The 57,487-nt window shown below is 61.3% G+C and carries 51 protein-coding genes (1 of these 51 cut by a window edge); 26 read left to right on the top strand and 25 right to left on the bottom strand.

Annotation, left to right across the window (positions count from 1 at the left end; genetic code table 11):
• The first annotated feature begins 98 nt into the window (after positions 1-98).
• Together AB4O36_RS14610 and AB4O36_RS14605 are read left to right on the top strand one after the other, a co-directional pair.
• Positions 99-608 (top strand): winged helix-turn-helix transcriptional regulator, encoded by a 510-nt coding sequence (locus AB4O36_RS14610; protein ID WP_460139544.1) that lies wholly within the window; start codon positions 99-101, stop codon positions 606-608.
• A gap of 34 nt (positions 609-642) precedes the next feature.
• On the top strand, positions 643-1,200 hold the full coding sequence (locus AB4O36_RS14605; RefSeq protein ID WP_460139543.1) for a nucleotidyltransferase family protein: 558 nt from the start codon (positions 643-645) through the stop codon (positions 1,198-1,200).
• A 49-nt stretch (positions 1,201-1,249) separates the two neighbouring features.
• Here AB4O36_RS14605 and AB4O36_RS14600 read toward each other — a convergent pair whose 3' ends face one another.
• Entirely contained in the window at positions 1,250-1,681 is a 432-nt protein-coding gene (locus AB4O36_RS14600; RefSeq protein WP_460139542.1) for a nuclear transport factor 2 family protein, read from the bottom strand.
• A gap of 932 nt (positions 1,682-2,613) precedes the next feature.
• Positions 2,614-4,296: a dihydroxy-acid dehydratase gene (gene ilvD / locus AB4O36_RS14595; RefSeq protein WP_460139541.1), complete on the bottom strand. Its 1,683-nt coding sequence runs from the start codon at positions 4,294-4,296 to the stop codon at positions 2,614-2,616.
• Between the two features lie 380 nt (positions 4,297-4,676).
• Here ilvD and mqo point away from each other — a divergent pair, with 380 nt between their 5' ends.
• The 3 genes from mqo (at position 4,677) to AB4O36_RS14580 (ending at position 9,190) form a co-directional block, all read left to right on the top strand.
• Positions 4,677-6,320, top strand: coding sequence for a malate dehydrogenase (quinone) (gene mqo, locus AB4O36_RS14590; protein ID WP_460139540.1), 1,644 nt, complete (start codon positions 4,677-4,679; stop codon positions 6,318-6,320).
• A gap of 541 nt (positions 6,321-6,861) precedes the next feature.
• Positions 6,862-8,016, top strand: a complete 1,155-nt coding sequence (locus AB4O36_RS14585; protein ID WP_460139539.1) for a hypothetical protein — start codon at positions 6,862-6,864, stop codon at positions 8,014-8,016.
• A gap of 55 nt (positions 8,017-8,071) precedes the next feature.
• Complete coding sequence (locus AB4O36_RS14580; protein ID WP_460139538.1) at positions 8,072-9,190, top strand: glycosyltransferase 61 family protein; 1,119 nt, start codon at positions 8,072-8,074, stop codon at positions 9,188-9,190.
• A gap of 246 nt (positions 9,191-9,436) precedes the next feature.
• Here the strand turns inward: AB4O36_RS14580 and AB4O36_RS14575 are convergent, their stop codons facing one another.
• From AB4O36_RS14575 to AB4O36_RS14555, 5 genes are all read right to left on the bottom strand, one after another.
• A complete protein-coding gene (locus AB4O36_RS14575; RefSeq protein WP_460139537.1) occupies positions 9,437-10,801 on the bottom strand; it encodes a purine-cytosine permease family protein in 1,365 nt (454 codons plus the stop codon).
• Between the two features lie 5 nt (positions 10,802-10,806).
• A complete protein-coding gene (locus tag AB4O36_RS14570; RefSeq protein WP_460139536.1) occupies positions 10,807-11,484 on the bottom strand; it encodes a cysteine hydrolase family protein in 678 nt (225 codons plus the stop codon).
• An 88-nt stretch (positions 11,485-11,572) separates the two neighbouring features.
• Complete coding sequence (locus AB4O36_RS14565) at positions 11,573-11,725, bottom strand: hypothetical protein (RefSeq protein ID WP_460126330.1); 153 nt, start codon at positions 11,723-11,725, stop codon at positions 11,573-11,575.
• Positions 11,726-11,785: 60 nt separating this feature from the next.
• Entirely contained in the window at positions 11,786-12,829 is a 1,044-nt protein-coding gene (locus AB4O36_RS14560; protein ID WP_460139535.1) for an LLM class flavin-dependent oxidoreductase, read from the bottom strand.
• A gap of 225 nt (positions 12,830-13,054) precedes the next feature.
• Positions 13,055-13,540, bottom strand: coding sequence for a flavin reductase family protein (locus AB4O36_RS14555; RefSeq protein WP_460139534.1), 486 nt, complete (start codon positions 13,538-13,540; stop codon positions 13,055-13,057).
• A 322-nt stretch (positions 13,541-13,862) separates the two neighbouring features.
• Here AB4O36_RS14555 and AB4O36_RS14550 point away from each other — a divergent pair, with 322 nt between their 5' ends.
• Positions 13,863-15,272 carry a purine-cytosine permease family protein gene (locus tag AB4O36_RS14550; protein ID WP_460139533.1) on the top strand — a complete coding sequence of 470 codons (1,410 nt, stop codon included), beginning with the start codon at positions 13,863-13,865 and terminating at the stop codon, positions 15,270-15,272.
• A gap of 39 nt (positions 15,273-15,311) precedes the next feature.
• Here the strand turns inward: AB4O36_RS14550 and AB4O36_RS14545 are convergent, their stop codons facing one another.
• From AB4O36_RS14545 to ribBA, 6 genes are all read right to left on the bottom strand, one after another.
• On the bottom strand, positions 15,312-16,289 hold the full coding sequence (locus AB4O36_RS14545) for a TerC family protein (protein ID WP_460139532.1): 978 nt from the start codon (positions 16,287-16,289) through the stop codon (positions 15,312-15,314).
• 333 nt (positions 16,290-16,622) lie between these two features.
• Positions 16,623-17,777: an ABC transporter ATP-binding protein gene (locus AB4O36_RS14540; RefSeq protein WP_460139531.1), complete on the bottom strand. Its 1,155-nt coding sequence runs from the start codon at positions 17,775-17,777 to the stop codon at positions 16,623-16,625.
• A 15-nt stretch (positions 17,778-17,792) separates the two neighbouring features.
• Positions 17,793-18,602 carry an ABC transporter permease gene (locus AB4O36_RS14535; protein ID WP_460126324.1) on the bottom strand — a complete coding sequence of 270 codons (810 nt, stop codon included), beginning with the start codon at positions 18,600-18,602 and terminating at the stop codon, positions 17,793-17,795.
• Between the two features lie 6 nt (positions 18,603-18,608).
• A complete protein-coding gene (locus tag AB4O36_RS14530) occupies positions 18,609-19,538 on the bottom strand; it encodes an ABC transporter permease (RefSeq protein WP_460139530.1) in 930 nt (309 codons plus the stop codon).
• Positions 19,535-20,560: an ABC transporter substrate-binding protein gene (locus tag AB4O36_RS14525; protein ID WP_460142097.1), complete on the bottom strand. Its 1,026-nt coding sequence runs from the start codon at positions 20,558-20,560 to the stop codon at positions 19,535-19,537. The genes AB4O36_RS14530 and AB4O36_RS14525 overlap by 4 nt, the downstream gene beginning before the upstream one ends.
• A 251-nt stretch (positions 20,561-20,811) precedes the next feature.
• Complete coding sequence (ribBA, locus tag AB4O36_RS14520) at positions 20,812-21,921, bottom strand: bifunctional 3,4-dihydroxy-2-butanone-4-phosphate synthase/GTP cyclohydrolase II (RefSeq protein WP_460142096.1); 1,110 nt, start codon at positions 21,919-21,921, stop codon at positions 20,812-20,814.
• A 70-nt stretch (positions 21,922-21,991) separates the two neighbouring features.
• Here ribBA and AB4O36_RS14515 point away from each other — a divergent pair, with 70 nt between their 5' ends.
• Positions 21,992-22,288, top strand: coding sequence for a DUF1330 domain-containing protein (locus tag AB4O36_RS14515; protein WP_460126320.1), 297 nt, complete (start codon positions 21,992-21,994; stop codon positions 22,286-22,288).
• Between the two features lie 126 nt (positions 22,289-22,414).
• Here AB4O36_RS14515 and AB4O36_RS14510 read toward each other — a convergent pair whose 3' ends face one another.
• The 8 genes from AB4O36_RS14510 to AB4O36_RS14475 all read right to left on the bottom strand — a co-directional run bounded on the left by AB4O36_RS14510 (position 22,415) and on the right by AB4O36_RS14475 (position 29,282).
• Positions 22,415-22,978: an NUDIX hydrolase gene (locus AB4O36_RS14510; protein WP_460126319.1), complete on the bottom strand. Its 564-nt coding sequence runs from the start codon at positions 22,976-22,978 to the stop codon at positions 22,415-22,417.
• Positions 22,979-22,980: 2 nt separating this feature from the next.
• On the bottom strand, positions 22,981-23,733 hold the full coding sequence (locus tag AB4O36_RS14505) for a GntR family transcriptional regulator (protein ID WP_460126318.1): 753 nt from the start codon (positions 23,731-23,733) through the stop codon (positions 22,981-22,983).
• An 87-nt stretch (positions 23,734-23,820) separates the two neighbouring features.
• Positions 23,821-24,210 (bottom strand): carboxymuconolactone decarboxylase family protein, encoded by a 390-nt coding sequence (locus AB4O36_RS14500; RefSeq protein ID WP_427527800.1) that lies wholly within the window; start codon positions 24,208-24,210, stop codon positions 23,821-23,823.
• On the bottom strand, positions 24,210-25,682 hold the full coding sequence (locus tag AB4O36_RS14495) for an NAD-dependent succinate-semialdehyde dehydrogenase (RefSeq protein WP_460142095.1): 1,473 nt from the start codon (positions 25,680-25,682) through the stop codon (positions 24,210-24,212). The genes AB4O36_RS14500 and AB4O36_RS14495 overlap by 1 nt, the downstream gene beginning before the upstream one ends.
• 157 nt (positions 25,683-25,839) lie before the next feature.
• The gene (locus AB4O36_RS14490; protein ID WP_460142094.1) at positions 25,840-26,325 is read right to left on the bottom strand and encodes a flavin reductase family protein; all 486 of its coding nucleotides are present in this window, start codon (positions 26,323-26,325) and stop codon (positions 25,840-25,842) included.
• Positions 26,326-26,337: 12 nt separating this feature from the next.
• Positions 26,338-27,819, bottom strand: coding sequence for an aldehyde dehydrogenase (locus AB4O36_RS14485; protein ID WP_460126314.1), 1,482 nt, complete (start codon positions 27,817-27,819; stop codon positions 26,338-26,340).
• On the bottom strand, positions 27,816-28,649 hold the full coding sequence (locus AB4O36_RS14480) for an alpha/beta fold hydrolase (RefSeq protein ID WP_460126313.1): 834 nt from the start codon (positions 28,647-28,649) through the stop codon (positions 27,816-27,818). The genes AB4O36_RS14485 and AB4O36_RS14480 overlap by 4 nt, the downstream gene beginning before the upstream one ends.
• 42 nt (positions 28,650-28,691) lie before the next feature.
• Complete coding sequence (locus AB4O36_RS14475) at positions 28,692-29,282, bottom strand: amino acid synthesis family protein (RefSeq protein WP_460126312.1); 591 nt, start codon at positions 29,280-29,282, stop codon at positions 28,692-28,694.
• Between the two features lie 322 nt (positions 29,283-29,604).
• Here AB4O36_RS14475 and AB4O36_RS14470 point away from each other — a divergent pair, with 322 nt between their 5' ends.
• Positions 29,605-30,732: a GGDEF domain-containing protein gene (locus tag AB4O36_RS14470; protein WP_460142093.1), complete on the top strand. Its 1,128-nt coding sequence runs from the start codon at positions 29,605-29,607 to the stop codon at positions 30,730-30,732.
• Between the two features lie 6 nt (positions 30,733-30,738).
• On the opposite strand, the gene AB4O36_RS14465 is transcribed toward AB4O36_RS14470, so the two are convergent.
• The gene (locus tag AB4O36_RS14465) at positions 30,739-31,743 is read right to left on the bottom strand and encodes an AraC family transcriptional regulator ligand-binding domain-containing protein (protein WP_460142092.1); all 1,005 of its coding nucleotides are present in this window, start codon (positions 31,741-31,743) and stop codon (positions 30,739-30,741) included.
• 227 nt (positions 31,744-31,970) lie between these two features.
• On the opposite strand from AB4O36_RS14465, the gene AB4O36_RS14460 reads away from it, so the two are divergent.
• Positions 31,971-32,720, top strand: coding sequence for an EAL domain-containing protein (locus tag AB4O36_RS14460; RefSeq protein WP_460142091.1), 750 nt, complete (start codon positions 31,971-31,973; stop codon positions 32,718-32,720).
• Between the two features lie 100 nt (positions 32,721-32,820).
• The gene (treS, locus tag AB4O36_RS14455) at positions 32,821-34,872 is read left to right on the top strand and encodes a maltose alpha-D-glucosyltransferase (RefSeq protein ID WP_460142090.1); all 2,052 of its coding nucleotides are present in this window, start codon (positions 32,821-32,823) and stop codon (positions 34,870-34,872) included.
• A 230-nt stretch (positions 34,873-35,102) separates the two neighbouring features.
• Here treS and katG read toward each other — a convergent pair whose 3' ends face one another.
• The gene (gene katG, locus AB4O36_RS14450; protein WP_460142089.1) at positions 35,103-37,361 is read right to left on the bottom strand and encodes a catalase/peroxidase HPI; all 2,259 of its coding nucleotides are present in this window, start codon (positions 37,359-37,361) and stop codon (positions 35,103-35,105) included.
• A gap of 307 nt (positions 37,362-37,668) precedes the next feature.
• Positions 37,669-38,178, bottom strand: coding sequence for an Lrp/AsnC family transcriptional regulator (locus AB4O36_RS14445; RefSeq protein WP_460126306.1), 510 nt, complete (start codon positions 38,176-38,178; stop codon positions 37,669-37,671).
• 197 nt (positions 38,179-38,375) lie between these two features.
• Here AB4O36_RS14445 and AB4O36_RS14440 point away from each other — a divergent pair, with 197 nt between their 5' ends.
• The 3 genes from AB4O36_RS14440 (at position 38,376) to mdeB (ending at position 42,728) form a co-directional block, all read left to right on the top strand.
• Positions 38,376-39,392 (top strand): 1-aminocyclopropane-1-carboxylate deaminase, encoded by a 1,017-nt coding sequence (locus AB4O36_RS14440; RefSeq protein WP_460126305.1) that lies wholly within the window; start codon positions 38,376-38,378, stop codon positions 39,390-39,392.
• A 153-nt stretch (positions 39,393-39,545) separates the two neighbouring features.
• On the top strand, positions 39,546-40,010 hold the full coding sequence (locus tag AB4O36_RS14435; protein ID WP_460142088.1) for a transketolase: 465 nt from the start codon (positions 39,546-39,548) through the stop codon (positions 40,008-40,010).
• Positions 40,011-40,028: 18 nt separating this feature from the next.
• On the top strand, positions 40,029-42,728 hold the full coding sequence (gene mdeB / locus AB4O36_RS14430) for an alpha-ketoglutarate dehydrogenase (RefSeq protein ID WP_460142087.1): 2,700 nt from the start codon (positions 40,029-40,031) through the stop codon (positions 42,726-42,728).
• Positions 42,729-42,747: 19 nt separating this feature from the next.
• On the opposite strand, the gene AB4O36_RS14425 is transcribed toward mdeB, so the two are convergent.
• The gene (locus tag AB4O36_RS14425; RefSeq protein WP_460126300.1) at positions 42,748-43,734 is read right to left on the bottom strand and encodes an EamA family transporter; all 987 of its coding nucleotides are present in this window, start codon (positions 43,732-43,734) and stop codon (positions 42,748-42,750) included.
• A 203-nt stretch (positions 43,735-43,937) separates the two neighbouring features.
• On the opposite strand from AB4O36_RS14425, the gene AB4O36_RS14420 reads away from it, so the two are divergent.
• From AB4O36_RS14420 to AB4O36_RS14360, 13 genes are all read left to right on the top strand, one after another.
• Entirely contained in the window at positions 43,938-44,138 is a 201-nt protein-coding gene (locus tag AB4O36_RS14420) for a YbdD/YjiX family protein (RefSeq protein WP_460126298.1), read from the top strand.
• Positions 44,139-44,359: 221 nt separating this feature from the next.
• The gene (locus AB4O36_RS14415; RefSeq protein ID WP_460142086.1) at positions 44,360-45,151 is read left to right on the top strand and encodes an enoyl-CoA hydratase/isomerase family protein; all 792 of its coding nucleotides are present in this window, start codon (positions 44,360-44,362) and stop codon (positions 45,149-45,151) included.
• A gap of 22 nt (positions 45,152-45,173) precedes the next feature.
• Positions 45,174-46,334 carry an acyl-CoA dehydrogenase family protein gene (locus tag AB4O36_RS14410; protein WP_460142085.1) on the top strand — a complete coding sequence of 387 codons (1,161 nt, stop codon included), beginning with the start codon at positions 45,174-45,176 and terminating at the stop codon, positions 46,332-46,334.
• A gap of 18 nt (positions 46,335-46,352) precedes the next feature.
• Complete coding sequence (locus tag AB4O36_RS14405) at positions 46,353-48,440, top strand: acetate--CoA ligase family protein (protein WP_460142084.1); 2,088 nt, start codon at positions 46,353-46,355, stop codon at positions 48,438-48,440.
• Positions 48,441-48,471: 31 nt separating this feature from the next.
• Positions 48,472-49,173 (top strand): NAD(P)H-dependent oxidoreductase, encoded by a 702-nt coding sequence (locus tag AB4O36_RS14400; RefSeq protein WP_460126291.1) that lies wholly within the window; start codon positions 48,472-48,474, stop codon positions 49,171-49,173.
• A 48-nt stretch (positions 49,174-49,221) separates the two neighbouring features.
• Positions 49,222-49,857 (top strand): TetR family transcriptional regulator C-terminal domain-containing protein, encoded by a 636-nt coding sequence (locus AB4O36_RS14395; RefSeq protein WP_460126289.1) that lies wholly within the window; start codon positions 49,222-49,224, stop codon positions 49,855-49,857.
• Between the two features lie 84 nt (positions 49,858-49,941).
• A complete protein-coding gene (locus AB4O36_RS14390) occupies positions 49,942-50,631 on the top strand; it encodes a winged helix-turn-helix domain-containing protein (protein WP_460142083.1) in 690 nt (229 codons plus the stop codon).
• 187 nt (positions 50,632-50,818) lie between these two features.
• Positions 50,819-52,453, top strand: coding sequence for a 5-guanidino-2-oxopentanoate decarboxylase (locus tag AB4O36_RS14385; protein WP_460142082.1), 1,635 nt, complete (start codon positions 50,819-50,821; stop codon positions 52,451-52,453).
• 280 nt (positions 52,454-52,733) lie between these two features.
• Positions 52,734-54,740, top strand: a complete 2,007-nt coding sequence (locus tag AB4O36_RS14380; protein WP_460142081.1) for an aminotransferase class I/II-fold pyridoxal phosphate-dependent enzyme — start codon at positions 52,734-52,736, stop codon at positions 54,738-54,740.
• A gap of 27 nt (positions 54,741-54,767) precedes the next feature.
• A complete protein-coding gene (locus tag AB4O36_RS14375) occupies positions 54,768-55,550 on the top strand; it encodes a transporter substrate-binding domain-containing protein (RefSeq protein ID WP_460126281.1) in 783 nt (260 codons plus the stop codon).
• Positions 55,551-55,671: 121 nt separating this feature from the next.
• Positions 55,672-56,376: an ABC transporter permease gene (locus tag AB4O36_RS14370; RefSeq protein WP_460126279.1), complete on the top strand. Its 705-nt coding sequence runs from the start codon at positions 55,672-55,674 to the stop codon at positions 56,374-56,376.
• A gap of 5 nt (positions 56,377-56,381) precedes the next feature.
• Positions 56,382-57,080 (top strand): ABC transporter permease, encoded by a 699-nt coding sequence (locus AB4O36_RS14365; protein WP_460126740.1) that lies wholly within the window; start codon positions 56,382-56,384, stop codon positions 57,078-57,080.
• Positions 57,080-57,487: the 5' end (the start) of a DMT family transporter gene (locus AB4O36_RS14360; protein ID WP_460126277.1), read on the top strand. The gene runs 600 nt beyond the window's last position; only the first 408 of its 1,008 coding nucleotides appear in the window; it begins with the start codon at positions 57,080-57,082; the stop codon falls past the right edge of the window. Before AB4O36_RS14365 ends, AB4O36_RS14360 begins: the two co-directional genes overlap by 1 nt.

Below are 57,487 nucleotides of genomic sequence, written 5' to 3'. Positions count from 1 at the left end.
CGATGTGCTCCACAGGAAGATGAGTGTCAGGTGCCGGGGGTTGCCCGGTCATCTTGTTGATATGATAATCATAGTAACTAGGAGTGAGGCAAGTCCCTATGTCGACAAACACCAATGCACCCGACACCCTGTGCCCGATTGCGCGGGCCGAAGCGGTCGTGGGAGACCGCTGGACCGTGCTGGTGCTGCGGGAGCTGTTCATGGGTAGCCATCGATACGACGAGATCCAGGCGCAGACCGGCGGCACCCCGCAAATGGTCGCCACGCGCCTGAAAAATCTCGAGGCCGAGGGCATGGTCGAACGCCGCCTCTACAACGAACGACCGCCACGCTACGAATATCACCTTAGCGAAAAAGGCCGGGCTTTCTACTCGGTGATACTGGCGCTGCGGGCCTGGGGGGAAACCTGGTGCAAGTCGCCGGAGGAGGGATTGGCGGTGGTCTATACCCACAAGGCGTGCGGCGAACCCGCGGGCCTTGGACCTGCGTGCGATCATTGTGGCGAATTGCTGCGCCGTGACGAGCTGACCAGCGAACAGAGCCCGGCCTACCAGGCCGAACGGCTGGCACGTCGCGAGGCGTTCAAGAGCGGACGTAGCCCGCAGTGATCGGAACATGGATGACATCGCGCAAGGAGCACACATGCCACTGATCGCCACCACCCTGATCGACATTGCAATGACCAATCCGGTCAACGCCCAAATCACCCGGCGCCTGCCTGAACTCGGGTTGCGCCAATGCATGCTGACGGCAGGGTGCCTGTTCCAGGCGGTGTGGAATCATCAGGTCGGCCAGCCTTCTGACTGGGGTATCAAGGATTACGATGTTTTCTACTTTGATGAAGACCTGTCCTGGGACGCGGAAAACCAGGCAATACAGACCGCGCAGGCGCTGTTTCAGGATCTCGACGTCAACATCGAATTGAAGAATCAGGCGCGGGTGCACCTGTGGTACGAACAACGTTTCGGCACTCAATACCCGCAGCTACTGTCGGCGAAGGATGGCATCGACCGCTACCTGGTCGCTGGCACGTGCATTGGCCTGGAAGTGGCGACAGGGGAGGTGTACGCGCCCTTTGGCCTGGACGATATCGAGCAGGGCCTTTTGCGTATCAATCCAATCAATCCCCGGCCCGAGTTGTTTGCCCGCAAGGCGCAGAGTTACCAGTCTCGTTGGCCCTGGCTGACAATTCTCGATTGAAAAAGGGGATGGAGTGCCGACACACCCCACCCCCTTCATCACGCCATGATCAGAACTTGAATGCCTGGCGTCCCACCAGCAGCCACTGGCCTTTCTGTTTCTGCCAGATCTGGAAGTTCTCGATCTCGGTCGGGACCACTTCAGTGCCTTTGAGCGCCTGTGCCGAGAAATGGTTGCGCACCAGCGCAACGTCGCCCGACAGGTTGATGGTCTGGTTCTGCATCTCCAGGGTCTTGAACGCGCTGCGACCGGTTTCGATGTCGGCTATGTATTCCTGCTTGTTCTGGATTTTCCCGCTGGAGTGACCGTAGGTCAGGTTCTCGGCGGTCAACGCGTTGAGTTCGGGGATATTCTTTTTCAGCATGGCCTGGGTCAGCTTGTCGACGGCCTTGGCCACATCGGCCTCGCCGGCAGACGGGGCGGCGGCGACGTAGCCGCTGAACAGGCAGAGAAAACCGACCAGCACTTTCACTTTTTTCATGGGGCATTCCTTGTTGTTGTAGGGAGCGAATGATGGATCTGGGTAGGCATTCATCAGTCGTCGTACAACCTAGCATGAGGCGAGGAAAAAGCGAACTGTCTGGAGAATTGACTGGGCCGGCCTGGCCCCATCGCGAGCAAGCTCGCTCCTACAGGGGCAACGCGAACAAACTGTAGGAGCGAGCTTGCTCGCGATGGTCGTCAACGATAATGCTGGCGTCCTGCTGCCCCGCGTTGTCTGCGCCACCATCGCGAGCGTGCTCGCTCCTACAGGGACAGCGCGGACAAACTGTAGGAGCGAGCTTGCTCGCGATGGTCGTCAACGATAATGCTGGCGTCCTGCTGCCCCGCGTTGTCTGCGCCACCATCGCGAGCTTGCTCGCTCCTACAGGGACAACGCGGACAAACTGTAGGAGCGAGCTTGCTCGCGATGGTCGTCAACGATAACGCTGGCGTCCTGCTGCCCCGCGTTGTCTGCGCCACCATCGCGAGCGTGCTCGCTCCTACAGGGGCAACGCGGACAAACTGTAGGAGCGAGCCTGCTCGCGATGGTCGTCAACGATAACGCTGGCGTCCTGCTGCCCCGCGTTGTCTGCGCCACCATCGCGAGCTGCTCGCTCCTACAGGGACATCGCGGACAAACTGTAGGAGCGAGCTTGCTCGCGATGGTCGTCAACGATAACGCTGGCGTCCTGCTGCCCCGCGTTGTCTGCGCCACCATCGCGAGCGTGCTCGCCCCTACAGGGGCAACGCGAACAAACTGTAGGAGCGAGCTTGCTCGCGATGGTCGTCAACGATAACGCTGGCGTCCTGCTGCCCCGCGTTGTCTGCGCCACCATCGCGAGCGTGCTCGCTCCTACAGGGACAACGCGAACAAACTGTAGGAGCGAGCCTGCTCGCGATGAGGCCCGCCCAGCCAATACAAACACCTGGTCAAAGATACTTGTCCGTCACCGCCCCCTCCGAAGCACTGGACACCGTCCTGGCATACTTGGCCAGCACCCCTCGCGTGTGCTTGGGCGCAGGCCTGATCCAGCGGGCCTTGCGCTCCGCCAACACCGTATCGGAGAGCGCGACGCTGATCTGCCGCGTTTGTGCGTCAATGGTAATCCGGTCACCATTCTCGACCAGCGCAATCGGCCCGCCGTCGAAGGCTTCCGGGGTAATGTGGCCGACCACAAACCCATGGGACCCACCTGAAAAACGCCCGTCGGTGATCAGCGCCACTTCCTTGCCCAGGCCCTTGCCCATCACCGCCGAGGTCGGTGACAGCATTTCGCGCATGCCCGGCCCGCCCCTGGGGCCTTCGTAGCGGATTACGATCACGTCGCCCGCTTGCACTTCGCCATTGAGAATGCCCGCCAGCGCGCCTTCTTCGCCGTGATAGACCCGCGCCGTGCCTTCAAAACGCAGGCCTTCCTTGCCGGTAATCTTGGCGACCGCGCCAGTGGGCGAGAGGTTGCCGTGCAGCACCACCAGGTGCGAATCCTTTTTCACCGGCTGGTCGAACGGGAGGATCACGTCCTGGCCTGGCGGGTAATCCGCCACGTTTTCCAGGTTTTGCGCCAGGGTCTTGCCGGTGACGGTCATGGCATCCCCGTGCAACATGCCGGCGGCGAGCATGCGTTTCATCAACGGTTGGATGCCGCCGATGGCCACGAGCTCGCTCATCATGTACTGGCCGCTGGGGCGAAGGTCGGCGACGACGGGGGAAATTTTGCCCAGCTCGATGAAGTCCTCCAGGCTGAGATCGACGTCCACCGCATGGGCCATGGCCAACAGATGCAGCACCGCATTGGTCGAGCCGGCGAGGGCGATCACCACGCGAATGGCGTTTTCAAAAGCCTTGCGGGTCATGATATCCCGTGGCTTGAGGTCCAGCTTGAGCAGTTCCATGACCTGCTGCCCGGCGCGGAAGCTGTCCGAGGCCTTGTCGCCGCCGACCGCGTCCTGGGAGCTGGAACCGGGCAGGCTCATGCCCAGCGCTTCGATGGCCGAGGCCATGGTGTTGGCGGTATACATGCCGCCACAGGAGCCCGGCCCGGGGATCGCCACTTCCTCGATCTGCTTGACCTGGATTTCGTTGATGTCGCCGCGGGCGTTCTGGCCCACGGCTTCGAACACGGAAATGATGTCGGTGTGCCCGGCGCCGGGGCGAATCGTGCCGCCATAGACGAAGATGGACGGGCGGTTCAGCCGGGCCATGCCGATCAGGCAGCCCGGCATGTTCTTGTCGCAACCGCCCACTGTTACCAGCCCGTCGAAGCCCTCGCAACCGGCGACGGTTTCGATGGAGTCGGCGATTACTTCGCGCGACACCAGCGAGTACTTCATGCCTTCGGTGCCGTTGGCGATGCCATCGGAAATGGTGATGGTGTTGAAAATGACGCCTTTTGCCCCGGCGGCGTTCGCGCCTTTTTCCGCTTCGATTGCCAGTTTGTCGATGTGCATGTTGCACGGCGTGACCATGGCCCAGGTGGAGGCGATGCCGATTTGGGGCTTCTTGAAGTCCTCGTCCGTGAAACCCACGGCCCGCAGCATCGAACGGCCCGGCGCACGCTCCACGCCATCGACCACTTGAGAGGAGTACTTGCGCAAATCGTCTTTGTTGCTCATGACTGTTCCTCATCCAGGCGTCTGGAAATCAGCATGAGTATAGTGGCCAGCGGGCGTGGGTCCGGACTACCAGGTCAGGAACAGACGCGCGGGTTTACGCGGTCGTGATATTCTTCGCACCATTGGGTTTGATCCATTCCGTTTTCCTGTCCCTGGCGACAGGGGAACAGAATCACTGTCGCTCAAGTAGCTGAAGCCAAGAAAGATAAAAAGTCAGTTCAGTAGGGACATATAACTGGGGTCGATGCATTCAATCGGCCTTGTGTGCCCACCCTTCGTTTCTTATGTGCGAGTACCGGGGACAGTTGGCTTGTCTGTCGTGATCAGGGGCTCGTGGGTAAGTGGGAAGGGCGGATGACGGTTTATCATAGGTGCTACAGATGTTTAAGAAAGTGAACACGGCCCTGCTGGGTCTGGCTCTGTCGTTGGGGATGACGACTGCCCAGGCTGAAGAAGCCAAGAAAGTCGATGTGCTGCTGATTGGCGGCGGCATCATGAGCGCCACCCTTGGCGTCTGGCTCAACGAGCTGGAGCCGGGAACCTCGATGGAAATGATCGAGCGCCTGGACGGTGTGGCCCTCGAGAGCTCCAACGGCTGGAACAACGCCGGTACCGGTCACTCTGCCTTGGCCGAACTGAACTACACCCCGGAAGACGACAAAGGTAACGTGTCGATTCCCAAGGCTGTTGAAATCAACGAAGCGTTCCAGGTCTCCCGTCAGTTCTGGGCCTGGCAGGTTCAGCAAGGCGTGCTGAAAAACCCGCGTTCGTTCATCAACACCACGCCGCACATGAGCTTCGTGTGGGGTGATGACAACATCAAATTCCTGAAGAAGCGCTACGAAGCGCTGCAAGCGAGCCCGCTGTTCGCCGGCATGCAGTACTCCGAAGATCCGGCTGTGATCAAGAAGTGGGTTCCGCTGATGATGGAAGGGCGTGATCCGAACCAGAAGATCGCGGCCACCTGGAGCCCGCTGGGTACCGACATGAACTTTGGCGAAATCACGCGCCAGTTCGTCGCTCACCTGCAAACCCTGCCGAAATTCGATTTGAAGCTGTCCAGCGAGGTGCAGGACATCACCCGTAACGAAGACGGCACCTGGCGCGTCAGCTCCAAGAACCTGAAAGACGGCAGCAAGTTCGCCACCGACGCCAAGTTCGTGTTCATCGGCGCGGGCGGCGGTGCTCTGCACCTGCTGCAGAAGTCCGGCATCGACGAAGCCAAGGAATACGCGGGCTTCCCGGTAGGCGGCTCGTTCCTGGTGACCGATAACCCGGCCATCGCCGAGCAACACCTGGCCAAGGCCTACGGCAAGGCTTCGGTGGGTGCACCGCCGATGTCGGTTCCGCACCTGGACACCCGTGTACTGGACGGCAAGCGCGTCATCCTCTTTGGCCCATTCGCCACTTTCAGCACCAAGTTCCTGAAAGAGGGTTCTTACCTCGATCTGCTGACGACCACTACTACCCACAACGTGTGGCCAATGACCAAGGTCGGTATCAAGGAATACCCGCTGGTGGAATACCTCGCCGGCCAACTGATGCTGTCGGATGAAGACCGCCTCAATGCCCTGAAGGAATACTTCCCGAACGCCAAGGCTGAAGACTGGCGTCTGTGGCAAGCCGGCCAGCGCGTGCAGATCATCAAGCGTGATGAAGCCGCCGGTGGCGTGCTGAAACTGGGTACCGAGATCGTTGCTTCGGCTGACGGTTCGATTGCCGGTCTGCTCGGCGCCTCGCCAGGTGCTTCGACTGCTGCACCGATCATGCTGTCGGTCATCGAGAAAGTGTTCAAAGACAAGGTCGTAACCCCTGAGTGGCAGGAAAAGCTGCACAAGATCGTGCCAAGCTACGGCACTAAGCTGAACAACGACCCGGCCAAAGTGGCCGAGGAGTGGGCCTACACCGCCAAGGTCCTGCAACTGCCGACGCCTCCGGTGATCGGTCAGGCCGCCGCGCCGGCACCGGCCGCTGCGCCAACTGAAGCGCCAAAGGCTGAAGCTGCACGCGACATGGCTCTGTAACCACAGACCTGCTGTAAAAGCCCACTGAACCGGCAACGGTCAGTGGGTTTTTTTTAGCCCCTCTGTAGGAGCGAGCTTGTCTCCTACAGAAGGGGGGAGGGCTCGGGTTATTGGTGTCAAAAAATCGACAGTCAAGAGTCCTGATTTTTATTCATGGCTAATGTGTTTCAAGATGTAAAAAAATACATAAATCAAAATGCCTTCCATATCAAGGTTTAAGCGTATATCCCGGCAACTGTTCACGTTGCCCTCGATCGCGCCATCGCGTTGCGATTTTCAATAAAAGTCCTTTTCAGTCAGTATGTTGAAGAAGTTTTTCGCTGCGTTTTTGAAGAGTCACCCGCTTTTATCCCCCCTCGATCCCATCTGCGCCACCCACCCGTCCACTCTTGCAAACGAAAGCCTTTCTTTCTTAACTGTTACCTAATGTAAAAAAATAATTTCATCGACGATGTCTTTTAAATCAAGGTTTTAGGACGGCCAAGTGCTGCCGGATGTTTCTCTGACCTGGGCAAGATGACTCTCAAGGGATGACCGATAAATGAAAGAGAAGCTGACAGCACTGGTTCGAAAATTCGTCTCGCCTTCAATGCGCTATGAGCTGCGAAGTGCCGCCAACCGGTTGCGCGGTCTGCTGGAGCGTGCCTGTTTATGGCGCTGGGAAATTGCCCGGTTTCGGCTGCAGCACGAAAGTCCTTACGAGGTTCTCTACGTGGGCCGCAAAAACCGGCGGGACATGGCCAAGTTGCTGATCGGTGGCAAGTCCCTGATCGACAGCGAGGTGCAGCAGGAGGAAGTCCGACCCGCGGCCTCGAATCATGTGGTGGTCATCAGCGAAGTACCGACCACGGGCGCCTTGAACGTGCCTGTTTACTTGAGTGCCGTCGTGCCCCTGGGGCGCTCCCTGGAAGACATCACCGCCCGCTACGACAGCGAATTGCGGCGCAGCATCCGCAAGAACCGGCCGTTGTACCAGATGCGTCAGGCGTTGTCGGACGAAGACATCGAAATGGCCGACCGCGAGCTTTTGCGCCCTTATGCTGCGGCTCGACAAGGCACGCATGCGGCGCAATTTGCCACGCAAGAGGTGTTCAGGATCGCGAGGTCCGTCGGCAGGCTCGACCTGATCACCCTCAACGGCGAAGTCGTGGCTTGTCACCTTGGCTGCGTCATCACTCGGGGTGGCAAGCGCTATTGGAGCACGCTGCGTTTCGGTTATACGCAGGCCGTGTTCTGCGACGCCAAGAAGCTGCGGGAGGTGAATTCGATCACCACCTACATGGCACTCGAATGGGCCATCGAGAACGGTTTCGACTACTACGACATCGGGCTGTGCGTGGCGCGGCCGGATGATGGCTTGTTGAAGTGGAAAAGACGCCGTGGCGGTGACGTTGACTCCCTGGGCAACGATTCATTCCTGTTTGTTCGTCTGCCCAAGACCGGCACCGCGCGCTTCCTCTGGGATACGCCATTGTTTGCGTTCGAAGGCAAGCAGCTGACCCTGCATCTTGGCTTGCCGGATGGCCCTAGCGATGAGGAAGCGGCACGTCGTTACCATGAGATGGTTTTCGGCGGGCTCGACAAGATCTACCTGCACTGCGAGAAGAACAAGGGCGAGCAGTTCCTGGAGACCTTGCGCAACCGCTATGCCAATGCGCAAGTCACTCCGGTTTTACAGAAGGTGGCCTCGAGTTGAACCAGGTCCAAGGTAAATCAGCGCAGTGCTTCAATGTCCTGCCGGGAGGACTTTCATGAAAGGAGATTTGACGCATTCGAGCACCTTGAGCGCCAGCCGCCGGAAAAAGTGGACCCTGGCCGCTTACCGATATATCGCCAGAAAACGCTTGGCGCACACAGCTGAAATCAACCTGAAAAACCTTGCAGTGAAAAGTTGGGAGATCGCCCCCAGCGAGGTGACCTGTTCGCCGCCGGCGTTCTTCCTGCCCGGCCAAATGGAGCGCGTGACGGGCTGGGAGGCCAAGCGCTTTTATCCCTACGAGCATCCGTCGCGCACCATGCAAGGGCTGGGTGATGTTGTTCAGGGGCCGACCCGTGGTTACCTGCTCAAGGATGTTTGGCTGATCGACGGCGTGCTTTACAAGGGCAAGGCCAGTCTGTGGCTGTCGAACAAACCGTCGCGGTTTCCGCACATCGTGGTCGAGCGTGAAATTCAGCGTGCCGCCGTCTATTGCACGCAAAACGGCAATAGCTGGTTTGGCACTTGGCTGATGGAAGATTGCCCGACCTACGCGTTGGCCGAGGAAGAGGGCATGCCGGTGACCACCGCGCCGTCTGCGCGGTTCCCGCTGTTCACTCAGGCGCCGGCGTACGAGGACTGGTTCGACATGCGGCCGACGCGCCTCCACACGGCGTTTTTCCGCGAACTGGTGCTGTTCGACGACCAAAGTCAGAACAGCAGCCGGAGCCTGCGCTATCGGGCCATGGGCGAAAAATTGCTGTCGCGCGTCAACGCTGCTGCGCACCCCGGCGTGTTCATCCTGCGCGGCGGCGCGGGCGATCTGCGGCTGTTGCGTAACGAACTGGAACTGGCGGATCACCTGCACAAGACTCGCGGCTTTCGCATTCTCGATCCACTTAAAAACGATGTCCCGACTATTGTTGCCACCTGCGCGGGTGCGCAAACCGTGATGGGTGTCGAAGGCAGCCAGTTGGTGCATGGCGTCAATGTACTGAAGCCGGGTGGGTCGGTGCTGACCTTGCAGCCCCCGAATCGCTTCGTCAGTTACTACAAATACCTGACGGATCGTGACCGGCAGAACTTCGGCTTTGTGGTGGGGCGCCCGGAAGGGGATGGGTTCACCATCGACATTGGCGAGGTGGAGCGCACGCTGGATTTGTTGCCTGCGTAGCGCGGAATGGGTCGCAAAAGCTGCATAAGATCGTGCCAAGCTACGGCACTCAGTTGAACCACGACCCGCCAGCACCAAAGCCTGGTGCTGCAAACGACATGGTTCTGTAACCACAGGCCTGTTGCAAAAAAGCCCACTGAACCGGCGACGGTCAGTGGGCTTTTTTGTGCGCGGTGCCCTTGCGCAGTCGCGAGCGCGCAGCACAGCGGTCAACCGCGTCCCATGGGAATGTGGTCGTCGGCCGTTTTAGCGCGATACCGTATTGGCGCCAGGGGTGCGCAGCGCCATCTTCATCAGCCAGTAATAAGTGAGCGCCGGTACCAGCAAGCCTACGAGCCACGCCAGGTCTACACCATCCAGTGCACGAGCCACCGGCCCCACGTACAACGTGGTGTTCATGAAGGGGACTTCCAGCGCGATCGCCAGCAGGAAGCTGCCGCAGGCGACACCATTGAACCGACCATAGACCCCGTCCGGATTAAAGATGTCCTCGATTCGGTACTGGCCTTTGCGCAGGCAGTAGTAGTCCACCAGGTTGATCGCCGTCCAGGGAATCAAAAAGTAGCTCATGAAGAAGATGAAGTTGAGAAAGAAGCTGACAAAGTCATCCTGACCGATGGTGCACAGCGCCGTGGCCAGCAAGGTGATCAGTAGCATGAACAGGCCGCGAACCCGAGGCGTCACCTTCAAGCGCGCGAATGGCTCGATCACGGTAATGGTCGACATGAATGCCCCATACAGGTTGAAGACGTTGATCGAAACCTGGCCGTACACAATGAACAGGAACAGCAGCAACGCCCCGCCTCCAAACAGCCCCGCCACGTGCCCACCGACATTACTGGAAAAATCCGCGATGCCGACACTGAGGATGGCCCCCAGTATCATCATCCAGGCACCCCCAATGACCGTGCCGGCGTAGCTGAACCAGAATACCTTGGCGGTAGAGGTGGCACTGGGCAGGTAGCGTGAGTAGTCAGCGACATAAGGTGCATAGGACAATTGCCAGGTCACCGCAATGCTCACCGCCACCAGGAATTTGGACAGGGAGAAGCCGACGGGCAACCATTGTTCGGCCGCGATGGGTAACTGCATGGCCAGCAGCGTCGCACCAATGAACACCACCAGCGACAACAGCGACAGCCACTTCTGCAATCGATGGATCAATCGATAGCCATACAATGCCACCACAAAGCACAGCGCACCGATCAGGTAGGTATTCGCCGTGGCGGACAGTGGGCTGACGGTTTCCAGCGCCTGGGCGGCCAGCAAGGTGTTGCTGACGAAGAAACCGAGATAGATCAGCATCACGAACAGCAGGGGCAGGACGGCCCCCAGCACGCCGAACTGCGCGCGGCTCTGGATCATTTGTGGAATGCCGAGTTTTGGACCCTGCGCAGAATGCGAGGCCATGAACACTGCTCCCAGCAGAGAGCCGATGACAATGGCCAGCGCACTCCAGAACAGGTTGAGCCCCATCACGACCGGCAACACGCCAGACGCGATGGTGGTGATGTTCATGTTGGCGCCGAACCAAATGAAGAACAGCGAGCCTGGCTGGCCATGACGTTCGGTCTCGGGAATGAAGTCGATGCTTCTTTTTTCGACGTGCATGGCGATCACTCCTGGGGCCGGGTGAGGTGGGAATGCAAACGGGCAATGGTGGCTTCGAATTCGTGCGGTTGATGGGCAAAACCATCCGGATGCTCCGGGATCAGGCTGACATGATCGCGACCTTCCATGGCCCGCCGGCATTGCTCGCTGGTGAGGATTTCCAGCGCATAAATCCAGTTGGCCATGATCAACAGGGCCGCATGATGTCCCGCCAGGGTGGTCGTGGTGCAGGCGTCGCTGACCAGGCGAACCCGGTAGCCCAGCGCGAAGGCATCGAACACGCTGGCAAGCACACAAACGTCGGTCAGTACGCCGCAGATGATCAGCGTCTCGATACCCGACGCCTTTAACCGGGCGTCCAGGTCGGTGCGGTGGAAGGCGCTATAACGACCTTTGTCCAGCACACATTCACCGGAATGCGGTGTCAACTGCGGGAGAATTTCCACCTGACGGGTGCCGGCGCGATAGCTGCTGGGGCCACCGTCGGCCGCGCGGGGTTCGCCGCGTGGCAAATCGCTACCTTCGGCCGAATTGATGTGGCGGGTATAGATGACAGGTATCTGCTGACGACGAGCCGCGTCGAGCAGTGTCGAGGTATTGGTGATTACAGCGTCGAAGTTTTCGAGGACGAAGCTGTCCTCCTGCTGCATGTCGATGATCAACAGCGCATTTTTATTATTCATTGGTAAACCTGAGCTCGAGTCGAAGCACAATGCACCACACATGCGCCCTGGAGCGTGACGTGAGGGGCGTGGATTGCTGTTCGGGAGCTCAGTTGACTATTTGCCAGAATCCGTTCTGCTTGGCGCAGACACAGGCGCGCAGACGTTTGAAGTGCAGATGCGAAGCGGTCCATTCGCCGCGCAGATAAGCCTGCTCGGCGCCGCAGGGCAGGGTAATGGATGGGAGACGATCTTCTAGCATCACAATCGACCCTGCATTTGCGTCAGTCCCCGTAATGGGCATCCGGGGACGTTGGTGGACTCAGCGAAACGCCGGAACCACGTGTTTGATGAACAGCTCCAGGGATTTTTTCTTCTCCGCGTGGGGCAAGCTGTTATCGCACCAGAAGCTGAACTCGTCGACCCCCAGTTCCTGGTAATACTTGATGCGCGGAATGATCTCTTCCGGGGTGCCGATCATGGCGGTCTTGTGCAGGCTGTCCAGTTCGAACTCGGGACGACCGGCAAATTTTTCTTCCGGGCTTGGTTCCAGGAAACCGTTGACCGGCGTTTGCTTGTTGCCGAACCAGGCATCGAATGTCCGATAGAACTTCGAAATTGCCCTGGCGCCGACTTTCCAGCCTTCCGGGTTGTCAGCGGTGTGCACGTGGGTGTGACGCAGCACCATCAGTTGCGGACGTGGCACGCCCGGGTTGTTGTCGAGCGCGGTCTGGAACTTGTTCTTCAGGTCGAGGACTTCTTCGTCGCCCTTCATCAGCGGGGTGACCATGACGTTGCAACCATTGGCCACGGCGAAGTTGTGCGAGTCCGGGTCACGGGCGGCGATCCACATCGGCGGGTTAGGCTGCTGGATGGGCTTGGGCACGCTGGTGGAGGTCGGAAACTTCCAGATGTCGCCGTCGTGGGCGTAGTCGCCTTGCCACAGCGCACGGACCACCGGAACCATTTCGCGCAGGGCCTGGCCACCGCTTGAGGCGGGCATGCCACCGGCCATGCGGTCGAATTCTACCTGGTAGGCGCCGCGCGCCAGGCCGACTTCCATGCGGCCATTGCTGATCACGTCGAGCAGGGCGCATTCCCCGGCCACTCGCAGAGGGTGCCAGAACGGCGCGATGATGGTCCCGGCGCCGAGGTGAATGGTGGTGGTTTTGGCGGCCAGGTAAGCCAGCAGCGGCATCGGGCTTGGCGAGATGGTGTATTCCATGGCGTGGTGTTCGCCAATCCACACGGTGCTGAAACCGCCGGCTTCGGCCATCAGGGTCAGTTCGGTCAGGTCCTCGAACAGCTGGCGGTGGCTGACGCTTTCGTCCCAACGTTCCATGTGTACGAACAGGGAAAATTTCATGACGCTACCTCGAATCTCTTGTGGTCGACCCGTCGACTGCGGGGCTGTCGGTTATTGGTATACCATAATACCAAGTGACTGCAAATTGTTTAGATGCTTAACCTTGTTTTCCTGTAGGAGCGAGCATGCTCGCGATGGTGGAACAGGCACCGCGGGCATCCAGACAGCCAGCGTTATCGTTGACGACCATCGCGAGCGTGCTCGCTCCTACAGGGAATGGGGGAGTCAAGCGAGAACGGGCAATGCCCCCATCTTGCCGTGGCAATACACCAAAGGGCCGTTGTTGTGCTGCGGCACGATCAGGTTTTTCACCGCGCCAACCATGATGGCGTGGTCGCCCCCTTCATATTCGCGCCACAACTCGCATTCGATGACCGCCGTGGCATTGGCCAGGATCGGATTGCCCAGTTCGCTCAACGTCCATTCGATGCCTTGCGCCTTGTCCTTGCCTTTACGCGCGAAGGCATAGGCTTCGCTTTGCTGGCCGCCAGACAGGACGTGGATGGCGAAGCGTTTGTTCTTGATCAGGACAGGATAGGAGTCGGAGCTGTAGTTGGGGCAGAACAGCACCAGGGCCGGATCCATGGACAGCGAGCTGAACGCGCTGGCGGTCAGACCGACGATTTGCCCATCGTCATCGAGCGTGGTGATCACGGTAACCCCGGACGGAAACGAACCCATCACTTGTTTGTAGATGGCGGCATCGATCATGGGACGGTCCTCTGGCGGTGAAACGGTTTTTATGAATTTATAGGTATGATGGTATACCGTAATACATCGTTTGCAAGTGCTTTTTCAGTCATGCCGATAAACGCATGTTTTTGCTGTTCCATCTAATGATTACGGGGTTTTTTCAAGATTTGACGTGCAGGTCATTCGTCAGGAAAGCGGATCAGACCGCTTTTTAAAGGCCGGATCAGTCTTGTCAAAAGTCTGGAATACCATAATATGACTCGCATCTGAGGGGGGCCATGGAGCACCCCCGGTTTGGCTTCGTACAACTATAAGATCAGACAAACTCGAGTTCATGCACATGTCCCAGATGTCCCGGCAAGACCCCCTGATCGAGAATCACACGGTCGATTACGTCCCACTCGCGGAACGCCACGGGAAGGCCCGCGACCTGTTCACCTTATGGTTCAGTACCAACATTGCGCCACTGCCCATTGTCACCGGTGCCATGGTTGTACAAGTGTTCCATCTCGACCTGTTCTGGGGCCTGCTGGCGATTGCCCTCGGGCATATGATCGGCGGCCTGGTGATTGCACTCGCCTCGGCGCAGGGGCCGCGCATGGGCATCCCGCAGATGGTGCAGAGCCGTGGCCAATTCGGCCGTTACGGCGCGCTGCTGATCGTGTTCTTCGCGGCGATCATCTACGTCGGTTTCTTCATCTCCAACATCGTGCTGGCCGGCAAGTCGATCGTCGGCATTGCGCCGTCGGTCCCGGTGCCGGTAAGCATCCTGATCGGCGCACTGAGCGCCACGGCCATTGGCGTGATCGGCTACAACTTCATCCATACACTCAACCGCATCGGCACCTGGGTGATGGGCAGCGCGTTGCTCGCCGGCTTTATCTACATCTTTGCCCATGACCTGCCGGCGGACTTCTTCACCCGTGGTGATTTCAACCTGTCCGGATGGTTGGCGACGGTGTCGTTGGGGATCATCTGGCAGATCAGCTTCTCTCCGTACGTGTCCGACTATTCGCGTTACCTGCCGGCGGACATCGGCATCAGCAAACCGTTTTTAGCCACTTATCTCGGGGCGACGCTGGGCACCATCCTGTCGTTCACCTTTGGCGCCGTGGCCGTGTTGGCAACGCCCGAAGGCACCGAGGCGATGGCGGCGGTCAAGCAATCCACCGGCTGGCTGGGGCCGATCCTGATGGTGTTGTTCCTGCTCAACATCATTAGCCACAACGCGCTGAATCTGTATGGTGCGGTGCTGTCGATCATCACTTCGATCCAGACCTTCGCCAGCCAATGGACCCCGAGCATCAAAGTGCGCGTGGTGCTATCGAGCGTAATCCTGGCAGGTTGCTGCCTGGTGGCGCTGGGGGCATCGGCAGACTTCATCTCCGAGTTCATCGGCCTGATTCTCGCGCTGTTACTGGTGCTGGTGCCGTGGGCTTCGATCAACCTGATCGACTTCTACCTGATCAAACGCGGCAGCTACGACATCGCCTCGATCTTCAGTGCCGACGGCGGCATCTACGGGCGCTTCAACCTGCACGCGATCATCGCCTACTTCATCGGCATCATCGTCCAGCTGCCGTTCGCCAACACCTCGCTGTACGTTGGGCCCTACGCCAACCTGGTGGAGGGTGCGGACTTGTCCTGGCTGGTCGGCCTGATCGTGACCTGCCCGCTGTATTATTGCCTGGCGACACGCGGGAACGCACAGCAGCAAAGTACTGCGGCGCGTCTGGGTTACACCGACTGACCGCTGTCATTCAACTCGCCAGCGGGGCACAGCCAGCACCTACAGGTTCTGGGTCTGGCTGTCCTTGCGGGTGAGGATCAGGCTCAATACCACCGACCCCAGAATCACCACGCCCACCACTGCCAGCGACCATTCCACGGGCATGTGGAACCACGGCATGATCGTCATCTTGCCGCCAATGAACACCAGCACCAGCGCCAGCCCATACTTGAGCAGATGAAAGCGGTCGGCCATGTCGGCGAGCAGGAAGTACAGCGCGCGCAGGCCCATGATCGCGAAGATGTTCGAGGTGAAAATGATGAAAGGATCGGTGGTGACGGCGAAGATCGCCGGGATGCTGTCGACCGCGAACATCAGGTCGCTGGCCTCGATCAGCACCAGCACCAGGAACATCGGCGTGGCCCAGCGCACACCGTTGCGCACCACGAAAAAGCGCTCGCCGTGAAAACTCTGAGTGATGCGCATATGACCGCGTATCCAGCGCAGCAGCGGGTTGTTGTCCAGGTCCGGTCGCTTGTCGGCGAACACCAGCATCTTGATCCCGGTGATGATCAGGAACACGCCGAACACATACAGGATCCAGGTGAACTGCGAGACCAGCCAGACGCCGGCGAAAATCATCGCCGCACGCATCACGATTGCCCCGAGCACGCCGTAGAGCAGAACGCGGCGCTGCAGTTCCGGCGGTACGGCGAAGTAGCTGAAGATCATCACGAATACGAACATGTTGTCGATCGACAGCGATTGCTCGATCAGATAACCGGTGAGGAACTCGAGGGTCTTGTCGCGGGCCACATCGGCACCGAACTCACCGTGCAGATACCACCAGAGCAGGGCGGCGAACGCTAATGCCAACAAGCACCAGGCAACCACCCAGGACGCGGCTTCGCGAACCGACACCCGATGGGCCTTGCGCCCACCGAAGACAAACAGATCCAGGGCCAGCATTGCCAGCACGAAGACGATGAAGGCGCCCCACATCCAGGGTTCGCCGATATTGATGTGCGTGGCTGGCATGGCGTTCTCCCTGTCTGTGAGTAGTCGGGGTCATGCTAGCGAAGGGATTGCAGGAGAGAAAAATCGTTTATTTCGTCGTGATGGTTCGGTTTTTTCGAAGTATCACCGTTCCCCCCTCCCACAAAATGCACCATGTTCCCTGTAGGAGCGAGCATGTCGAGGCGTCGAACCGTCGCGATGGGCGTCAACGGTGACGCGGGCTTTCTGGATGCCTGCGGTGTCTGGACCACCATCGCGAGCATGCTCGCTCCTACAGGGGGGAGGGGGGATATCGAAGTCAAAAAAAGACCGCCACAACCCGACGTTGTGGCGGCCCGAGGGTGATGCCAGGGATCAGTGTGCGCCAGCGGCCTTGTTCAGGTCGCTTTCCGCCCACTCGGTGTACACGCAGGCATCGGCGGTGGCCCAGCGGACGCGCACCGGATCACCGGCCTTGAGCGGCATGCCTGCGGCCGAAAGTGCCTTGACCGTCATCGAGGTGCCGCCCAGGGTTTTTACGGTGCAGGTCTGGCTCTCGCCCAGGAACAGCATTTCACCGACAATCGCCGACACCTCGTTCCAGCCCGCCGCCAGCGGTTCCTGCGCAGCCTGTTCGACACTCAGCGCCAGCGCTTTTTCCGGGCGGACCATCAGCAGCACATCCTGGTCGGTCTGCAGCCCGGCGGTCAGGCGGATCGACAGCGACTGGCCTTCGAACGAGGCCGCCGCGTTGCCTTGGGCCTTGAGCTTGAGGAAGTTCGAGTTGCCGAGGAACGACGCCACAAACGCGTTTGGCGGGTTCTGATACAGGTCATAACCACTGCCCAGGCCGACGATCTTGCCGTGGCTGAAGATGGCGATGCGCTGGGACAGGCGCATGGCTTCTTCCTGATCGTGGGTCACGTAGACGATGGTGATGCCCAGGCGCCGATGCAGTTGGCGCAGTTCGTCCTGCAAGTCTTCACGCAACTTTTTGTCCAGCGCACCCAGGGGTTCGTCCATCAGCAGGATGCGAGGTTCATAGACCAGCGCCCGGGCGATGGCGACCCGTTGCTGCTGGCCTCCGGACAATTGCGAAGGGCGGCGATGGGCGAATTGCTCCAGTTGCACCAGCTTGAGCATCGCATCCACCCGGCGCTCGCGCTCGGCGCTGTCGAGCTTGCGGATCGCCAGCGGAAACGCGATGTTGTCGCGTACCGACAGGTGCGGGAAGAGCGAGTAACGTTGGAACACCATGCCGATGTCGCGTTTGTGCGGCGGCACATTGACCAGGGATTTGCCCTCGACCAGGATCTCGCCGCTGGTGGGCGTTTCGAAGCCGGCGAGCATCGACAGGGTGGTACTTTTGCCCGAGCCGCTGGAGCCCAGGAACGTGAGGAATTCGCCGTCCTTGATGTCCAGGGCGATGTTGTCCACGGCGGCGAATTCGCCGTAGTACTTGTTCAGGTTGCGCAGGCTTACCAGGGGTTGGTCATTCTGCTGCGCGGCATCTTTGATCACTGCACTCATGTCGTACTCCTGGCGCTAGGCGCTGATTTCATTGCGCCGGCGAAGGGCGGCGGCGATCACCATGACCAATACCGAGAGGCCGATCAGCAGCGTCGAAGCGACGGCGATCACAGGCGTCAGGTCCTGGCGCAGGGTGGTCCACATTTTCACGGGAAGGGTCTGCAAGGTCGGGCTGGCCATCATCACGCTCAGCACCACTTCGTCCCACGAGACGAGGAAGGCGAAGAGGGCGCCGGCCACCATGCCGGGGCGGATCGCCGGGAATGTCACCTTGAACACCGCTTGCAGGCGCGAGGCACCGCAGATCACGGCGGCATCTTCAATCGACTGGTCAAACAGCTTCAGCGAGTTGATGATCGAGATGATCGTGAACGGCAGCGCCACGATCACATGGCTGACCACGAAAGCGAACATCGTCCCGGTGTAGCCCAGCTTGAGGAACAGCGCGTACACGGCCACGGCAATGATCACCAGTGGCACGATCATCGGCAGGGTGAACAGCCCGTAGAGCATTTCCCGCCCGGGGAAGCGTCCGCGCACCAAGGCAAACGCGGTCGGCAGGCCGAGCGCCACGGCGAAGAACGTGGTCAGCACGGCGACCTTGAGGCTGGCCATCGCCGCGTTCATCCAATCGGCATTGGAGAAAAACTGGCCGTACCATTTCAGCGTCCAGCCCGGCGGTGGAAACACCAGCCACTGGGAGGAACCGAACGACAGCAGCACGATGAACACGATAGGCAACAGCAGGAACAGCGCGATCAGGCCCGTGGTGAAATAAAGGCCCAGGCGCATGCGCCGGCTCATCGCATTGGGGGTCAGGAGCATGACGGCTTACCTCGCGTTGCTGGCGCCAACCGGGGATTCCGGCTGAAGCTTCAGGTAGAAGTAGAACAACACCAGCGTAATGGCGATCAGCAACGCGGCGCCGGCGCTGGCCAGGCCCCAGTTGAGGAACGATTGCACCTGCTGGATGATGAACTCGGGCAGCATCATGTTCTGCGCACCGCCCAGCAGCGCGGGGGTGACGTAGTAACCGAGCGACATCACGAACACCATCAGGCCACCGGAGAACAACCCCGGCCGGCACAGCGGCAGGAACACCCGGAAGAAGTTGGTCCATGGGCTGGCGCCACAGATGGAACCGGCCTGCAGGATCATCGGGTCGATGGCCTGCATGGTCGCCTGCAAGGGCAGCACGATGAACGGGATCATGATGTAGCTCATGCCGATCACCACGCCGGTGAGGTTATGCACCATCTCCAGCGGTTGATCGATGATGCCCATGGCCATCAGTGCCTTGTTGATCACCCCGGAGGCTTGCAGCAACACCAGCCAGGAGTAAGTGCGGGCCAGCAGGCTGGTCCACATCGACAGCAGCACGATGTTGAGGATCCAGCGACCCCAGCCGCGTGGCACCAGGGTGATTGCCCAGGCCAGCGGGAAACCCAGCAGCAGGCTGAACAAGGTCACCAGGCCCGCCACCGAAAAGGTGTTGATCAAGACCCGGGCATAGGCCGAGTTGGCGAACAACTGCTCGTAGTTGCCCAGGCCGGGCACCGGTTCGAGCACGCCGCGCAGCAACAGGCCAATCAGCGGAGCCAGGAAGAACAGACCGAGAAACAGCAGGGCCGGGATCAGGTTACTCGACCCGCGCCAGCGCTGGGCCAGGCTCGGGGCCTGATTGGCCAGCGCCGCTTTGCCGGATGCCGCCCCGAGGGCGCCAGTGGCGCCCCCGGTCGGCGTGGATGCCGTCATTTTCATTTGACCAGCCATTCGTTCCACCGTGTCGCGATGGCTTGACCGTTCTTGGCCCAGTACGCGAAATCGAGAGTGATTTGATCCTTGGCATAAGCAGTCGGCAGGTTAGGTGCCAGCACCGAATCCAGGCGCGCCACGCTGTCGACGTTGACCGGTGCATAAGCGGTCAGGTTGGAGAAGTCGGCTTGGCCTTTGGCGCTGCTCGCATTGGCCAGGAATTTCATGGCCGCTTCCTTGTTTTTCGAGCCTTTTGGCACAACCAGGATGTCGGCCATGACCAGGTTCTGTTTCCAGCTCACACCCACCGGGGCGCCGTCCTCCTGCAAGGCGTGGATGCGACCGTTCCAGAACTGGCCCATGCTTGCTTCACCGGAGGCCAGCAGCTGTTGCGATTGTGCGCCGCCGCCCCACCAGACGATGTCTTTCTTGATGGTGTCGAGTTTCTTGAAGGCGCGATCCAGGTCCAGCGGATAGAGCTTGTCGGCGGCTACGCCGTCAGCCAGCAACGCCAGTTCCAGCACACCAGGGCTTGGCCATTTGTAGAGGGCGCGTTTGCCGGGGTAGGTCTTGGTGTCGAACAGGGCGGACCAGTCCTGGGGCTTGCTGGCGCCGAGTTTGCCTTCGTTATAGCCGAGGACAAAGGAGAAGAAGAACGAGCCGACGCCGTGATCGGAGACGAAACGTGGGTCGATCTTGTCGCGCTGGATGACCGAAAAGTCGAGGGGTTCGAGCAGGCCTTCGGCCGCAGCGCGCAGGGCGAAGTCGGCTTCGACATCGACCACGTCCCATTGCACATTGCCGCTTTCGACCATGGCCTTGAGTTTGCCGTAGTCGGTCGGGCCATCCTGGACCACGGTGATGCCGGTGGCCTTGCTGAACGGGTCGGCCCAGGCCTGCTTTTGCGCATCCTGGGTGCTACCGCCCCAACTGACGAAGTTGACGCTTTCGGCAGCCATCGACGCCTGGCTGGTCACGCTCAGCAGTCCCGCAAAAAAAATCGCGGTTGCACGTTTGTTCAACACCATTTTTACGCCCTCATTGTTGTGTTTATGAGCGGGGCTTTCATGCCCGCCTATCGGGAGCAGTAGGTCCGAACGGTCACTGATGATCGGTCGGTCTATGGAATATCATATTATGGTATTCCAAACTTTGTGCAAGCATTTTGCCTTACCGGCCATCTGCTGAGCCTGTTTTTTTTCTTTGATCTGTATTGCCTTTCAAGCAGCCGATTCCATCCCTGTAGGAGCAAGCTCGCTCCTACAGGGGGCTTGGTGAATCATCCCGTGAAAGCAATACTCTCCACCACCTCCAGGTCATACCCGGTCAAGCCCGCATACTTCAGCGGTGGGCCCAGGTGCCGCAGTTTGCCGACGCCCAGGTTCTGCAGGATCTGCGCGCCTGTACCCACTTCAGAATAGATGCGTGACTGCGAACGGCTGAATTGGCGGGGCGGTTGGGTCAGTTGCGGCACGCGTTCGAGCAGCGCCTGGGACGATTCATGGTTGGCGAGCACCACCACCACGCCACGACCTTCTTCGGCCACGCGTTGCAGGGCAGCCCACAGCGTCCAGTTGCTCGGGCCGCTGTATTGCGCGCCCACCAGGTCGCGCAGCGGGTCGATGACATGAACCCGCACCAGGGTCGGTTCCTCGCGACGCAATTCGCCCATGACCATGGCCATGTGCACACCGCCTTCGATGCGGTCCTCATAAGTGATCAGGCGAAAGGTGCCGTGCACGGTCGGCAATTCACGCTCACCGATGCGCTCGACGGTGTGTTCGTTGCTCAGTCGATAGTGGATCAGGTCGGCGATGGTGCCGATCTTGATCCCATGCTTGCGTGCGAACACTTCAAGGTCGGGACGACGGGCCATGGTGCCGTCGTCGTTCATCACCTCGACGATCACCGAGGCGGGGGTAAACCCGGCCAGGCGTGCCAGGTCGCAGCCGGCTTCGGTGTGACCGGCGCGGGTCAGCACGCCGCCTTCACGGGCGCGCAAGGGGAAGATGTGGCCGGGCTGGACGATATCGGCGGCCGTTGCCCCCGCCGTTACCGCGGCGGCCACGGTTCGTGCCCGGTCAGCGGCCGAGATGCCGGTGGTGACGCCAACGGCGGCCTCAATGGACACGGTGAACGCGGTGCTGAACACGCTGCCGTTACTGGGCACCATCTGTTCCAGGCCGAGGCGCTGGCAGTGCTCGTCCGTCAGGGTCAGGCAAATCAGGCCACGTGCTTCGCGAGCCATGAAGCTGATGGCTTCGGCCGAGCAGCAGTCGGCGGCAAGGAGGAGGTCGCCTTCGTTCTCGCGATCCTCATCGTCCACCAGAAGCACCATCTTGCCCTGGCGGTAGTCTTCGATGATTTCTTCGATGCTGTTGAACGCCATGATGTAACTCTCGATGTGGGGTGGAGATATTTGTGGTATACCATAATACAAAATCAACACAGAGGTCACTATGAAGGCGTACTGGATAGCCCACGTGGATGTCACTGATCCCGATCAATACAGTCAATATACCCAGCGGGCGCCGGCGGCCTTCGCGTTGTACGGTGGTCGGCTGCTGGCCCGGGGCGGACGCAGCCAGGCGATGGAAGGTCGGGTGACGCCGCAGCGTAGCGTGGTGATCGAGTTTGAAACGTACGAGCAGGCGCTGGCTTGCTACAACTCTGATGAATACCAGGAAGCCAAACGGCACCGTGAAGGTGTGGCGCGGGCTGAGGTGATTATTGTTGAGGGGGTTGCGCCGGTGTAACCATCCCTCTGTAGGAGCGAATTTATTCGCGATGGAGGTCAACGATGACGCGGGAAGCCTGACACCCTGCGGCGACCCAGAAACCATCGCGAGCATGCTCGCTCCTACAGGAGAGGTGGAGTGTGCTTAGCGGATAAAGTGAATCTTCCCGCTATCGTCATTGCCGATGTAGATGCCATACACCCCGGCCTGGCGTTCTTCGATATAGCGTTCGAGAATCTGGCGGATAGCGGGGTAGTAGATGCTGTCCCAGGGAATGTCCTCGGGCGCGAAGAATTTGTAGTCGAGGGTTTCCGGGCCGAACTGTCCGGTGATCTCCAGCGCGACGGCGCGGTAGATGATGTACACCTCGCTGATCTTCGGCACGCTGAAGATCGAGTACGGCGAGTGGATTTCGGCACGCACGCCGCTTTCCTCCCAGACCTCGCGCAGCGCCGCTTGCTCGGTGGTTTCGCCGCCTTCCATGAAACCGGCCGGCAGCGTCCAGGTGCCGGGGCGTGGGGGGATGGCGCGCTGGCACAACAGATACTTGCCGTCCTGCTCGATGATGCAGCCGGCAATGATCTTCGGGTTGACGTAATGGATGTAACCGCATCCACAGCACATCAGGCGCTCGTGCGTATCACCCGGCGGCAGCTGCGACTTGAGGTCGTTGCCACCGCACCTTGGGCAAAAGCTCGGGCTGAACATGATCAGCGACCTATGCGCGGTTCTTTCAGCGCGATGGGCAGGGTGATCTCAGGCGTGGGCCCGGTCTCTTCCTGCTTGCGCTTGAGGTATTCCAGCGCCACTGTGGCTGCGGCGCGCACGTGGTCGACACAGGCCTGGTGCGCCACCACCGGATCGCCGGTCTTGATCGCCTCCACCATGCGTTCCATTTCCTGGTTGCTGGCGCCACGACGGTTTTCCTGAGACACCGAGGTCGCACGCAGGTAGCTGATGCGCGCCTGCAACTGGCGCAACTGGGTGGCCGCCACATGGTTGCCCGAACCTTCGAGCAGCACGTCGTAGAAACCCTGTACCGAATCGATCACCTGTTGCAGTTCGCCTTCCTTGAGGGCCTTGCGGTTTTCCTCCAGGGCTTTTTCCAGGGCCTTGATGTCCTTGGCCTTGGCGCGCAGGGTGAACAACTGAACGATGAGGCCTTCGAGCACGCAACGCAGTTCGTAAATGTCGACGGCATCGTCCAGGGTGATGATCGCCACGCGTGGCCCCTTGGCGTCGGCGAACTCCACCAGGCCTTCGGATTCGAGGTGGCGCAAGGCTTCGCGAACGGAGGTGCGGCTGACACCGAGGCGGTCGCACAGATCACGCTCGACCAGACGGTCTCCCGGCATGAGCTGGAAGTTCATGATGGCGCTTCGCAGTTTATCCAGCACGATTTCGCGCAGGGTAACGGGGTTGCGATTGACCTTGAAGCTGTCGTCGAGTGGCAGGCGTTTCATGGGGTCCGCTCTGAGTGTGGCTGTCCATGCAAAAAGAGCACTTGGACCCGAAGATCATCGTGCTCAGTCAATCAAAACAGCCGAAGGTTAACTGGAGGCCTCGGCGTCGGCTTCGGCGAACGCTTCGCGGGCGAGCCGAAAGCTGTCCACCGCAGCGGGGACACCGCAATAAATACCGACCTGAAGCAGAATTTCGCGTATTTGTTCACGACTCAGCCCGTTACGCAAGGCGCCGCGTACATGCAGCTTGAGTTCGTGTGGCCGGTTGAGGGCCGAAATCATGGCCAAGTTTATCATGCTGCGCTCTTTAAGCGACAAACCCTCGCGACCCCAGACGTGGCCCCAGCAGTACTCGGTCACCATCTCCTGCAAGGGCCGGGTGAAGTCGTCGGCGTTCTCGATGGAGCGCTTGACGTAGGCTTCACCCAGCACCTGCGTGCGGATTTTCAGGCCCTGTTCATACTTTTCGTTGCTCATTAACGATTGCTCCCAAAGTCGTCGAGCCCACCCATCAGGGTGTATTTGATTTCCAGGTAATCCTCGATGCCGTATTTGGAGCCTTCGCGGCCCAGGCCCGAGGACTTGATGCCGCCAAATGGCGCGACTTCGGTAGAGATCAGCCCTTCGTTGATCCCGACCATGCCGTACTCCAGCGCTTCGCTCATGCGCCAGGCGCGGCCGAGGTCGCGGGTGTAGCAGTAGGCCGCCAGCCCGAACTCGGTGTCGTTCGCCAGATGGATCGCCTCGGCTTCGCTGTCGAAGCGGAATACGGCGGCCAGCGGGCCGAAGGTTTCTTCGCGGGCGACTTTCATCGCAGCGTTCACACCGGCCAGTACGGTGGGTTGGAAGAACCCGTGGCCGAGGGCGTGCCGTTCACCGCCGCAGAGCAGTTGCGCGCCGTGGGCGAGGGCGTCCTGCACGTGATCTTCGACCTTGGCCACCGCGCGCTCGTTGATCAATGGGCCCTGATTCACGCCGCTGTCGAAGCCGCTGCCGACGTTCAACTGCGCCACGCGTTCGGCCAACCGTGCGACGAAAGCATCATGGATGCCCGACTGCACCAGGAAGCGGTTGACGCAAACGCAGGTTTGCCCGGCGTTGCGGAACTTGGCGATCAAGGCGCCTTCCACCGCTCGCTCCAGATTGGCGTCGTCGAACACGATAAAGGGGGCGTTGCCGCCCAATTCCAGCGAGACCTTTTTCAGCGTCGGCGCGCATTGCGCCATCAGCAGCTTGCCGATGCCGGTGGAGCCGGTGAACGACAGTTTGCGCACAAGGGGGCTGGCCGTCAGTTCGCCGCCGATGGCGATGGCATCGCCGGTGATCACGTTGAAAATACCCGGCGGAATGCCAGCCTGTTCCGCCAGCGCGGCCATGGCCAGTGCCGAGAATGGTGTTTCCGGGGCGGGTTTGACGATGCACGGGCAGCCGGCGGCCAATGCCGGGCCGGCCTTGCGGGTGATCATCGCCGCCGGGAAGTTCCACGGCGTGATGGCCGCGACGACGCCGATCGGCTCCTTGCTCACAACGATGCGGGCATCGCCCTTGTGGCTCGGGATGGTGTCGCCGTAGATGCGCTTGGCTTCCTCGGCGAACCACTCGATGAAGCTGGCGGCGTAGAGGATTTCGCCCTTGGCTTCGGCCAGGGGTTTGCCTTGTTCGAGGGTGAGGATTTCGGCCAGGGCATCGGCATTGTCGATCATCAGCGCGTGCCAGCGCTTGAGGACCGTGCTGCGCTCCTTGGCGGTCAAGGCGCGCCAGGCCGGCCAGGCGTCGTTGGCCGCTTTGATGACCTGCTGCGCCTGGGATGCGCCCAGGTTTGGCACCTGGCCGATCAGCTCACCGGTGGCCGGGTTGAAGATGTCCTGGGTGGCGCCGTCGGGCGCATCCAGCCATTGGCCATTGAGGTAGGCCTGCTGGCGGAACAGTTGCAAGGCTGCTGGACTCATGCCGGCTCCTGAAAAAAGTGGGGAAAACACCGCATTCTGTAGGAGCGAGCATGCTCGCGATGGTCGTCAACGATAACGTTGGCATCCTGGCACCCCGCGGAGTTGCGGAGTTTCTTCGCGAGCATGCTCGCTCCTACAGGAGGGCAGGGATCTTGGATCAAGCCAGCGAGGGCAGCGGCCCCAGCTTGCCTTTGTGGTAGATCATCGGCGTCACAGGCTGTTCGGGCAGGATCAGGTTCTTTACCGCACCGACGATGATGGCGTGGTCGCCACCGTCGTATTCGCGCCACAGCTCGCACTCGATGATCGCCGTGGCCTTGCCCAGCAGCGGGTTGCCCAGGGCGCTCAGGTGCCACTCGATGTCCTTGGCCTTGTCCTTGCCTTTACTGGCAAAGGCATAGGCCTCGGCGGTCTGGTCGGCCGACAGCAGGTGAATCGCGAACTGCTTGCTGTCGCGCAGCACCGGGTAGGTGTCCGAAGCGTAGTTGGGGCAAAACAGGACCAGCGCGGGGTCGATCGACAGCGCGCTGAACGCGCTGGCGGTGATGCCGACGATGCCGCCGTCCGGGTCCAGGGTGGTGACCACCGTGACCCCGGAAGGGAAGGAACTCATGACGTCTTTGTAAATGCCGGGTTCGATCATGTCGGTGGTCTCCTAACGCATCACAAACGGGTCAGGCATGGGGGCCTGGGAGAGGTTGATCCACACCGTTTTCAGTTCGGTGTAGGCCAGCACCGAGTCGATGCCGCTTTCGCGTCCATAGCCACTGTTCTTGAAGCCGCCGATCGGCGCCATGGCCGAGACCGCGCGGTAGGTGTTGACCCAGATGATCCCTGAACGCACATCCCGCGCCAGACGGTGGGCGCGACCCAGGTCGCGGGTCCAGATGCCGGCGGCGAGGCCGAACTGGGAGTCGTTGGCAATCGCCAGTGCTTCGGCTTCGTCCTTGAAACGGATGACCGACGCCACCGGGCCAAAGACTTCTTCCTGCATGATCTTCATCGAGTTGCGGTCGCACTCGAACAGCGTCGGCTCGTAGAACCAGCCGTCACCCACGCCGCTCGGACGTTTGCCCCCCGTGCGCAGGCGCGCACCCTCTGCGATGGCGTCCGCCACCAGGCCCTCGACGACCGCCAATTGTTGTGCGGTGGCCATCGGGCCCATTTCGCTGGTGTCCTCCTGCGGGTTGCCGATGCGGATGCGCTGGGCGCGTTCCACCAGGCGACCCACGAACTCGTCGTAGATTTCGTCTTGCACCAGAAGGCGCGAGCCGGATACGCAACTTTGCCCGGACGCGGCGTAGATCCCGGCGATGGCGCCGTTGATCGCGCTGTCGAGGTCTGCGTCGGCAAAAATGATGTTCGGCGATTTGCCGCCCAGCTCCAGCGACAGCTTGGCGAAGTTCTCGGCGCTGCTGCGCACCACATGCCGGGCCGTCGCTGCGCCGCCGGTGAAGGCGATCTTGCGCACCAGCGGATGGCGGGTGAGGGCCGCACCGGTGCTCGGGCCGTAGCCGGTGACCACGTTGACCACACCCGGTGGAATGCCGGCTTCCAGGGCCAGGCGAGCCAGTTCCAGAATGGTCGCCGAGGCGTGCTCGGAGGGCTTGATCACGATGGTATTGCCGGCGGCCAGGGCGGGCGCGAGCTTGATGGCGGTCAGGTACAGCGGGCTGTTCCAGGGGATGATCGCGGCGACCACGCCCATGGCTTCGTGCACGGTGTAGGCAAACAGGTCCGGCTTGTCCAGCGGCAGGGTGCCGCCTTCGAGCTTGTCGGCCAAGCCTGCGGTGTAGTGGAAGAACTCCGGCAGGTAGCCGACCTGGCCGCGGGTCTCGCGGATCAGCTTACCGTTGTCGCGGCTTTCCAGCTGGGCCAGGTTTTCCTTGTTCTCGGCGATCAAGTCGCCCAGGCGACGCAGCAGTTTGCCGCGAGCAGTGGCGGTCAGGCCGCGCCAGGCCGGGCTGTCGAAAGCGGTCTGCGCAGCCTGAACGGCGCGCTCGACATCGGCTTCATCGGCATCGGGCAGTTCGGCCCAGGGTTCGGCCAGGGCCGGGTTCAGGCTTTCGAATGTCTTGCCCGAGAGGGCATCGACCCATTCACCGCCGATGCACATCTGAAAGCGTGCGAGTGTCATGCAACGATCCCCTTTATAGGATTTTGTCGGGCGTGCGCAGTGTCGAGAAACTCGAGCAACAACTGGTTGACCAGGCGCGGCGATTCTACGGGCATCATATGCCGCTGTTCGGCCAGTACGGCAACCGTTGCGCCGGGAATGCGCTCGGCCAGTTGCCGGGCCATTTCCGGGGTGGAGCCGGGGTCCAGTTCGCCGGTGGCGACGAGCGTCGGTGCCTGGATAGAAGCCAGGTCGTCGGCGCGGTACATGTCCTGGGTGGCGAACAGTTCGTAAGTGGTGAGGTAGCCCTGCGGGTCATTCTCGGCCAGGGTCTGGCGCAACGCGGCGATCTGAGCCGGGTTGGCGGCCTGGTATTCACGGCTGAACCAGCGCGAGAGCGCCGCTTCAGCGTTGGCATCCGGGCCGTGCTCGGCCGCCTGGGCGGTGCGGGCAATGACGCCGGCACGCTGTTCGGCGGTGCGATTGAACACGCTGTTGAGTACCACCAGGCCTTGCAGGCGTTGCGGGTAATGCAGGGCGAAGGCTCGCGCCACCAGACCGCCCATGGAGAAGCCGATCACGGTCGCCTGGGGCAACTGCAAGTGATCGAGCAGCTCCAGCAACTGGTCGGCATAACCGAGCAGTGGCGTGCCGCTTTCCGGGCGCGGGCTGGCGCCATGACCCAGCATGTCATAAGCGATCACGCGGTACTTCGTGGCCAGGCCAACGACCTGGCCGCCCCACATTTCTTTATTCAGGCCCACGCCGTGGATCAAAACCACAGGCTGGCCTTGGCCGGTCGCCAGATAACTGGTGCCAGCCGGGGTGCGTTCAGCGGTGAGCCGAATCATGGAGCGCTCCTGCATACCTTTTTGTTGTAGTGACCGACCGTCTTACTGGGCTTTTTCGGCGGCCAGTTCTTCCAGGTCGATGTAGCGGTTGCCGATGCGTGGGTGCAGGCGGCCGCCGTCGGCGCAACCCAGGACCACAACGATTTCATCGGCACGAGGGGCATCTTCGATCTGCATTTCCAGGGTGATGTAGTGCGAACGCTGGCCTTCGTCGTCCTTGTGCATCATCGGGATCTGGATCGAAGTGCCCGGGCCGCCGCGCTTGTTGGTGAAGCTCAGGTAGCTCTTGGCCTGGACCGCTTCGCGATAGTGGTTGCCGAAACGCAGGGTGTGGATCACCGCCGAAGCGTGCTCGATTTCGCCATCGGCACCGACCACTGCGGCCTTGCCGTACGCCTCGATCTTCTCGGCACCACCGATCAGGCCCACCAGGCGCTCGACCATCAGGGCACCGAGGTCGGAGCAGTTGGCGCGGATCTGCGGCTTGAGATCTTCAACGAAACCATTACCCACCCATGGGTTTTTCATGACCACGGCCAGGCCGATCATGGTGACGGGCTTGTCGGTGGCTTTGCCGCCTTCGATAAAGGTCTCTTCGACATAGCTGACGATCTTGCGAATTTCGAAACTCATGAGCTGCTCCATACGGGTGAAGGGTGTCTGTCCGTATGATGGTATACCATAATATCGGCAACGCAAGCGTCCGATACGGGTTTCTGTTGGTGAGGCGACAGAATGCGCGCCCACCACCTGCCTCTGTAGGAGCGAGCACGCTCGCGATGGTCGTCAACGATGACGCTGGCACCCTGATACCCCGCGGTGTTGCCAAGACCATCGCGAGCATGCTCGCTCCTACAGGGGGGAGGTGGACCGAGAATTGGAGTCGCGGTTGTGAGCGTTGCTAGCAAAGTGCCAGAATAGAGCCCCTGCGCAGCATCATTATCAGGCGGCTCTAATGGATGGCCCTGGATTGCGGTATCAACAGGAAGATTTCATCGTGAAACTGGTGCAATCAGATCGATTGCACCAACTGTTTCGTCAGTCGGTTTTAGCGGTGCTCGGCAGTTATCTCGCGGTGCTGATGCTGTGCTGGCTGTGCTGGGACCGTTTCGATCACCGGACGGTTGCGTGGTGGATCGCGCTGCTCACCGCCTCGTCGCTGGTGCGCATCATCATGTTTGCCGCTTATTTTCGCAGCCCCGACCGCGAGCGCACCCCCCAACGCTGGGAGCACATTTACTGGGTCACGCTGGTGCTGTCTGCCAGTATCTGGGGCGGCGGCGCCCTGGCAGTCATCCCGGTCGACGATCTGTTGGGCCAGACAATGGTCATGCTGTTTTGCGTGGGCATGTCGGTGAGTGCGGTGTCCTGCTATTCGGCGTACCGCTACATGACGGTCGTCTCGATCGTCCTGGTGCTGTTGCCTTGTACGGTGTGGTTGTTGGTCCAGCCTTCATCCCTGCAGGTCGGCATGGGCGTGGCGGTGATGGTGTTCGCCTCGTTCGTGTTCAGCGCCACGCGCAGCCTGTCCGAGGCGTTGGAAACCGCCTTTCGGTTGACCCGGGAAATGGAACACGCGCACAACGTATCCACCCGTGCCGCACAGACCGATGAACTCACCGGCCTCAAGAATCGCCGGGCGTTTTTCGAGAATGCACAGCATTTGTTCGGTTATTGTCGGAAAAACCACTTGCCGCTGTGCGCCCTCATGCTGGACATGGATCACTTCAAACACATCAATGACACCTACGGGCACCAGGTGGGCGATCAGGTGCTGCGGCAAATGGGTCAGGTCATCAGTTCCTCGTTCCGTGACACCGATGTGTACGGACGCCTGGGCGGCGAAGAATTCGCCGTCCTCCTGCCAAACACCTCCATCGAGGTGGCCCGTAATATCGCCGAAGAACTGCTGCAGTCGCTCGCTGGCATGATGAGTGCCCCGGTCAATCGGGTTTCGGCCAGCGTCGGTGTTGCCAGCATGAACGACGATGATCACGACCTGCATAGCCTGATGAACAACGCCGACAAGGCGCTGTATCGCGCCAAAGCTCGCGGGCGCAATCAGGTGGCAGTGGCTGAGTAACCGGGTTCAGGACGCTTCCCGATAGCATCCGGGCGTCATGCCGAACCAGCGGATACAGGCTTTGTGAAAGCTGCTCTGGTCGCGAAAACCCAGCAGCGCGCCAATGTATTTCACGCTGCGCACCGAGTTGCGCAGGAAGGTGTGCGCCAGCCTAAGACGCGCTTCATCCTGCAAGGCCGAAAAATGAATGCCTTCATCGGCGAGTCGCCGTTGCAGGCTGCGCGCGCTGATGCCCAACGCCTGGGCGATCCGGTTCAGGTCGCTGGGCACGCCTTGGGCCAGTCTCTCGGCCAGGACCCGACGAACTCGCTCGGTCATCGAGCCATTAAGCATCAGGTTCAGTCGCGTACGGGCATATTCGACATGCAGCACATCCAGTGCCGAATCGGCAGTGGGCAACGCCATCGCACAATCGTCGATGCTGAAACTCAGGCTGTTGTATGACGCACCGAAGGACAGATTCCTGCCAAGCAGTCGCTCCAGTTGGCCGGTGTCTGCGGGCTTGGGGTAAGTGAAACTCGCTGCCACCGGGTCGGGCTTGCGATTGGGCAACAGCCAGTGGACCAGCCCCAGGATCTGCGCGGCCCCGGCATCGATGTAGGCCCGGGGCGTCAGCGACGGCTGGGTGCTGACATCCAGTCCGATCAGTTTTACCGCACCGGGTTCCTGATCCAGGCACATATGAAAGCCGTTGCAGATCAGCGATTGATAGTCCACAAAGCGTTGCAACGCCGCGCCGAGCGTCGGGCAGGACATCACCGCGTAACCCAACACCTCCAGGTTTGCCGGATGCGCGCGGGCATAGGCCAGCAGGCCAATGTCCGGGTTGCCGGTGCGTCCTGCCGCTGCCGCCATGACTTTGTAGACCAGTTCCAGCGGAACGCCATTGGGATTCGCCCAAACCTCCTCGTGGCTACTGCCGAACTCGTTGAGCAAGGCTTCCACGTTGGCTCCCGCGTCGGTCAGGACGTCGGCGAGCACCCGAAAACCGGTGCTGGTCATTCTGTGCATGCGTATTCCCGGCGTAATGGCTAAGTGATGTCGCGAAGCCGGCGCATGATCGCAATAAACAAATGCTCGCAGTCGATTAACACCACCGATGCGTTTCCAAGGACAAGCGAAAGGACTCCGGGAACACTTCCTGCGTGATGGGCGAGCGTTGATGATGGCCGGCAGTCCGCGGGTGCTGGCATAAAGCCAGTTCTGCGCCCGGCTCAATCCTTGTCTATGGATGTGACATGCACAGAGTCAAGAATTTCTACAATGAATTGGCCCAGGGCAAACTGGTGCTGGCGTTTCAACCGGTGGTCTGGATGCCCGACAGCGACCGGATGCTGTATCAGGAAGGGCTGCTGCGACATATCGATGCCAGTGGGGAGGGGGTGTACCCGCTGGTGATGCTCGAACAGTTACAGTCCATGCGAGAGTTGGATCGCAGCGTGGTGGGGTGCGTGATTGATCGCCTGCTGCATGACGAGCACCTGCGCCTGGGCTGCAACATTTCTGCGCAAAGCGCGATCATCGACCCGTTCTGGCACTCGATTCTTGCGCGATTGCGCGAAACGCCTTCGGTGGCGGCGCGACTGGTTATTGAGATCACCGAGAGCGCCACGCCACCGAGCACTTCGGCGGCCATCGAATTTGTCCTGTGCCTGCGTGAGCTGGGCTGCCGGGTGGCCATCGATGATTTTGGCGCGGGTCTGGGCACCCTGGAATTCATCCGCAAAACCCGGCCGGACATCGTCAAGATCGACCAGGGCTACCTGCAACGCGCCCGGCTGGACACCAACAACGCGCAGACGCTCGGTCATCTGGTGCAACTGTGCAAAACGTTGGCACCGTGTGTGGTCATCGAGGGGATCGAGACCGAAGCCGACCGCGCCCTCGCCACTGCGTGCGGCAGTGAGTGGGGGCAGGGTTATCTGTTCGGTCGGCCGCGGATCGACGCGCTGGGTGAGCGCTGTCAGTTGCAGTCGATGCCTGCCTGACGCAGTACGATGCAACGAATGCCCCGCCAGGGCCTCATATGAAAACCGGTGGCGCCTTTGCGAGCGCAGGGCGCCGGCCATTTTCTGAAGGAGGGGTGCCATGACGGCAGCGGAAAAGAATCACGTGGACTGGTTGGTCGGGCAATCGATGCTGTTCGCCGCCAGGCAGCGGGCCAAGCTCTACTCGGGGCAAGGTCGGTTGTGGCAACAACCCTATGCGCAGACCCGTCCCCGTGACGCCTCGGCGCTGGCGTCGGTGTGGTTCACCGCGTACCCGGCGTCCATCGTTACCCGTGAAGACGGCACGGTGCTTGAGGCCCTGGGCGACCAAACCCTGTGGCACGCCCTGTCCAGGATCGGCATCCAGGGCATTCACAACGGCCCGCTGAAGAAGTCCGGCGGCTTGCGCGGCACTCGTCATACGCCGACGATTGATGGCAATTTTGACCGAATCAGTTTCGACATCGATCCGCAACTGGGCACCGAAGCCCAGCTTCAGGCGTTGACGCGCATGGCGGCGGCGCACAACGCGGTGATTGTCGACGACGTCATCCCCTCACACACCGGTAAGGGCGCGGATTTTCGCCTGGCCGAGATGGCCTACGAAGACTATCCGGGGCTCTACCACATGGTGGAAATCCGCGAAGAAGACTGGCCGCTGCTGCCGGAAGTTGCCGAGGGGCGCGACGCGCAAAACCTGAGCCCGCAGCAGGTCGACGCACTTCGTGACAAACATTACATCGTCGGCCAGTTGCAACGGGTGATTTTCTTCGAGCCCGGCGTCAAGGAAACCGACTGGAGCGCGACCCCCGTCGTGATCGGCGTGGACGGCAAGCCGCGTCGCTGGGTCTACCTGCATTACTTTAAGGAAGGGCAACCGTCGCTGAACTGGTTGGACCCCAGTTTTGCGGCGCAGCAGATGATCATCGGCGATGCGCTGCACGCTGTTGACGTGATGGGTGCGAAGATTCTGCGCCTGGACGCCAATGGCTTCCTCGGCGTCGAACGCAAACTCGACGGCACGGCGTGGTCGGAAAGCCATCCGCTGTCGATCACCGGCAATCAGCTACTGGCCGGGGCCATCCGCAAGGCGGGCGGTTTCAGTTTCCAGGAGCTGAACCTGACGGTCGACGACATCGCCGCCATGTCCCACGGCGGCGCGGACCTGTCCTATGACTTCATTACCCGGCCGGCCTACCAGCACGCATTGCTGATGGGCGACGCCGAATTCCTGCGCCTGATGCTGCGCCAGATGCACAACCTGGGCATCGACCCCGGCTCGCTGATCCACGCCTTGCAGAACCACGACGAACTGACCCTTGAACTGGTCCACTTCTGGACGCTGCACGCCCACGACACCTTCCTTTATCAGGGGCAGACCTTTCCCGGCAACATCCTGCGCGAGCACATTCGCGAGCAGATGTATGAGCGCCTGGCCGGCGAGCACGCGCCCTATAATTTGAAGTTCGTCACCAACGGCGTGTCCTGCACCACCGCGAGCATCATCACCGCTGCGCTGGGGATTCGTGACCTCGATGCGATCACTGCGGCAGACGTCCAGCAGATCCGTCAGATTCACTTGCTGCTGGTCATGTACAACGCCATGCAGCCAGGGGTGTTCGCTTTGTCCGGCTGGGACTTGGTGGGGGCGCTGCCGTTGCCGGCGGAGCAGGTCGCCGACCTGATGCTCGATGGCGATACCCGCTGGATTCACCGTGGTGCCTACGACCTGGTCGACCTCAACCCGCAGGCGCAGGTGTCAAATGGGCAGATGCCACGGGCACGAACCCTGTACGGCAGCCTGACGGATCAGTTGCAAGACCCGGACTCCTTCGCCTCGCAGTTGCAGCGCATCCTTGCTGCACGGCGCGCTTACGACGTTGCCGCGAGCCGTCAGATCCTGGTGCCGGACGTTGAGCATCCGGCGCTGCTGGTCATGGTGCATGAATTACCGGCGGGCAAAGGCACGCAGATCACCGCGCTGAACTTCGGCGGCACGGCGATTACCGAAACCCTGCACCTGCCGAGCATTGCACCGGGACCGGTGGTCGACATCATCAATGAACGGGTGGAAGGTGATCTCACGCCCGAAGGGGAATTCACCATTACGCTGGATGCCTATGAGGGGTTGGCATTGCGCGTGGTTATCTGATCCGTATTTTCCGGTGCAATCTGCGCCTGTTATGTACAGGCGCAGCGGCTCACAATGGCAGCACGAACCACAGCAAACCAGGAGGCCGTCATGGCCAAGATGTCTCTGTTCCTCGGCGGCTTTCTCGTGCTGACCCTGTTAATTGGTGCGCTGGCGACGATCTCCCCGGTTTGATTGCTGCGCACACCTGACCTGTAGGAGCGAGCATGCTCGCTCCTACAGGGGCAGCATCACTTCAGATCAAACCGATCCAGGTTCATCACCTTGGTCCAGGCCGCCACGAAGTCCCTGACGAATTTTTCCTTCGAATCGCCACTGGCATAGACCTCGGCGAGCGCTCGCAACTGCGCATGGGAGCCAAAGACCAGGTCCACCCGTGTGCCGGTCCATTTCACCTGGCCGGTTTGGCGGTCCCGTGCTTCGAACGTTTCGCTCGAGGTGGGTTTCCATTCATTCTCCATGCTGAGCAGGTTCTTGAAGAAGTCGTTCGTCAGCTTGTCCTTCTCGTGGGTGAACACGCCGTGGCGAGTCTGCCCGACATTGGTCTCCAGCACCCGCAGGCCACCGACCAGTACCGTCATTTCCGGAGCCGTGAGGGTCAGCAGTTGCGCCTTGTCGACCAGCAGGTGTTCAGATCCAAAGTTGAAGTTGCCCTTGGTGTAATTGCGGAAACCATCTGCAATCGGTTCGAGGAAGCCGAACGACTCGACATCGGTCTGCTCCTGCGAGGCGTCCATCCGCCCGGGTGTGAAGGCTACCGTCACGTTGTGTCCCGCATTTTTTGCCGCTTGCTCGACAGCGGCACTGCCGGCCAGCACGATCAGGTCGGCCAGCGAGATTTTCTTGCCTCCTCCTTGTGCGCTGTTGAACTCACCTTGAATACTCTCGAGCTTGGCCAGCACGTTAGCCAGTTGTTCAGGCTGGTTGGCCTGCCAGAATTTCTGAGGTGCCAGGCGCAGACGACCACCGTTGGCGCCGCCGCGTTTGTCGGAGCCACGGAAGGTCGACGCGGCGGCCCAGGCGGTCGACACCAGTTGCGAAATAGTCAGGCCCGAGGCGAGGATTTTGCTTTTGAGCGCGGCGACGTCGGCGTCGTCGACCAGGGCATGATCGACTTTCGGGATAGGGTCCTGCCACAACAGTTCTTCGCTGGGCATTTCCGGACCGAGGTAGCGCGACAGCGGGCCCATGTCACGGTGGATCAGCTTGAACCAGGCGCGGGCAAAGGCGTCGGCGAGCTGATCGGGGTTTTCCAGGAAGCGCCGTGAGATGGGCTCGTAGATTGGATCGTAGCGCAAGGCCAGGTCGGAGGTTAGCATCCTTGGCGTCTGCCGTTTCGACGGGTCGTGGGCATCGGGAATCATCCCGGCGCCGGCACCGTTTTTCGGGATCCATTGGTTGGCGCCTGCGGGGCTCTTGGTCAGCTCCCACTCGAAACCAAACAGGTTTTCGAAGTAGTTGTTGCTCCATTTCGTTGGCGTGGTGGTCCAGGTCACTTCCAGTCCGCTGGTGATGGTGTCCGGGCCTTTACCGGTGCCGAAACTGTTTTTCCAACCCAGGCCCTGGAGTTCCAGGCCAGCCGCTTCGGGCTCGGGGCCGACGTTGTCGGCGGGGCCGGCACCGTGGGTTTTACCGAAGGCGTGGCCGCCGGCAATCAGCGCCACGGTTTCTTCGTCGTTCATGGCCATGCGGCCGAAGGTTTCGCGGATGTCCTTGGCCGAGGCAACAGGATCCGGGTTGCCTTCCGGGCCTTCAGGGTTGACGTAGATCAGGCCCATCTGCACGGCAGCCAGCGGGTTCTCCAGATTGCGGCCATGGTCGGTGCGGCTGTCCTCGTTGCGTCCAGGTTCGGCCACCAGTGGCACGTCGCCTGGCGGCTGCACCGCCTCCTTGCCTTTGCCGTAGCGGGTGTCACCGCCAAGCCAGGTGGTCTCCGAACCCCAGTAGACGTCTTCGTCGGGCTCCCAGACATCAGGTCGCCCACCGGAAAAGCCGAAGGTCTTGAAGCCCATCGATTCCAGGGCGACGTTACCGGTGAGCACGATCAGGTCGGCCCAGGACAGGTTGCGCCCATACTTTTGCTTGATCGGCCACAGCAGCCGGCGCGCCTTGTCGAGGCTGACGTTGTCGGGCCAGCTGTTGAGCGGGGCAAAGCGTTGCTGGCCAGAACCGGCGCCGCCTCGGCCGTCGCCGGTCCGATACGTACCGGCGGCGTGCCAGGCCATCCGCACGAACAGTGGCCCGTAGTGACCGAAGTCGGCCGGCCACCAATCCTGCGACTCGGTCATCAGCGCCGTCAGGTCGCGCTTGACCGCGGCAAAGTCGAGATCTTTAAAAGCGTTGGCGTAGTCGAAGCCCTCGTCCATGGGGTCGGACAGGGACGAGTGCTGGTGCAGGATCTTCAGATTCAGTTGGTTCGGCCACCAGTCACGGTTGGTCGTGCCACCGCCTGCGGCGTGGTTGAAAGGGCACTTCGATTCATTTGCCATGTGCGGGATACCTCTGGTCGTGTTCGTCCGGCTATCGGGCCCGGAGTGGGCGTTAAACAGCGACGAGCGGAATCGATGCCACAGGTTGCAGGGCCAGCAGTGCGGATGGCCGGGTCAAGCTTGGCTCGTTCCTGACTCCTTTACAGCGCTAATCCGGCCGGCTTATGGCGCCAGCGCAGACTAAGGTTAGACCCGAGTGGGGAAGGCAGCTAATAGGGGCAGTGTTGCGCGTCGATAGGCAGAATCTTTCAGCCTGACGGTGGTGAAGGCGCCTTTGAGGTCGGGTTTGTAGGGGGCTTTTGCGATCTCAGAGGGGAATTTGCGTGGTCGACAGCACGTTACGCAGCCCCATGAAGGAACGGATCTGCCGCACGCCGGGCAAGTACAGCAACTGTTCGGCGTGCAGCCGGTTGAAGCTGTTGCTGTCCTTGGTGCGCAGCAACATGAAGTAATCGAATTCGCCCGTCACCACATGGCACTCCATGCAACCGGAGACCTTTTGCGCCGCTTCTTCGAAGGCGGCGAAGGATTCCGGGGTCGAGCGGTCCAGCACCACGCCAATCAATACCACCATCCCCGCGTCCAGCGCTTCGCTGTCGAGCAACGCGACAATGCCCTTGATCAAGCCGGCCTGCTTGAGACGTTCGACGCGGCGCAGGCAGGCCGGCGCGCTGAGTTTGACCTTGTCCGCGAGGGCCACATTGGAAATGGACGCATCGCGCTGCAACGTCTTGAGAATGGCGCGGTCGATGCGATCCAGCGCATGCGGCTCCGGTGTTGGCGTGGCGGTCTTGTTGCGATGATTTATTGCGCTCAAGGCGATTTCCACACAATAAAAAGATGATCAGTTTGTACATTATCGATTTATGTTTCTTTAACCGCCTGAAACTTGCAACACATATTTTTCGGTTTGTTCTTACCATTGAATTCATCGAAGCCGCCCTGAAACGGCCTGCACATTCAGACCTGTCTTCGGCCTGGCGCCTGGATATTCCATAACAAAGGAGCACACCCATGAACCTGAATCAATTCAAGCGCTACCCGTTGACCTTCGGTCCTTCGCCCATCACCCCCCTGAAACGCCTGAGCGAGCACCTGGGTGGCAAGGTCGAGTTGTATGCCAAGCGCGAGGACTGCAACAGCGGCCTGGCCTTCGGTGGCAACAAGACCCGCAAGCTTGAATACCTGATCCCCGAAGCCATCGAACAGGGCTGCGACACCCTGGTGTCGATCGGTGGCATCCAGTCCAACCAGACCCGTCAGGTGGCCGCCGTTGCAGCCCACCTGGGCATGAAATGCGTGCTGGTCCAGGAAAACTGGGTGAACTACTCCGACGCCGTGTATGACCGGGTGGGGAACATTGAAATGTCGCGGATCATGGGCGCCGATGTGCGGCTCGACGCAGCCGGTTTCGACATCGGCATTCGCCCGAGCTGGGAGAAGGCCATGAGTGACGTCAAGGAGCGCGGCGGCAAGCCGTTCCCGATTCCCGCCGGTTGCTCCGAACATCCTTACGGCGGCCTGGGCTTCGTTGGTTTCGCCGAGGAAGTCCGCGAGCAGGAGAAAGCGCTGGGCTTCAAATTTGATTACATCGTAGTGTGTTCCGTGACCGGCAGTACCCAGGCGGGCATGGTGGTGGGGTTCGCCGCCGATGGTCGCTCGAAGAACGTCATTGGCATCGACGCCTCGGCCAAACCGGCACAGACCAGGGCGCAGATCCTGCGCATCGCCCGGCACACCGCTGAACTGGTGGATCTGGGCCGGGAAATTACCGAGGAAGACGTGGTGCTCGACACACGTTTCGCCCACCCAGAATACGGCCTGCCCAACGAAGGTACCCTGGAAGCGATCCGCCTGTGTGGCCGACTGGAAGGGGTGCTGACCGACCCGGTGTACGAAGGCAAATCCATGCACGGGATGATCGAAATGGTCCGCCGTGGCGAATTCCCCGAAGGTTCGAAGGTGCTGTACGCACACCTCGGCGGGGTGCCGGCCTTGAATGCCTACAGCTTCCTGTTCCGTAACGGCTGATTCTGGGCAATCTCCTGAAACCCCTGTAGGAGCGAGCTTGCTCGCGATGCGGTGTGTCAGGCGACCCGGTGCTGTTTGACCCACCGCATCGCGAGCAAGCTTGCTCCTACAGATAGAGCACCAGCAGAACCTTCGAACCGCAGGAGCACTGTCATGCAGACGAGACCGCAATCCGCAATCTGGATCAAGGAACCTTCGGCGGACGCCGGGGTGGTCATTGTCAGCAGCGTCGAATTGCCCAAGTACATGATCGACCAGTTGCATCTGGCCATCGATGACTGGGACCAGGTGGCGTATCTGGCGGTCAATCAGTCGCGGCAACTGATGCTCGACTGGTTGCGGGTCGAATCCGGGACGCCACCTTCGTCGTTGGCCGATGCGAGCGATGCCAGGCAGCTATTGTGTCGTGTAGCCAAAGGCAGTTTCCTGTTGGAGGTCGAAGCCGGAACGAGCCCGGGCCTGGCCTGGCTGGGCTCCGTCTGCGGACATCCGTTGCGCGTGATCGACCTGGGCGCCGTGGCGTTGTCCATTGAACAGATGGATCAGCAAGTCGAACAGGTGCTGACGGCGATCCGTCGCTTGGCGAAAAGCTTGTTGCAGGAGCGTGGTGTCATTTAATCAGTGCAGGAGATGGCCATGAGTTCGTCCCAGTCGCAGGCTCACGCATCGGGGCCAATCACGCAAGATGAAGAAGAAATCACCGAGTGGCGCGACGCCCTGTTGTCGGTGATCGCCCATGGCGGTGCCGAACAGGCCAGGCGGATCATGGACAGGCTGGTGACACTGGCCAGCACCGCCGACATCGGTTGGCGGCCGCGTCATGGCACACCGTACATCAATACCATCAGCGTCGAGCAGCAACCGGTGTACCCCGGAGACCTGGCGATGGAGGAGCGCCTGGCTTCGATCATGCGCTGGAATGCGCTGGTCATGGTCGCGCGTGCCAATCAGGCCTACGGCGAGCTGGGCGGCCACATCGCCAGTTATGCCAGCGCCGCCGATCTGTTCGAGGTGGGCTTCAACCATTTTTTCCAGGCCCGTAACGACAGCAGCGGCGGTGACCTGGTGTTCTACCAGCCGCACTCGGCACCCGGCGTGTATGCACGAGCGTATCTGGAAGGGCGCCTCGAAGAACAGGACCTGCAGCATTACCGGCAGGAGATCGGTGCGCGCGCTCACGGTGCCCGGGGGCTGTCGAGCTACCCGCACCCGTGGTTGATGCCGGACTTCTGGCAGTTCCCCACCGGCTCGATGGGCATTGGTCCGATCAGTTCGATCTACCAGGCGCGTTTCATGCGTTACCTGGACCATCGCGGCTTGCAGGACACTGCCGGGCGGACCGTCTGGGGTGTGTTTGGCGACGGCGAAATGGATGAGCCGGAAAGTATGTCGGCCCTGACCCTGGCGGCGCGTGAAGGCCTGGATAATCTGGTGTGGGTGGTCAACTGCAACCTGCAACGCCTGGACGGCCCGGTGCGGGGCAATGGTCGAATCATCGACGAGTTGGAAGCGCTGTTCGGCGGCGCGGGCTGGAACGTGATCAAGCTGGTGTGGGGTTCTGACTGGGACGGCCTGTTTGCCCGCGATCATGAGGGGGCGCTGGTCAAGGCGTTGTCCAGTACGGTCGATGGCCAGTTCCAGACCTTCGCCGCCAAGGATGGACGCTTCAACCGCGACCATTTTTTTGGCCAGAACGAAGCCCTCGCGAAATTGGCCCAGGGTCTCACTGACGAGCAGATCGACCGCCTCAAACGTGGCGGCCATGACATGGTGAAAATTTTCAGCGCCTATCACAGCGCCATGCGTGAAGGCACCAAGCCCACGGTGATCCTGGCGCAAACCAAGAAGGGCTTCGGCATGGGGGATGCAGGGCAGGGCAAGATGACCGTGCACCAACAGAAGAAGCTCGACAAGGATGCGTTGATCGCCTTCCGCAACCGTTTCAATCTGCCGTTGAGCGATGAACAGGCCACCTCGCTCAGCTTCTTCAAACCGGCTGCCGACAGTGCCGAAATGCGTTACCTGCACGAGCGCCGCCAGGCTTTGGGCGGCTACCTGCCGTCGCGGCCAACGAGCGCTCCGTCAATCAAGGTGCCGGACATCGACAGCTACGCCAGCTTCGCCATTGCCGCCGACGACAAGGCAATGTCCACCACCATGGCCTTCGTGCGCCTGCTCAGCGGTTTGTTGCGCGACAAGCAGCTCGGCCCCCGCATCGTGCCGATCGTCGCCGACGAGGCCCGCACCTTCGGCATGGCCAGCCTGTTCAAGCAGATCGGTATTTACTCCAGTGTTGGTCAGCGTTACGAGCCAGAAGACATCGGCTCGATCCTGAGCTACCGCGAAGCGCTGGACGGGCAGATCCTCGAAGAGGGTATCAGCGAGGCCGGAGCGATCAGCTCCTGGGTGGCGGCTGCCACCAGTTATTCGGTGCACGGCCTGCCGATGCTGCCGTTTTACATTTACTACTCGATGTTCGGCTTCCAGCGCATCGGTGACCTGGTCTGGGCGGCGGCCGACCAGCGGGCGCGGGGTTTCCTGCTAGGGGCAACTGCGGGGCGTACGACCCTCGGCGGTGAAGGCTTGCAGCACCAGGATGGCAACAGCCATTTGATGGCGTCGATGGTGCCCAATTGCCGGGCGTACGACCCGGCGTTCGCCGGAGAGTTTGCGGTGATCCTGGACCACGGCATGCGTCAGATGCTCGAACGTCAGGTCGACGAGTTCTACTACATCACGCTGATGAACGAAAACTACCCGCAGGCCAATGTGCCGGAGGGGGCCGAGGCTGCAATCATCAAGGGCATGTACCTGTTCGGCCGACATGAAGTCGAGGATGCGCGCGGCACCGTGCAGTTGCTGGGCTCAGGGGCGATCCTGCGGGAAGTGATCGCCGCCGCCCAATTGCTGGCCAGCGACTGGAATGTCGACAGCGAGGTGTGGAGCGTCACCAGCTTCACCGAGCTGGCGCGTGACGCCCGCGACATCGAACGCTGGAATCGCCTGCACCCCACCGAGCCGCAGCGACGCAGTCATGTCGGCGAGTCGCTGACAGCCACGGCGCCAATCGTCGCCTGCACCGACTATGTGCGCGCCTTGCCGCAACTGATCGCCAGTTATGTGGCGGCGCCGTACAGCGTGCTTGGCACCGACGGTTTTGGCCGCAGCGATACCCGCAGCCAGTTGCGCAGTTTCTTTGAAGTGGACCGCCATCAGATCGTGCTCAGTGCGTTGACCTCGCTGGTGCAGACTGGGAGTCTGGAGCCCGCCGTCTGCGCAAGAGCGATTGCGCATTACGCCATCGATATCGATGCGGTCGCGCCCTGGGACGCTTGAACTTGAGACTGGGGGCGGTTCAACGCCTGTCTTGGCAGTGTGCTGGCGGAGTACCGGCGGCGGGTGCTGTGACGGCGGATGGCGTGGGATTGGTCTTTCGGGAGGTCAGCAGGACGATCCCGGTCACGACGATCGCGCCGCCGATCACTTGTCCGGTGCTGAGCATCTGGTCCAGCACGACCCAACCCATCAGCAGCGTGGCCAGTGGTTCGATGTTCATCACGGGCGCGTTGCGGGGCATGTCCAGGCGCGGCACCGAAATGAACAGGACGATGAAGCCGGTTCCGTAGAGCACCACCAGCGTAGCCAGCGCCCACCAGCCCGTCGCGCTGGCCGGCAGGTTGAGGCCGCCGGGGAGGGCGCCGGTCAGCCCGGCCAGGTTGACGCTGCTGAATACGATGAAAATGGTCAGCAGACTGCGTACCGAACCGCGCACCTGAGACAGTTTGTGATCGGTGATCCATAACGCGCAGGCGAAAACGCTGGCGGCGCAGAATGCCAGCGCGACCCCGAGCAACCACTCGGGGCCGACGCTGCTGTTGGCGGCGAGACGTCCCGGTACGTCAAGCACAAACACCAGGCCCAGCAGAATCAGGCTCATCAGTGCTGCGGTGCGCGCTGTCGGACGCGGGCCACCCAAGGCCCAAGTCAGCAATGCCAGCAGGATCGGAAACACGTTCCCCACCAGCAGTGCCAGGGCCACTGGCACCCGGGCGACCGCTGAGTAAAGACACAGGCTCTGGGTCGCGATCAGCAAACCCAGCAGCAATTGCCAGCGCCATGCACCGGCAGGCAAGCGCAAGCTCTGCCGCTGCCACAACACCAGCGCGGCCAGCACCAACAACGTTCCGCCCGAGCGCATCAGAATCGCCAGCAACACCCCGGCGCCGTCATCGAATGCCACGCGGGCGGCCACATGGTTGCCGGCAAAGGCGCAGCCCATGCACAGCAGGATCAATACGGCGAGGTGGCGGGGAAAGGGCAGTGGAGCGGTCTGGCGGTTCATGGCAGGTCTCTGGCGACGGCAGGATTTTTATTATGTTGTCGTACGACTTGTGGGTTTTTACCGCATATGGTTCGACGGGACAAGGTTCCAGGTGCGATGAGGTCGTACGACTTGGGTTTACCATTTTTTTTCGTGCGGACACATTGCAGATACATGCGCGGGTTTTCATGGCAGTGTCCCATCCCCACACAGAGAGTTCTGCCATGTTCCGCAAACTGCAGCATGCCGCCCGATTCCTCAGTCAGAGCGCCCGCCTCATGGTGGGCGTTCCGGATTACGACAACTACGTGGCCCTGATGGCGCGCAATCATCCGGGGGAGACGGTGATGAGCCAATCGGCGTTCTTCCGTGAGCGCCAGGAAGCGCGTTATGGCAAGCGCAGTTGCACGACTCGCTGTTGCTGAAGCTTGAAGCGAAGAGCCCTGGCTTGTGAGAGTCAGGGCTTTTTTGTGTCTGGCAGGTTTGTGTTGGCTGTGCTGGCCTCGTCGCGCCGCCTAGATGAGGCCGTGACTTGTTCGAAGATGTAACAGGCAAGCGAACCCCCTTGCCGAGAAACTGAACAGGTGTTTAGTATCGGCGTCAGTTCGTACCTCAAGTCCAACTACAAAAACGACGAGGGCCTTTCATGACATCGCTACCTTCATTGCTCAATCGCGTTGAAAACGGCATCGCCTGGATCACCCTCAACCGTACCGAGCAACGCAATGCGCTGGACATTCCCACCCTCAAGGCCCTGATCGAGGCGCTGGAAGCCCACGACGCCAATCCCGCCGTGCGGGTGCTGGTTTTGACGGGCAACGGCAAGGGTTTTTGCGCCGGTGCGGACGTGGCGGAGTGGGCGGATGCCGAGCGTCGCGGCATCCTCGAAACCTACGGCTGGACTGAAACCGCGCATCTGCTGATGAACCGACTGCACGGCTTTAGCAAACCCACCATCGCCGCCATCAACGGCATCGCGGTGGGCGCCGGGATGGATCTGAGCCTGTGCTGCGACCTGCGGGTGGCTGCTCGGTCGGCAAGGTTCAAGGCCGGTTATACCGGCATGGCCTACTCGCCGGACGCAGGCGCCAGTTGGCACTTGCCGCGCCTGATCGGCGTCGAGCAAAGCAAGCGATTGCTGTTTCTCGATGAACTGTGGAGCGCCGACCGTGCGCTGGCCGCCGGCCTGGTGGGGGAAGTCTGCGCCGACGAAGAATTGCTCGCCCACACCACGGCACTGGCCACGCGCCTGGCCAACGGCCCAACCTTTGCCTTTGCCCAGACCAAGGTGCTGCTGCGCGACGGCGCAGGGCGCAGCCTCGCCGAACAACTGCACGCCGAACAGGCCGCCGGCCTGCTTTGCGGGCGCAGCCAGGACGGCGTCGAAGCCCTCAAGGCTGCCGTGGAAAAACGCACGCCACACTTCATCGGCCAGTAATCGAACCGCAGGTACGCTCATCATGAATTTTCAACTGACCCAAGAGCAGGACATGTTGGTCGAGTCCGTGCGCAGCTTCGTCGAAAAAGAACTGCTGCCCCATGAAGAGGCCGTCGACCGTGCCGATGCCGTTCCACCTGAACTGGCCGCGCACATTCGCGCCAAGGCGCTTGCCGCCGGTTTTTACGCGTTCAACATGCCCGAGGAAGTGGGCGGCGGTGGCCTCGATTACCTGTCCCAGGCGCTGATCGAGCGTGAATTGTCCAAGGTCTCGTGGGCGCTGCATGTATTCGTGGCGCGTCCCTCGAAAATCCTGATGGCCTGCCAGGGCGCGCAGATCGAGGATTACCTGCTGCCCTGCGTACGCGGGGAGAAAGTTGATTGCTTTGCGCTGACCGAACCGGGTGCCGGCTCCGATGCCAACGCGATCAAGACCCGCGCCGTGCGTGACGGCGACGACTTTGTCATCAACGGCAGCAAGCATTTCATCAGCCATGCCGGGCATGCCGATTTCGCCATCGTGTTTGCGGTCACCGACACCTTTGAGCACAAGGGTCGCCCACGCAACGCCGTGACTTCGTTCCTGGTCGACTGCGACACCCCGGGCATGACCATCCGCCGTGGTCCCAAGTGCGTGAGCAACCGGGGTTATCACACCAGCGAAATCTTCTTCGACGACTGCCGCGTACCCGCTTCCAAGGTGCTGGGCGAAGTCGGCAAGGGCTGGGACGTGGCCAACGCCTGGCTGACGGCCGGGCGGGTGATGGTCGCGGCCAATTGCGTGGGCCAGGCGCAGCGGGCGCTGGACGTGTCGCTGCAATGGGCCGCGGACCGCAAACAGTTCGGCCATGCCATCGGCACGTATCAGGGCATCTCTTTCAAGCTGGCGGACATGGCCACCGAAATTCGCGCCGCCGAACTGTTGGCCTTGAACGCCGCCTGGAAAATGGACCAGGGCAGCATGACCGATGGCGATGCCGGCATGGCCAAGCTGTTCGCCAGTGAAGTGCTGGGGCGCGTCGCGGATGAAGCGGTGCAGATTTTTGGCGGCATGGGGCTGATGGACGAGGGACCGGTGGAGCGCATCTGGCGCAACGCACGGATTGAAAGGATCTGGGAAGGCACTTCAGAGATCCAGCGGCACATCATTTCCCGTGAACTGCTGCGGCCGCTGCTGCGCTGATTGGCCAAGGAGCCTCCCATGTCGATCAGAGATAACCTCAAGCGTCTGCTCCAACCGCGTCACCTGGCATTCGTCGGCGGACGCAGCATGGCGCGGGCGCTCAAGCGCTGCGCCGAGGGTGGCTTTGCCGGCCCGATGTGGCTGGTCAATCCGCAGCATTCGAATCTCGAAGGCGTGCCCTGTGTGGCTTCTATTGCCGAGCTGCCGTGCGCACCCGACGGCGTATTTATCGCGACCAATCGTGAACTGACGCTGGACTGCGTCCGCGAGCTGGCCGTCAAGGGCGCCGGTGGGGCGATCTGCTACGCCTCCGGTTTCGCCGAAATTGGCGAAGCCGGCGCGGCGTTGCAACAGACGCTTTTGCAAGCAGCCGGCGACATGGCGTTGCTCGGCCCCAATTGCTACGGCTTGCTCGACTACCTCCACAATGTGGCTTTGTGGCCGGTGGCCCATGGCGGCAAGACAGTGGAGAAGGGCGTGGCGATCCTGACCCAGAGCGGCAACTTCGCCTACAACCTGTCGATGAGCGACCGCTCGCTGCCGCTGGCGTACATGGCGTCGGTGGGCAATCAGGCGCAACTGGGCGTCGCCGAGTTGATGGATGTCCTGCTCGACGAGCCTCGGGTCACCGCCATCGGTTTGCACCTGGAAGGGCTGAAGAGCGTCCCGGGATTCGCTCGCGTCGCGCACAAGGCCCTGGAGAAAGGCATTCCGATCATCGCTTTGAAAACCGGCGTGTCGCAGATCGGCGCCGAGTTGGCGCTCAGCCACACCAGCTCGCTGGCGGGCTCCGATGCGCTGTACGACAGTTTGTTTGCGCGCCTCGGGGTGATCCGTGTCAGCGGTCCGGTGAGTTTTGTCGAAACACTCAAGGCGGCGGCCTGCGGTAACTTGCCGAAGGGGCCGAGCCTGATTGCGCTGGCCTGTTCCGGGGGTGACGCCGGGCTGATCGCCGACTACGCCGAACGCAACCACTTGAGCTTGCCCAAACTCGCCGCCGATCAACGGGTCGAGTTGGCGCAGGTGCTGCCCGGTTATGCCAATCTGGTCAATCCGCTGGACTTCACCACGGCCATCTGGGGCGACCGCGACGCGCTGGAAAAGATGCTCGAAACGGCCCTGCGATCCCCGGCCGACGCGGCGCTGTTGGTGCTCGACTATCCGGCCGAATTTACCGGCGAGCGCAAGGAGTGCGACCTGTTGCTGGACTTGTTTTGCCAGGGGCTCGAGCGACACGGCAAGGTGGGTTTCGTCACCTCGGCGTTCCCCGAGCTGCTGCCAGCCAGCGCCCGTGAGCGCCTGCACGGCCAAGGCGTGGCGGCGTTGCAGGGCGTCGAGGATGGCCTGGCCGCCTGGGCCCGTATCGCCCATTACCGCGCGCGCCGGGACGTTTTGCTCGATGATGGCGAATCGTCGCTGGCGCTGCTCTGTCCGCAAGCGGTGCAAGGGCGGGGATGCCTGTTGGATGAATGGCAATCGAAACAGGCTTTGCGCCCGTTCGGCCTGCCCTTGCCTGACGCGCGCCTGTGTCGTCCGGACCAGGCCCTGGAGCAGGCGCGCAGCCTCGGCTACCCGCTGGTTCTCAAGGTGGTCAGCACTGATCTGCCGCACAAGACCGAAGCCGGCGGCGTTGCCCTCAACCTCAAGGACGAACAGGCCCTGAGCGCCGCACTTGAGCGCATGCGCAGCAACCTCGCGGAACATGCGCCGGGTGTGGCCTTCGATCAGGTCCTGCTCGAACGCATGGCAGCACCACCGCTGGCGGAGTTGATCGTCGGCATCAAGCGCGAAACCGGCTTCGGCCTGGCGCTGGTCATCGGCGCTGGCGGGATTCTGGTCGAGCTGCTCAAGGACAGTCGCAGCCTGTTGCTGCCTACCACCGACCAGGCCATTCATGACGCGCTGCTGGCGTTGCGTTGTGCGCCCTTGCTCACGGGTTTTCGCGGCGGCCCGGCAGTGGACATGCCGGCGCTGGTGCGGGCGATTCGCGCGGTGGCGGACTACGCCTGCGAGAACGCCGAGCGCCTGCTGGAGCTGGATGTGAACCCCCTGCTCGTCAATGCCGAAGGGGCGGTGGCGGTGGATGCACTGATCCGCCTGGCCTGAGCACTCACGATAAAATTTCAAGGTCTATCCAATGAATGTACTGATACTCCACGCCCACCCGGAACCGCAATCCTTCACCAGCGCCTTGCGCGATGAGGCGGTGCAGACCTTGCACGCCCAGGGGCACGAGGTGCGGGTTTCCGATCTATACGCGATGAACTGGAACCCGGTGGCCAGCGCCGAGGATTTCTCTGAACGCGATAACCCCGACTACCTGGTATACGCCCTCGAACAGCGCCTTGGGGTCAAGAGCAAAAGTCTCGCGCCGGACATTCAGCAGGAACTGGACAAGCTGCTGTGGGCTGACCTGTTGATTCTCAATTTCCCGATCTACTGGTTCTCCATGCCGGCCATTCTCAAGGGTTGGATCGATCGGGTGCTGGTGTCCGGCGTGTGCTACGGCGGCAAGCGCTTTTACGATCAGGGCGGCCTGGCCGGCAAGAAGGCGTTGGTCAGCGTGACCCTCGGCGGGCGCGAACACATGTTCGGCGAAGGCGCGATACACGGCCCGCTGGAAGACATGCTGCGGCCGTTGCTGCGTGGCACCCTGGCGTATGTCGGCCTGGAGGTGCTGCCGCCATTCGTGGCGTGGCACGTGCCTTACATCAGTGGTGAGGCCCGCGCGCAGTTCCTGACTGACTACCGTGAGCGTCTGACACATCTGGAACAGGATTCGCCACTGGTTTTCCCGCGTCTCGAGCAGTTCGACGAAGCGCTGTATCCCATCCGCTGACGCAATGTTGTACCGTCTGCCATCGACTGTCTTACGGGCTGGAACACTATGGCTGAAGAAGCGCGTTTTCTGCGCATGGACCCCCAATTGCGCAAGGCCAATCTGGTGGCCGCTACGCTGACATGCCTGAAAAAATACGGCTTTGTCGGCACCTCGATCCGCAAGATCTGCGCCGAAGCCGGGGTGTCGGTCGGGTTGATCAGTCATCACTATGCCGGTAAGGATGAATTGGTGGCTGATGCTTACTTGCACATCACCGGGCAGGTGATGAGCCTGCTGCGCGAAGCGGTGGCCAATGCAGGGGAAGGTGCCCGCGGCCAATTTTCGGCGTTCTTCGAGGCGTCGTTTTCCCCGCGCATGCTCGACCCGGAGCTGCTCGAAGCCTGGCTGGCGTTCTGGGGCGCGGTGAAAACCGCCGATGCGATCAACCGCGCCCACGATCACTCCTATGGCGAGTACCGCACGATCATGGGCGAAACCTTGCGATTGTTGGCGCACGAGGAGGGCTGGGAGGGCTTCGACGCAGGCTTTGCAGCCATCGGCCTGAGTGCCTTGCTCGACGGGTTGTGGCTGGAAGCCGGACTCAATCCCGACACCTTCACCCCGGCTCAGGGCGTGCAGATTTGCGAAGCCTGGGTCGATGGCCTGCAGATGGGCGGGTATCGTCGCTTCGTCGTGGCGTGAATCGCGCTTGTTGATCGCCTGTTCAGCAAGGGCTAGAGTGCAGTTACCGCTTCGAATAATTCCAAGACGAACAGGAGCCAGTTCATGACGGGGTGTGTGCTGATTGTGAGTGACGATGCGCAGGTCCACGAACAGCTGCGCAGCACCCTCGAGCCGCAGGGGTTCGAGATCCACTGCGCTGGCTCGCTCGATCAGGCCGATGCCTGCCTCGTCGGTCTGGCCATCGGACTGGTTGTGCTCGATGCAAGCTGGCCGGATGCCCTGGCCGTGACTCGACAATGGCGCGAGGAGTCGCAGGTCGGGATCATGCTCGTTGGCGACGACACCGAACGGCTTGCGGCGCTGGAATGCGGCGCAGACGAATACCTGGTGCAACCCGTGCAGCCACGAGAACTGCTCGCCCGCGCGCGCAACCTGTTGCGTCGGGTGCGCTCGTCCGTGCCGCTGGACACACACCTCAAACGTTTCGCCGGCTGGACTCTCGACACTGGTCGCCGGCGCCTGAAGGCTGGCGATGGCCGCGAAACCCTGCTCAGCCATGGCGAGTTCCAGCTCCTCAATGTGTTCATGCGCAACGTCGGTCAGACCCTGAGTCGCGACCAGTTGATGGATCAGTTGCGCAACCGTGAATGGCTGCCCAATGACCGCTCCATTGACGTGCTGGTGGGTCGACTTCGGCGCAAGCTGCAGGACAACCCGGCCGACCCCGAGCTGATCATCACCATTCATGGGGCCGGGTATCTGTTTACCGCAGCCGCTTCGCTGGCAGCCTGAATGTTCGAAGATGTAACAACTCTCGCTCGGTCTTTTTGATAAAGCCAAGCAATCCTTTTTAAAACAGTGAGTTAACTCAGTTTTCAGCGACTTTGAGCGTTTCAGGAAAAGATTGCCTCACTGTTGAACGAGTGTTTAATATCGACAGCATCCGAATCCTCAACAGAACAATAAAACGAGGGCTGGCATGAACTCACCATCCACCGGGCAACCTTCATCCACGGCCCTCACTGGCGGCCAGGCACTGGTGCGCCTGTTGTCCAATTACGGGGTCGATACCGTGTTCGGCATCCCCGGTGTTCACACCCTCGAGCTGTATCGCGGTCTGCCCGGCAGCGGCATTCGCCATGTGCTGACTCGGCATGAGCAGGGCGCCGGGTTCATGGCCGACGGTTACGCCCGAGTCAGTGGCAAGCCGGGGGTGTGCTTCGTCATCACCGGCCCCGGTGTCACCAATGCGGCAACCGCCATCGGCCAGGCCTACGCCGATTCGATTCCGATGCTGGTCATTTCCAGCGTCAACCACACCGCCAGCCTTGGTAAAGGGTGGGGTTGCCTGCACGAAACCCAGGATCAACGGGCGATCACCGCGCCCATCACCGCGTTTTCGGCGGTCGCCTTGCGCACCGACGATCTACCCGAACTGGTCGCCCGCGCCTTCGCCGTGTTCGACAGCGAGCGGCCGCGGCCGGTGCATATTTCTGTGCCGCTGGATGTGCTGGCGGGGGCGATCAGCCGGGATTGGAGTGGCGAGGTTGTGCGCCGCGCCGGACGTGGTCTGCCCGATGCCAGCGCCCTCGACGAAGCAGCCGGGCGACTGCTGGACGCCAGGCGGCCGATGATCATCGCCGGCGGTGGTGCGTTGGCCGCCGGGGCCGAGTTGCGAGCCCTGAGCGATCGCCTCGCCGCACCGTTGTTCACAAGCGTCGCGGGCAAAGGCTTGCTGGCACCCGACGCGCCCTTGAATGCCGGAGCCAGCCTGTGCGTGCAGACCGGTTGGGATTTGATCGCGCAAGCCGACGTGGTGCTGGCGGTCGGCACGGAAATGGCCGACACCGATTACTGGCGTGAGCGCCTGCCGGTCGGCGGCGAAGTGATCCGCATCGACATCGATTCGCGCAAGTTCAACGACTTCTACCCCAGTGCCGTCGCCTTGCACGGCGATGCCCTGCAAACGCTGGGTGCATTGTTGGCGCGCTTGCCCGGCGCCGCGCGTGATTCGGTTGAAGCGGTGGACGCCGTGGCCCGATTGAACGCTGCGGTCAGGGCCGGCCACGGCGATTTGCAGGCCCTGCACCAACGCATTCTCGACCGCATCGCCGCCGCAATGCCCGTCGACACCTTCATCAGCAGCGACATGACCCAACTGGCCTACACCGGCAACTACGCGTTTGCGAGCCAAGGTCCCCGAAGCTGGTTGCACCCGACCGGTTACGGCACCCTCGGTTACGGCCTGCCAGCGGGGATCGGTGCCAAATTTGGCGCACCGCAGCGACACGGCCTGGTGCTGGTGGGCGACGGCGGTTTTCTCTACACCGCGCAGGAACTGGCCACCGCCGTCGAGGAGCTCGACAGCCCGCTGGTGGTGCTGCTGTGGAACAACGACGCGCTGGGGCAGATCCGCGACGACATGCAAAGCCTGGATATCGAACCGGTTGGCGTGTTGCCCCGCAATCCGGACTTCGCAATGTTGGCCACGGCCTTCGGCTGCACCGTGCGGCAACCGCAAAACCTGGCTGAGTTGGAGAGCGACCTGCGCGCAGGTTTTACCCACGCCGGCGTGACGCTGATTGAGCTCAAGCACGACTGCGCGATGCGCTAAACCCGGCCGCCCCATCGCCCCTGTAGGAGCGGGCTTGCCCGCGATGGCGGTGTGTCATTCAACATTCTCTTCGGCTGACACACCGCCATCGCGAGCAAGCTCGCTCCTACAGGGGAGGTGTGCAGGCTCCCATGTACTGTCGTGAAAACGACCTGTTTACGCTGAACACGAACAAGTTTGTCTTTTCTGTTGAACGAGTGTTCAGTCTGGACTATGTTGGCTCCACCATCCCCCGGTTGGTTGCGGGCTTGCGTTTCTTCCATTCGAACGAGGCACTGGCATGCGGTTTTCACCTTTTGTTGAACGGATAGCCGGCGACGGCGTGGCCGCCTGGGACATTCACTACGCCGCGTATGAAGCCAAGCGTCGGGGCGAGGATGTGATCATCCTCAGCGTGGGCGACCCGGATTTTCCCACCCCCGATTTCATCACCGATGCCGCCATCCATGCGCTACGCGAAGGTGACACCCACTACACCGAAATTGCCGGTCGCCAGGCCCTGCGCGAAGCCATTGCGGGGCGCTACGGCAAGCTGTTCGATCGCCAGGTGCAAGCCGCTAATGTGATCATTGTCGCCGGCGCGCAAAATGCCTTGTTCGCCACCTCGATGTGCCTGCTCAGTGCCGGTGACGAAGTGATTGCCCTCGACCCGATGTACGTGACCTACGAGGCGACACTCAAGGCCTCCGGCGCCACGCTGGTGCGGGTGCCCTGTTCGGCAGACGCAGGGTTTCGCCTCGACGCCGCCGTGCTGGCCAAGGCCATTACACCGCGTACCCGCGCCATTTTCTTCTCCAACCCTAACAACCCAACCGGCGTGGTACTCAGCCGCGAAGAGCTGCAGGGCATCGCCGACCTCGCCATCGCCCATGACCTGTGGGTGGTGGTGGACGAGGTTTACGAAAGCCTGGCGTTCGAGCGCGACCACGTGAGCCTGGCGGCGTTGCCCGGCATGGCCGAGCGCTGCGTGGTGATCGGCAGCCTGTCCAAATCCCACGCGATGACAGGTTGGCGTACCGGTTGGATCGTCGCCGATCAAGCATTGGTGGCCCACGCCGAAACCCTGGTCTTGAGCATGCTGTATGGCTTGCCGGGGTTCGTCATGGAAGCTGCGTTGACGGCGGTGCAAGCCCATGACGAAGTGACCCGGGGCATGCGTGACATTTATCGTCATCGTCGTGACCTGGTGGTGGCGGGGCTGGCGGATTGTCCGGGCATTTCAGTGCTCACGCCCGACGCCGGGATGTTCGTGCTGATCGACGTGCGCGCCACCGGCCTGACTTCGCTGGAATTCGCCTGGCGCCTGTTGCGAGAAGGCGGCGTGTCGGTGCTGGATGCGGCGGCGTTTGGCGAACCGGCGCAAGGCTTTGTGCGCCTTTCGTTCACCCTGGGTGAGGAGCGGCTGAGCGAGGCCTGCCGGCGCATTCGTGATTTCGTTCGGGTGCTGCACGGCGAAGCGCCGCGACCTGCACTCGCGTCTGTCACTTGCAACGCGATGGCCGCCGAACCGGTGGTGGCCAAGACCATGATCGAGGTCGATCAACTGCACAAACGCTTTGGCAATATCGAGGTGCTCAAAGGCGTCTCGCTGACCGCCCGCGAAGGTGATGTGATTTCGCTGATCGGCGCCAGCGGCTCCGGCAAGAGTACCTTGCTGCGCTGCATCAACATGCTCGAAGTGCCGGATCAGGGACGCATCCTCGTGGACGGTGAGAGCATCCAGCTCAACCACTCCCGCCCCGGCGCGCCGCTGGTGTCGGACACCAAACAACTGGTGCGCATCCGTTCCAGCCTGGGCATGGTCTTCCAGAACTTCAACCTCTGGCCCCATCGCACGGTGCTGGAAAACCTCATCGAGGCGCCTACCCAGGTGCTGCGCGAAAGCCGTGCCGAAGCGACTGAGCGCGCCGAAGCCCTGCTGGAGCGCGTGGGGCTGGCGGCCAAGCGCAACGAGTACCCGGCGTTCCTGTCGGGTGGGCAGCAGCAACGGGTGGCCATCGCACGCGCCCTGGCCATGCGACCCAAGGTCATGCTGTTCGATGAACCCACCTCGGCACTCGACCCGGAACTGGTCGGCGAAGTGCTGCGGGTGATCCGCTCTCTCGCCGAAGAAGGCCGGACCATGATCCTGGTGACCCATGAAATGGCTTTCGCCCGCGATGTGTCGACCAAGATCGCCTACCTGCACCAGGGGCTGATCGAGGAAACCGGTTCGCCGGATGAAGTGTTCGTACACCCACGCAGTGAACGTTGCCGGCAGTTCGTCAACGCTCACCAGACTCGCTAACGCATCATAAAAAGACGGGAAAACATCATGGGAAATCGACGTTTGGCAAACTGGTTGACCGGCGTGGCCTGCGTAATGCTGGCCGGTATGAGTGCGGCGCAGGCCCAGCCGATCAGGTTCGCGGTGGCCGCCGAACCCTATCCGCCGTACACCGAAAAGCAGGCCAATGGTGAGTGGAAAGGTTTTGAAGTGGACCTGATCCACAAGCTGTGCAGCGAGATGAAAGCCGAGTGCGAGATCAAGGAAGTGGCGTGGGACGGGATCATTCCTTCGTTGCTGGCGAAGAAGATCGACGTGATTTTCTCCTCGATGTCGGTGACCGAGGAACGCGAAAAACAGATCGCCTTCAGCAAGGCGTACTACGACTCGGTGGTTGCGTTGGTCGGTCCGAAAGACGTGTCGGTGAAGAAGTATCCCGATGACCTCAAAGGCAAGACCATCGGCGTGCAGAACTCGACGGTGAGCGCCAGTTACCTGAAGACCTACTACGAGAAAATTGCCGACGTTAAATACTACGACACCCAGGACTCGGCTAACGCCGACCTGATCGCCGGGCGCATCGACCTGATGATGGCCGACGGCACCGCCATGGCGGCCTTCGTCAAGACCCCGGATGCCAAGGATCTGGCCTACCTCGGTGCCGTCCCGTACGACCCGATTTTCGGCAAGGGCGTGGGCGCCGGACTGCGCAAGGACGATGCTGAGCTCAAGGCCAAACTCGACAAGGCGATCACCTCGCTGCTGGCCAGCAAGGACTATGACGACCTGTCCGAGCATTACTTCGGCACCAGCGTAAAACCCACGTTCTGATGTTGCTATTCCTGTAGGAGCGAGCTTGCTCGCGATCGCGGTCTGTCATTGAAATTGATGTCGGCTGACACACCTCATCGCGAGCAAGCTCGCTCCTACAGGGATCCAACCGGAGACCGAAATGTTCGAGTTGATCAGTTTCAGTGAAACCGGCTGGGGCGGGGCGTTGTTGCGGGGGTTGTGGATGACTCTGCAGATCTCCGCCGGGGCGTTCGCGCTCGGGTTGTTGATCGGGCTGGTGGTCGCCTGCCTCAAGCTCAACGGCCCCCGGCCGATTGCCGCGCTGATGCGTGGCTACACCACCTTGTTCCGTGCCGTACCGGAGTTGCTGCTGATCCTGCTGCTGTATTACGTCGGCTCGATGCTGATCAACTCGATGATGGCTGAGCTGGGTTATGGCGTCATGAACGTGAGCGGCCCATTAGCCGCCATCGTCGTGCTGGGGCTGGTGCAGGGCGCCTATGCCTCGGAGATCTTCCGCGCGGCGATCCAGGCGATTCCCTATGGCCAGATTGAAGCGGCCAAAGCCTTCGGCCTTCACGGCTTCGCCTTGTTCCGGCGCGTCACGCTGCCGATCATGGCGCCCTATGCCATGGCGGGCATGGCCAACCTGTGGATCAACCTGATCAAGGACAGTGCCCTGATCAGCGTGGTGGGCACCAACGAGCTGTTGTACACCGCCAAGCAAGGCGCGGGTTCGACGCGTCATTACCTGTTGTTCTACCTCACGGCCGCCGCGATGTATTACGCGGTGACGCTGGTGTCCAACTACCTGTCGGGACGGCTTGAGCGACGCATTCGTCGCTGGATGCCCTTGGTTGAGTGATCGAAATGATTCCAGCGTGGATAATCGAATACGCGGCGCTGTTGGGTCGTGGCCTGCAAACCACCGTGAGCTTGTTGTTGCTGTCCAGTGTGTTCGGTTTCCTGCTGGCCATCCTGGTGGCCCTGGCGCGGATCTCGAAATACAAAATAATCGCAAGAGCCAGCCTGTTCTACACCAGCGTCTTCCGTGGCACACCGCTGCTGATCCAGATCTACATCTTCTATTACGGGCTCGGCAGTCTGTTCGCTCAATTCCCGCTGATTCGCGGCAGCTTCCTCTGGCCCTATCTGCGTGATGGCTACTGGTACATCGTCTTCGCCCTGGTGGTGTCCATGGGCGCCTATGTCGGCGAGGTGATTCGCGGTGGCCTGCTCGCCGTGCCCAAAGGTGAAATGGAAGCGGCCTCGGCCTTTGGCATGACGTCACGTCAATCGCTGTTGCGGGTACGGCTGCCGCGTGCCATGCGGTTGCTGTTGCCCACCCTGGCCGGTGAGACGGTGATGCTGCTCAAGTCCACGGCGCTGGCCTCGACCATTGCCGTGATCGACCTGCTCGGCGCCGCCAACGTGGTGCGCGCGCAAACCCTGCAAGTGTACGAACCCTTGTTGCTGGTGGCCGGCGTGTACGTGTGCCTGACGTTCCTGATCGAAGCGTTGTTCGGTTTCATCGAGCGCAGCGGCACGCCCGTGCGCAGGTCGGCTTGATGCAAGCGACCGTTCGCGTTGACCGCTCGTTGCAAGGCATCGGCCTGTGCACGCTGGGTTACGCCTTTCTCGCTCTGCAAGACGCCGGCATCAAGTGGCTGGTGGCCGATTACTCGGTGGTCACCATCCTGTTCTGGCGCAGCGTCGTGGTGGTGCTGGCCTGCCTGTTGATCGGACGCGTGACCATGGTGAGGCGCGCCTGGCGTTCACCGAGCCGGCGGCTGCTGATCATCCGTGGCTTGTTGTCGCTGGTGGCGTGGGTGCTGTACTACACGGCGGCCCGCGACCTGACGCTGGCAGAGATGACCACCCTGTATTTTTCCGCGCCGATCATTGTCACGGTGCTGGCGACATTGATCCTCAAGGAGCGGGCCAGCGGCTGGCAGTGGTTGAGCCTGGTGATCGGT

It is taken from the genome of Pseudomonas sp. S2_E01 (assembly GCF_054668365.1).
The sequence above is the reverse complement of the archived record's forward strand: the minus strand, read 5'-3'. Positions and strand labels throughout refer to the sequence as shown.

Coding starts and splice junctions, on each gene's coding strand:
- AB4O36_RS14610 (WP_460139544.1), top strand. CDS start 99: ATGTCGACAAACACCAATGCACCCGACACCCTGTGCCCGATTGCGCGG.
- AB4O36_RS14605 (WP_460139543.1), top strand. CDS start 643: ATGCCACTGATCGCCACCACCCTGATCGACATTGCAATGACCAATCCG.
- AB4O36_RS14600 (WP_460139542.1), bottom strand. CDS start 1,681: ATGAAAAAAGTGAAAGTGCTGGTCGGTTTTCTCTGCCTGTTCAGCGGC.
- ilvD (WP_460139541.1), bottom strand. CDS start 4,296: ATGAGCAACAAAGACGATTTGCGCAAGTACTCCTCTCAAGTGGTCGAT.
- mqo (WP_460139540.1), top strand. CDS start 4,677: ATGTTTAAGAAAGTGAACACGGCCCTGCTGGGTCTGGCTCTGTCGTTG.
- AB4O36_RS14585 (WP_460139539.1), top strand. CDS start 6,862: ATGAAAGAGAAGCTGACAGCACTGGTTCGAAAATTCGTCTCGCCTTCA.
- AB4O36_RS14580 (WP_460139538.1), top strand. CDS start 8,072: ATGAAAGGAGATTTGACGCATTCGAGCACCTTGAGCGCCAGCCGCCGG.
- AB4O36_RS14575 (WP_460139537.1), bottom strand. CDS start 10,801: ATGCACGTCGAAAAAAGAAGCATCGACTTCATTCCCGAGACCGAACGT.
- AB4O36_RS14570 (WP_460139536.1), bottom strand. CDS start 11,484: ATGAATAATAAAAATGCGCTGTTGATCATCGACATGCAGCAGGAGGAC.
- AB4O36_RS14565 (WP_460126330.1), bottom strand. CDS start 11,725: ATGCTAGAAGATCGTCTCCCATCCATTACCCTGCCCTGCGGCGCCGAG.
- AB4O36_RS14560 (WP_460139535.1), bottom strand. CDS start 12,829: ATGAAATTTTCCCTGTTCGTACACATGGAACGTTGGGACGAAAGCGTC.
- AB4O36_RS14555 (WP_460139534.1), bottom strand. CDS start 13,540: ATGATCGATGCCGCCATCTACAAACAAGTGATGGGTTCGTTTCCGTCC.
- AB4O36_RS14550 (WP_460139533.1), top strand. CDS start 13,863: ATGTCCCAGATGTCCCGGCAAGACCCCCTGATCGAGAATCACACGGTC.
- AB4O36_RS14545 (WP_460139532.1), bottom strand. CDS start 16,289: ATGCCAGCCACGCACATCAATATCGGCGAACCCTGGATGTGGGGCGCC.
- AB4O36_RS14540 (WP_460139531.1), bottom strand. CDS start 17,777: ATGAGTGCAGTGATCAAAGATGCCGCGCAGCAGAATGACCAACCCCTG.
- AB4O36_RS14535 (WP_460126324.1), bottom strand. CDS start 18,602: ATGCTCCTGACCCCCAATGCGATGAGCCGGCGCATGCGCCTGGGCCTT.
- AB4O36_RS14530 (WP_460139530.1), bottom strand. CDS start 19,538: ATGAAAATGACGGCATCCACGCCGACCGGGGGCGCCACTGGCGCCCTC.
- AB4O36_RS14525 (WP_460142097.1), bottom strand. CDS start 20,560: ATGGTGTTGAACAAACGTGCAACCGCGATTTTTTTTGCGGGACTGCTG.
- ribBA (WP_460142096.1), bottom strand. CDS start 21,921: ATGGCGTTCAACAGCATCGAAGAAATCATCGAAGACTACCGCCAGGGC.
- AB4O36_RS14515 (WP_460126320.1), top strand. CDS start 21,992: ATGAAGGCGTACTGGATAGCCCACGTGGATGTCACTGATCCCGATCAA.
- AB4O36_RS14510 (WP_460126319.1), bottom strand. CDS start 22,978: ATGTTCAGCCCGAGCTTTTGCCCAAGGTGCGGTGGCAACGACCTCAAG.
- AB4O36_RS14505 (WP_460126318.1), bottom strand. CDS start 23,733: ATGAAACGCCTGCCACTCGACGACAGCTTCAAGGTCAATCGCAACCCC.
- AB4O36_RS14500 (WP_427527800.1), bottom strand. CDS start 24,210: ATGAGCAACGAAAAGTATGAACAGGGCCTGAAAATCCGCACGCAGGTG.
- AB4O36_RS14495 (WP_460142095.1), bottom strand. CDS start 25,682: ATGAGTCCAGCAGCCTTGCAACTGTTCCGCCAGCAGGCCTACCTCAAT.
- AB4O36_RS14490 (WP_460142094.1), bottom strand. CDS start 26,325: ATGATCGAACCCGGCATTTACAAAGACGTCATGAGTTCCTTCCCTTCC.
- AB4O36_RS14485 (WP_460126314.1), bottom strand. CDS start 27,819: ATGACACTCGCACGCTTTCAGATGTGCATCGGCGGTGAATGGGTCGAT.
- AB4O36_RS14480 (WP_460126313.1), bottom strand. CDS start 28,649: ATGATTCGGCTCACCGCTGAACGCACCCCGGCTGGCACCAGTTATCTG.
- AB4O36_RS14475 (WP_460126312.1), bottom strand. CDS start 29,282: ATGAGTTTCGAAATTCGCAAGATCGTCAGCTATGTCGAAGAGACCTTT.
- AB4O36_RS14470 (WP_460142093.1), top strand. CDS start 29,605: ATGGATGGCCCTGGATTGCGGTATCAACAGGAAGATTTCATCGTGAAA.
- AB4O36_RS14465 (WP_460142092.1), bottom strand. CDS start 31,743: ATGCACAGAATGACCAGCACCGGTTTTCGGGTGCTCGCCGACGTCCTG.
- AB4O36_RS14460 (WP_460142091.1), top strand. CDS start 31,971: ATGCACAGAGTCAAGAATTTCTACAATGAATTGGCCCAGGGCAAACTG.
- treS (WP_460142090.1), top strand. CDS start 32,821: ATGACGGCAGCGGAAAAGAATCACGTGGACTGGTTGGTCGGGCAATCG.
- katG (WP_460142089.1), bottom strand. CDS start 37,361: ATGGCAAATGAATCGAAGTGCCCTTTCAACCACGCCGCAGGCGGTGGC.
- AB4O36_RS14440 (WP_460126305.1), top strand. CDS start 38,376: ATGAACCTGAATCAATTCAAGCGCTACCCGTTGACCTTCGGTCCTTCG.
- AB4O36_RS14435 (WP_460142088.1), top strand. CDS start 39,546: ATGCAGACGAGACCGCAATCCGCAATCTGGATCAAGGAACCTTCGGCG.
- mdeB (WP_460142087.1), top strand. CDS start 40,029: ATGAGTTCGTCCCAGTCGCAGGCTCACGCATCGGGGCCAATCACGCAA.
- AB4O36_RS14425 (WP_460126300.1), bottom strand. CDS start 43,734: ATGAACCGCCAGACCGCTCCACTGCCCTTTCCCCGCCACCTCGCCGTA.
- AB4O36_RS14420 (WP_460126298.1), top strand. CDS start 43,938: ATGTTCCGCAAACTGCAGCATGCCGCCCGATTCCTCAGTCAGAGCGCC.
- AB4O36_RS14415 (WP_460142086.1), top strand. CDS start 44,360: ATGACATCGCTACCTTCATTGCTCAATCGCGTTGAAAACGGCATCGCC.
- AB4O36_RS14410 (WP_460142085.1), top strand. CDS start 45,174: ATGAATTTTCAACTGACCCAAGAGCAGGACATGTTGGTCGAGTCCGTG.
- AB4O36_RS14405 (WP_460142084.1), top strand. CDS start 46,353: ATGTCGATCAGAGATAACCTCAAGCGTCTGCTCCAACCGCGTCACCTG.
- AB4O36_RS14400 (WP_460126291.1), top strand. CDS start 48,472: ATGAATGTACTGATACTCCACGCCCACCCGGAACCGCAATCCTTCACC.
- AB4O36_RS14395 (WP_460126289.1), top strand. CDS start 49,222: ATGGCTGAAGAAGCGCGTTTTCTGCGCATGGACCCCCAATTGCGCAAG.
- AB4O36_RS14390 (WP_460142083.1), top strand. CDS start 49,942: ATGACGGGGTGTGTGCTGATTGTGAGTGACGATGCGCAGGTCCACGAA.
- AB4O36_RS14385 (WP_460142082.1), top strand. CDS start 50,819: ATGAACTCACCATCCACCGGGCAACCTTCATCCACGGCCCTCACTGGC.
- AB4O36_RS14380 (WP_460142081.1), top strand. CDS start 52,734: ATGCGGTTTTCACCTTTTGTTGAACGGATAGCCGGCGACGGCGTGGCC.
- AB4O36_RS14375 (WP_460126281.1), top strand. CDS start 54,768: ATGGGAAATCGACGTTTGGCAAACTGGTTGACCGGCGTGGCCTGCGTA.
- AB4O36_RS14370 (WP_460126279.1), top strand. CDS start 55,672: ATGTTCGAGTTGATCAGTTTCAGTGAAACCGGCTGGGGCGGGGCGTTG.
- AB4O36_RS14365 (WP_460126740.1), top strand. CDS start 56,382: ATGATTCCAGCGTGGATAATCGAATACGCGGCGCTGTTGGGTCGTGGC.